At 69.4% G+C, this 46070-nt stretch carries 31 protein-coding genes, 1 rRNA gene and 1 pseudogene; 15 read left to right on the top strand and 18 right to left on the bottom strand.

The features are described 5' to 3' along the window. The first annotated feature begins 23 nt into the window (after positions 1-23). Positions 24-136 (top strand): 5S ribosomal RNA (rrf, locus tag AC1DYD_RS32750). Between the two features lie 325 nt (positions 137-461). Next, positions 462-1499: a purine-nucleoside phosphorylase gene (locus AC1DYD_RS32745; protein WP_478176909.1), complete on the top strand. Its 1038-nt coding sequence runs from the start codon at positions 462-464 to the stop codon at positions 1497-1499. 275 nt (positions 1500-1774) lie between these two features. Here the strand turns inward: AC1DYD_RS32745 and AC1DYD_RS32740 are convergent, their stop codons facing one another. Further along, complete coding sequence (locus tag AC1DYD_RS32740) at positions 1775-3031, bottom strand: Y-family DNA polymerase (RefSeq protein WP_478176908.1); 1257 nt, start codon at positions 3029-3031, stop codon at positions 1775-1777. Between the two features lie 189 nt (positions 3032-3220). On the opposite strand from AC1DYD_RS32740, the gene AC1DYD_RS32735 reads away from it, so the two are divergent. Continuing rightward, positions 3221-3781, top strand: coding sequence for a putative glycolipid-binding domain-containing protein (locus AC1DYD_RS32735; protein ID WP_478176907.1), 561 nt, complete (start codon positions 3221-3223; stop codon positions 3779-3781). A 10-nt stretch (positions 3782-3791) separates the two neighbouring features. On the opposite strand, the pseudogene AC1DYD_RS32730 reads toward AC1DYD_RS32735, so the two are convergent. Continuing rightward, a pseudogene (locus AC1DYD_RS32730) lies at positions 3792-3932 on the bottom strand (alpha-ketoglutarate permease); the annotation flags it as partial. A 141-nt stretch (positions 3933-4073) separates the two neighbouring features. Next, positions 4074-5231: an alpha-hydroxy acid oxidase gene (locus tag AC1DYD_RS32725; protein ID WP_478176906.1), complete on the bottom strand. Its 1158-nt coding sequence runs from the start codon at positions 5229-5231 to the stop codon at positions 4074-4076. A 111-nt stretch (positions 5232-5342) separates the two neighbouring features. Between AC1DYD_RS32725 and AC1DYD_RS32720 the strand changes: the two genes are divergently transcribed. The 7 genes from AC1DYD_RS32720 to panE all read left to right on the top strand — a co-directional run bounded on the left by AC1DYD_RS32720 (position 5343) and on the right by panE (position 12278). Next, on the top strand, positions 5343-6521 hold the full coding sequence (locus tag AC1DYD_RS32720) for a sensor histidine kinase (RefSeq protein ID WP_478176905.1): 1179 nt from the start codon (positions 5343-5345) through the stop codon (positions 6519-6521). Beyond that, positions 6518-7195, top strand: coding sequence for a response regulator (locus AC1DYD_RS32715; RefSeq protein ID WP_478176904.1), 678 nt, complete (start codon positions 6518-6520; stop codon positions 7193-7195). The genes AC1DYD_RS32720 and AC1DYD_RS32715 overlap by 4 nt, the downstream gene beginning before the upstream one ends. 144 nt (positions 7196-7339) lie before the next feature. Beyond that, positions 7340-8704, top strand: a complete 1365-nt coding sequence (locus AC1DYD_RS32710; protein ID WP_478176903.1) for a CmpA/NrtA family ABC transporter substrate-binding protein — start codon at positions 7340-7342, stop codon at positions 8702-8704. Between the two features lie 5 nt (positions 8705-8709). Continuing rightward, complete coding sequence (gene ntrB, locus AC1DYD_RS32705) at positions 8710-9570, top strand: nitrate ABC transporter permease (protein ID WP_478176902.1); 861 nt, start codon at positions 8710-8712, stop codon at positions 9568-9570. A gap of 13 nt (positions 9571-9583) precedes the next feature. After that, positions 9584-10411, top strand: a complete 828-nt coding sequence (locus AC1DYD_RS32700; RefSeq protein ID WP_478176901.1) for an ABC transporter ATP-binding protein — start codon at positions 9584-9586, stop codon at positions 10409-10411. Between the two features lie 38 nt (positions 10412-10449). Next, positions 10450-10893, top strand: coding sequence for a cyanase (cynS, locus tag AC1DYD_RS32695; protein ID WP_478176900.1), 444 nt, complete (start codon positions 10450-10452; stop codon positions 10891-10893). Positions 10894-11342: 449 nt separating this feature from the next. Continuing rightward, positions 11343-12278, top strand: coding sequence for a 2-dehydropantoate 2-reductase (gene panE, locus AC1DYD_RS32690; RefSeq protein ID WP_478176899.1), 936 nt, complete (start codon positions 11343-11345; stop codon positions 12276-12278). Between the two features lie 25 nt (positions 12279-12303). Here the strand turns inward: panE and pbpC are convergent, their stop codons facing one another. The 7 genes from pbpC to AC1DYD_RS32655 all read right to left on the bottom strand — a co-directional run bounded on the left by pbpC (position 12304) and on the right by AC1DYD_RS32655 (position 23591). Continuing rightward, complete coding sequence (gene pbpC, locus AC1DYD_RS32685; protein ID WP_478176910.1) at positions 12304-14415, bottom strand: penicillin-binding protein 1C; 2112 nt, start codon at positions 14413-14415, stop codon at positions 12304-12306. Positions 14416-14450: 35 nt separating this feature from the next. Continuing rightward, a complete protein-coding gene (locus AC1DYD_RS32680; protein WP_478176898.1) occupies positions 14451-15356 on the bottom strand; it encodes a polysaccharide deacetylase family protein in 906 nt (301 codons plus the stop codon). A gap of 107 nt (positions 15357-15463) precedes the next feature. After that, a complete protein-coding gene (locus tag AC1DYD_RS32675) occupies positions 15464-16096 on the bottom strand; it encodes a LysE family translocator (protein ID WP_478176897.1) in 633 nt (210 codons plus the stop codon). 108 nt (positions 16097-16204) lie between these two features. Next, on the bottom strand, positions 16205-16798 hold the full coding sequence (locus AC1DYD_RS32670; RefSeq protein ID WP_478176896.1) for a class I SAM-dependent methyltransferase: 594 nt from the start codon (positions 16796-16798) through the stop codon (positions 16205-16207). Between the two features lie 49 nt (positions 16799-16847). After that, a complete protein-coding gene (locus tag AC1DYD_RS32665) occupies positions 16848-17252 on the bottom strand; it encodes a PaaI family thioesterase (RefSeq protein ID WP_478176895.1) in 405 nt (134 codons plus the stop codon). Positions 17253-17266: 14 nt separating this feature from the next. Further along, positions 17267-17542 carry a DUF2277 domain-containing protein gene (locus tag AC1DYD_RS32660; RefSeq protein ID WP_478176894.1) on the bottom strand — a complete coding sequence of 92 codons (276 nt, stop codon included), beginning with the start codon at positions 17540-17542 and terminating at the stop codon, positions 17267-17269. Between the two features lie 76 nt (positions 17543-17618). Then, on the bottom strand, positions 17619-23591 hold the full coding sequence (locus tag AC1DYD_RS32655) for an alpha-2-macroglobulin family protein (protein ID WP_478176893.1): 5973 nt from the start codon (positions 23589-23591) through the stop codon (positions 17619-17621). A 128-nt stretch (positions 23592-23719) separates the two neighbouring features. On the opposite strand from AC1DYD_RS32655, the gene opgC reads away from it, so the two are divergent. Then, positions 23720-24865: an OpgC domain-containing protein gene (opgC, locus tag AC1DYD_RS32650; RefSeq protein WP_478176892.1), complete on the top strand. Its 1146-nt coding sequence runs from the start codon at positions 23720-23722 to the stop codon at positions 24863-24865. Here opgC and AC1DYD_RS32645 read toward each other — a convergent pair. From AC1DYD_RS32645 to argH, 5 genes are all read right to left on the bottom strand, one after another. Further along, positions 24842-25585 carry an SGNH/GDSL hydrolase family protein gene (locus AC1DYD_RS32645; protein ID WP_478176891.1) on the bottom strand — a complete coding sequence of 248 codons (744 nt, stop codon included), beginning with the start codon at positions 25583-25585 and terminating at the stop codon, positions 24842-24844. The two genes, opgC and AC1DYD_RS32645, sit on opposite strands and share 24 nt — an antisense overlap. A gap of 237 nt (positions 25586-25822) precedes the next feature. Next, positions 25823-27193: a UDP-glucose dehydrogenase family protein gene (locus tag AC1DYD_RS32640; RefSeq protein ID WP_478176890.1), complete on the bottom strand. Its 1371-nt coding sequence runs from the start codon at positions 27191-27193 to the stop codon at positions 25823-25825. A 4-nt stretch (positions 27194-27197) separates the two neighbouring features. Further along, entirely contained in the window at positions 27198-28169 is a 972-nt protein-coding gene (locus AC1DYD_RS32635) for a UDP-glucuronic acid decarboxylase family protein (protein WP_478176889.1), read from the bottom strand. 23 nt (positions 28170-28192) lie between these two features. Further along, complete coding sequence (locus tag AC1DYD_RS32630) at positions 28193-29035, bottom strand: glycosyltransferase family 2 protein (protein WP_478176888.1); 843 nt, start codon at positions 29033-29035, stop codon at positions 28193-28195. Positions 29036-29226: 191 nt separating this feature from the next. Further along, positions 29227-30624 (bottom strand): argininosuccinate lyase, encoded by a 1398-nt coding sequence (gene argH, locus AC1DYD_RS32625; RefSeq protein ID WP_478176887.1) that lies wholly within the window; start codon positions 30622-30624, stop codon positions 29227-29229. Between the two features lie 22 nt (positions 30625-30646). Here argH and AC1DYD_RS32620 point away from each other — a divergent pair, with 22 nt between their 5' ends. From AC1DYD_RS32620 to AC1DYD_RS32610, 3 genes are all read left to right on the top strand, one after another. After that, positions 30647-31762 (top strand): sensor histidine kinase, encoded by a 1116-nt coding sequence (locus tag AC1DYD_RS32620; RefSeq protein ID WP_478176886.1) that lies wholly within the window; start codon positions 30647-30649, stop codon positions 31760-31762. Next, the gene (locus tag AC1DYD_RS32615) at positions 31759-32511 is read left to right on the top strand and encodes a LytR/AlgR family response regulator transcription factor (protein ID WP_478176885.1); all 753 of its coding nucleotides are present in this window, start codon (positions 31759-31761) and stop codon (positions 32509-32511) included. The genes AC1DYD_RS32620 and AC1DYD_RS32615 overlap by 4 nt, the downstream gene beginning before the upstream one ends. A gap of 76 nt (positions 32512-32587) precedes the next feature. Further along, positions 32588-33751, top strand: coding sequence for an AI-2E family transporter (locus AC1DYD_RS32610; RefSeq protein ID WP_478176884.1), 1164 nt, complete (start codon positions 32588-32590; stop codon positions 33749-33751). 12 nt (positions 33752-33763) lie between these two features. On the opposite strand, the gene AC1DYD_RS32605 is transcribed toward AC1DYD_RS32610, so the two are convergent. From AC1DYD_RS32605 to ppc, 3 genes are all read right to left on the bottom strand, one after another. Further along, positions 33764-41932 carry a glycoside hydrolase family 94 protein gene (locus AC1DYD_RS32605; protein WP_478176883.1) on the bottom strand — a complete coding sequence of 2723 codons (8169 nt, stop codon included), beginning with the start codon at positions 41930-41932 and terminating at the stop codon, positions 33764-33766. After that, positions 41929-42147 (bottom strand): hypothetical protein, encoded by a 219-nt coding sequence (locus AC1DYD_RS32600; RefSeq protein ID WP_478176882.1) that lies wholly within the window; start codon positions 42145-42147, stop codon positions 41929-41931. Before AC1DYD_RS32600 ends, AC1DYD_RS32605 begins: the two co-directional genes overlap by 4 nt. Positions 42148-42312: 165 nt before the next feature. Next, positions 42313-45246, bottom strand: coding sequence for a phosphoenolpyruvate carboxylase (gene ppc, locus AC1DYD_RS32595; RefSeq protein WP_478176881.1), 2934 nt, complete (start codon positions 45244-45246; stop codon positions 42313-42315). Between the two features lie 95 nt (positions 45247-45341). On the opposite strand from ppc, the gene hemC reads away from it, so the two are divergent. Continuing rightward, a partial coding sequence (hemC, locus tag AC1DYD_RS32590) for a hydroxymethylbilane synthase (protein WP_478176880.1) occupies positions 45342-46070 on the top strand: 729 nt, incomplete at its 3' end.

Raw genomic sequence — 46070 nt, 5'->3', positions numbered from 1 at the left:
AGTCAGCACGACAACCCTTTATGCCTGATGACCATAGCGAGGTGGTCCCACTCCTTCCCATCCCGAACAGGACAGTGAAACGCCTCAGCGCCGATGATAGTGCGGGTTCCCGTGTGAAAGTAGGTCATCGTCAGGCTCTTACAGCCCAAATCGCCCAGCCCCTCAAAAGGCTGGGCGCTTTGCTTTGTGCGCCGCTCCCTTCAGCTATTGCGAATATGCGATCCGTCGCAGCTCGCGGCGCCAGCCTGCATGTCTGGGTTGATGCAGACCCCTCCATTGGCAAGGGGGAACGGGGCGTTGACTCACGGCGGGCATGGTGTTTGCGAGAATCCCGACCGAGCAGGTCGTCAGGACTCACAGTCCGCGGGTCCGATCCGCAGGCCGCCGCAACCGTTGCCGGTGCGATTCGCATGCGTCACGGCGTCCCGCCTTCATCCTTTCCCATTCCCCGGAGATCTTCCATGTTGTCAGTCTGGTCCCGCCGCGCCCGTTGGAGCGCGCTTCCCGCCGTTCTCGTCCTCGCGGCGGCGTGTACGTCGGTGTCCCCGGCGCGCGTCGCCGAACCGGTCAAGGTCAAGGTCTTCGTCGCCGCCATGTTCGAAATTGGCCAGAACACCGGCGACCGCGCCGGCGAGTTCCAGCATTGGTACGAGCGCTACTGGAAGGGTGCCACGCCGCTCACGGTTCCTGGCGCGCTGCAGCCGGTGTACTGCAACGCGGATGGCGTCTGTGGCGCGGTGCTCGGCATGGGCAAGGTCAACTCTTCGTCGTCGATGCAGGCGATCCTGACCAGTCCGAAGTTCGACTTCTCGAAGGCCTACTACGTGATCTCGGGCGTCGCCGGGACGCCGCCCTCACGCGGCACGATCGGCGAGGTCAATTGGGCCACCTGGCTGGTGGACTACGACCTCGGCCACCGCTGGGCGCCCGAGGAGAACAAGGCCGGCGAGTCGACCTTCATGCCGCGCAAGGGCTACGAGGAGTACCGCCGTTTCAAGCTCAACCCGGAACTGGTCGCCTGGGCGATGAAGCTCTCGGCCGACACGCCGCTCAAGGATTCCGATTCCGCCAAGGCCTACCGCCTGCGCTATCCGCAGGCCGCGGCGCGCCGTGCGCCCTTCGTCGGCACCGGCACCCACATGACCGGCGACACCTTCTTCCATGGCCCGGGCATGTCGCACCAGGCGCAGTACATCGCGAAGCTGTACGGCGCTGACGACTATGTGATCACCGAGATGGAGGCCGCCGCGATCACGCTGGTGATCAAGCGCCAGCACGGCACCGACCGCGTGATGAGCCTGCGCGGCGCGGTCAATTTCGACCAGGGCCATCCGCGCGAGACGACGCTGCAGCACCTGGATCCGGCGCCCGGCGAAACCGCGGGCGGCTTTGCCGAGACGGTCGAGAACATCGAGCTCGTCGGCAGCCGCGTGGTCGATCACATCGTCGTCAACTGGCCGCAGTGGCAGGGCGGCGTGCCGGCGTTCACGCCGCGTTGACCGAGGGCCAGGGCCTGTTCACCCTATTTCCGGGGATCGCGTTGCCGGGTGAAGGGGCTGGATGCAAGGCGCCTGTGCGCAGCGAGGCTTTCGCCTTGCAAGCGCGGGCAACGCCGCAGACGGCCCCTTCGCCCAGCAACCCGAAGGGAAGGCCTGCCAGGACGAGCCACTCGGCGTTGCACGCCTTGCATGTGCCAACGCACATGCCGCGTCGCGCGCCTTGATTGGCCCGTCCTGGCAGGCCTTCGCGACCCCGGAAATAGGGTGAACAGGCCTTAGAACAGCGAGTCGGTCCGGCCCGCCGCCTCGTCGGCAGGCCCTCCGCCGCGGCGGCCCGACGCCGCTGGGCGGGCCGTCGGCTCAGCCGCGACTTCCCCGGCCCGCGCCAGGGTGCCCACGCGAACGCCGAGCAGGCGCAGCGGACGTTCCAGCGGCACCCGCTTGAGGCATTGGCCCGCAACCCGCCGGATCGCCTTCGGGTCGGCCGTGAAGCCTTCGATGGTCTGGTCGCGGGTCGCGATCTTGAAGTCTCCGTAGCGCAGCTTGATGCCGATGGTCTTGCCGACATAGCCCTTGCGCTGCAGGTCCTCGGCCAGTTTCTCGCACAGGTGGGTGAAGATGGCGCCGAGCTCGGCGCGGTCGCGCACCGCGTGCAAGTCGCGGTCGAAGGTGGTCTCGCGGCTCATCGAAACCGGTTCGCTCTCGGTGACCACCGGCCGATCGTCGCGGCCCCAGGCGACCTCGTGCATCCAGGCGCCGGTGGACTTGCCGAAATGGGCGACCAGCCAGTCGCGGTCCTTCGCCGCGAGCTCGCCGATGGTGCGGATCCCGTGGCCCTGCAGCTTCTCGTCGGCCTTGGGCCCGATACCGTTGACCTTGCGGCAGGGCAGGGGCCAGATGCGGGTTTGCAGGTCGCTTTCGAACACGATCGAGATCCCGTTGGGCTTGTCGAATTCGCTGGCCATCTTGGCCAGCAGCTTGTTGGGCGCGACGCCGATCGAGCAGGTCAGGCCAGTGGCCCCGAGGATCGATTTCTGGATCAGCCGCGCCAGCACGCGTCCGCCTTCACGCTGGCCGCCCGGCACGTCGGTGAAATCGATGTAGACCTCGTCGACTCCGCGGTCCTCCATCAGCGGCGCGATCTCGGTGATGACCTGCTTGAAGCGGCGCGAATATTTCCGGTACTCGTCGAAGTCCACCGGCAGGATCAGCGCCTGCGGACACAGCTTGGCGGCCTTCATGAGTCCCATCGCGGAGCCGATGCCGAACTGCCGCGCCGCATAGGTGGCGGTGGTGATCACGCCGCGGCCGGCATAGTCCTTCAGTAGCGGAAAGGCCGCCACAGGAATGTCGGCCAGCGTGCCGCCTTCGGGCAGGTTGCGCAGCGCTTCGTCGACCTTGCGCCGGCCGCCGCCGATCACCATCGGCAGGCCCTTGAGCTGCGGGTAGCGCAGCAGTTCGACAGAGGCGTAGAAGGCGTCCATGTCGAGGTGGGCGATGCGTCGGATCGGTGCGGGCGTCACGCTTGCCATTGTCGCCGTTGCCGCTCCCTGCACCGGCCGCCATGTTCGATGCCGTGGCGCGCCTCGCGGCGGGACCTGGCGCAGCACTGCCGCGCCCGCTGTTCGCCGGGCATGCGGCATGCGGCGCGTGCCATGGCTCCGTGAGGCGCCGCCGGTGGTGCTTGCGCTGCGCGGCATGGCGGTGCCATCATCCAGCCCATGCAGACGCTCGCAACCATCCTCTGGCGGCGGCTCGACCAGCCGGGGCACGATGTCTGCCGGCTCGAACGCCAGGGCGACAATTGGCAGATCGACGGCGGCGCGGCCTTTCGCCATGAGGACGGAAGGGTCGCCCAGCTGCACTATCGCCTGCGCTGCGATCGCGCCTGGCACACCCAGTGGGGCACGGTGCGCGGCTGGCTCGGCGGCGAGAGCATCGACGTCTCGATCGTGCACGACGTCCATGGCGGCTGGAAGCTCAACGACGCGCCGGTACCGGAGCTCGGCCATTGCGTCGACCTCGACCTGGGCTTCACGCCGGCGACCAACCTGCTGCAGCTCCGGCGGCTGCACCTGGACATCGGAGAGGCGGCCGATGCGCCGGTTGCCTGGCTCGACCTGGACGGCGGTGGACTCAGCGAGCTGCGACAGCGCTATGAAAGGCGCAGCGACGCCGGCTACTGGTACGCCGCCCCGCGCTTCGACTACGAGGCGATGCTGGAAGTCACGCCCGACGGCTTCGTGCGCCGCTACCCGACGCTCTGGGAAGCCGAGGACTGACTCGGCGAATTCAGCGGTCGTGGTGCAGGTAGCTGGCCTGCCGCGGCAGCCGCCAGGCGACCGCGAAGGCCAGCACCATCATGCCGGTCACGTACCAGAAGAAGGCGCTCTCGTGGCCGAGCGACTTGAGGCCCAGCGCGACGGCGCTTGCCGTCCCCGCGGCGGACGCGGTGGAGCTCATCGAGAAGTGCCTTTTCGAGTGTGTTTATGGCACCCCCGATGATCCCTCGGCGCGGCCGCCGGCGCTGTCGGCCCCAGCCGCGTGTCGCCTGCGAGGCCTCCGGGGATCCGCTCAGAAGGTGCCGGGCAGCAGGATGCTGGAGTCGACCTGGTCGATCTGCGTGCGGCCGCAGAAGGCCATCGTGAGGTCGAGTTCGCGCTGGATGATCTGCAGCGCGCGGGTCACGCCGGCCTGGCCGTAGGCACCCAGGCCGTAGAGGAAGCTGCGGCCGATCAGCGTGCCGTGCGCGCCCAGCGCGCGCGCCTTGAGCACGTCCTGGCCGCTGCGGATGCCGCCGTCCATCCAGACTTCGATCTCGGTGCCCACCGCCTCGGCGATCGCGGGCAGTGCCGCGATCGAGGAGGGGGCACCGTCGAGCTGGCGGCCGCCGTGGTTCGAGACGATCAGCGCATCGGCGCCGCTGGCCGCTGCCAGGCGCGCATCCTCGACGTCCATGATCCCCTTGAGGATCAGCTTGCCGCCCCAGAGCTTCTTGATCCACTCGACATCGGCCCAGCTCAGCGTCGGGTCGAACTGCTCGGCGGTCCATGACGAGAGCGAGGACAGGTCCTTGACGCCCTTGGCATGGCCCGCGATGTTGCCGAAGGTGCGGCGCTTGGTGCCCAGCATGCCCATGCACCAGCGCGGCTTGGTCGCCAGGTTGATGAGGTTCTTGAGTGTCGGCTTGGGCGGCGCCGTGAGGCCGTTCTTGATGTCCTTGTGGCGCTGGCCGAGGATCTGCAGGTCGAGCGTGAGTTGCAGCGCGCTCACGTTGGCGGCGCGGGCGCGCTCGATCAGGCGCTCGATGAAGTCGCGGTCGCGCATCACGTAGAGCTGGAACCAGAACGGATGGCGGTCGGTCTTCTCGGCGATGTCCTCGAGCGAGCAGATGCTCATGGTCGAGAGCGTGAAAGGGATGCCGAAGTCCTTGGCGGCGCGCGCCGCCAGGATCTCGCCGTCGGCATGCTGCATGCCGGTCAGTCCGGTCGGGGCGATGGCCACCGGCATCGCGACTTCCTGGCCGATCATGGTGGTGCGGGTCGAGCGGCCTTCCATGTTGACAGCCACGCGCTGGCGCAGCTTGATCTTCTGGAAATCGCTTTCGTTGGCGCGGTAGGTGCTCTCGGTCCAGGCGCCGGAGTCGGCGTAGTCGTAGAACATGCGCGGCACGCGGCTCTTGGCGATGACTCGCAGGTCTTCGATGGTCGTGATCTTGGACAGGTCTGGCACGAGAAAGGGCTCCTGGGTTCTGTGGCTGCGCAATGCCTATTATCTTCGGGACGGCGCGCGCTCCTGTCATCGGCGCACCAAGGCGGCACGGCTGTTGCTTGCATCTGGTGCATGGAAACGCCCGTCCTGCCCGTCCCGGCCAGCCATCCCCTTTGGCAGCACCAGCTCGGCCTGCTGCTCGAATCGACCGGCGAAGGCATCTTCGGCATCGATCTCGACGGCCACTGCATGTTCATCAACCGGGCCGGCGCGCAGATGCTGGGCCACGAGCGCGCCGCGGTGCTGGGGCGCAACATGCACGATCTCACGCACCACTCGCATCCGGACGGTTCGCACTACGCCGACACCGATTGCCCGATCTTCAACGCCTTCCGGCGCGGCCTGGCCTGCCGCATCGACACCGAGGTGTTCTGGCGCCGCGACGGCAGCGCCTTCGCCGTGGAGTACTCCAGCCATCCGATCATGGACGGCGGGCAGGTGCGCGGCGCGGTCATCACCTTCGTCGACATCACCGAGCGCCGCCGCTCGGCGCTGGCGCTGCAGCAGGCCAAGGACGAGCTCGGGCTGCGCGTGGAGGAACGCACGCGCGCGCTCAGCGATGCCCTGGCGCAGCTGCGCGAGCTCTCTGCCTGGCTGGACAAGGTGCGCGAGGACGAGCGCACCCGCATCGCGCGCGAGGTGCACGACGAACTCGGCAGCCTGCTGGTGGCGCTCAAGATGGATGTCGACTGGATCGGCAAGCGCCTCGGCGAGCAGCAGGAGCGTGCGCCCGATGACGCCCAGCAGATGCGCATGCTGATGCGCAGCAAGTGCCGCAACATGAGCGGGCTGATCGAGCGCGCGGTCGACAACGTCGGGCGCATCATCACCGACCTGCGGCCCAGCATCCTCGACCACCAGGGGCTGTGGGCCGCACTCGAATGGCAGGCCCACGAGTTCGTGCAGTCGGCCGAGCTGGCGCTCGACTGGCAGATGGCGGTGGCGCCCGGCATCGAGCTGCCCGAGGCGGCGGCGATCGCGGTGTTCAGGATCTACCAGGAGATGCTGAGCAACGTCGGCCGGCACGCCCGGGCGACGCGGCTCGAGATCCGGATCGAGGCCGTGGCCGGCAGGCTGCGCATCCGCGTGCGCGATGACGGCGTCGGCGCGCCGGCCCACGCCTTCGAGGCCGCGACCGCCTACGGCGTGCTTGGCATGCGCGAGCGGGCGCTGCACTTCGGCGGGCAGATCGAGATCCACAGCGCGCTGGGCGTGGGCAGCGTGTTCAGCCTGGAGTTGCCTTTGCCATGAGCGATGAAAAGGACATCCGGGTGCTGATCGGCGACGACCATCGCATCGTGCGCGAGGGACTCAAGCAGGTGCTGGGCGATCTCTCGAACGGCCGGCCCGAGATGGTGGTGGTCGGCGAGGCCCAGAGCGGTCCCGAGGTGCTCGACGGCGTGGCGGCGCTCGGCGGCCCGGAGGGACTCGACGTGGTGCTGCTCGACATCGCGCTGCCGGGCCGGGACGGGCTGGACGTGCTGCAGGCCCTGCGCAGGCAGTGGCCGGCGCTGCCGGTGCTGATGCTCAGCACCTATCCCGAGAAGCAGTACGCGGTGCGCTGCATCAAGCTGGGCGCGGCCGGCTACCTGCACAAGAGCGCCGATCCGGACGACATGGTCGGCGCGGTGCGCAAGGTGGCGGCTGGCGGCAGGTATGTGTCGCCGGCCACGGCGGAGGCGCTCGCGGCGGCTGTCGGCAGCGCGGCGGGGCAGGGCGCCGACGCGCTCTCGCACCGCGAGCACCAGGTCTTCAGGCTGCTCACGGCCGGGCAGACCGTGAGCGAAATCGGTGCACGGCTCGGCCTGGCGCCCAACACGGTCAGCACCTATCGCGCGCGCATCCTCGAGAAGACGGGAACCAAGAACGACGTCGAGTTGGCGCTGTATGCCGAGCGCCACGCCAAGGCGTCTCCGGCGGCCTGAAAGTCGCCCGGCATCGACCGTCTTGTAGGGCTGCCCTTACACGGCATCGACCGGGCTCCCGCGATCTTGCGCGCAGCGGCCTGCAGGGACGGCAATCGGCCCGGCCCTTGCATCGGGAGCCTCATCTTTTCAACGAGGTGCACCATGTCCCGACTGCCTGAAGCTCCCGCCGGCGACCCCTACGACGCCGACCGCCCGCTTGCGATGCGCTGCGCCTGCGGCCGCGACCATGCGCCCGGCGCGCATGTCGGTGCGATCGAGGATTCGAACGCCAAGCTCGAGGCCAGCCTGGTGAAGGCGCTGTTCCCGGTCGACAGCGTGCGCCGCGGCTTCCTGCGCGCGGTGGGCGCCAACACGGCGCGCGCCGCGATCCTGTCGGTGCTGCCGCTGGGCGCGCTGCAGGCGATGGCGCAGGAGAAGGGTCCGCTCGAAAAGAAGGACCTGAAGATCGGCTTCATCCCGATCACCTGCGCGACGCCGCTGATCATGGCGCACCCGCTGGGCTTCTATCAGAAGCAGGGGCTCAACGTCGAGGTCGTGAAGACCGCGGGCTGGGCGTTGATCCGCGACAAGATGCTCAACAAGGAGTACGACGCCACGCACTTCCTGTCGCCGATGCCGCTGGCGATCTCGATGGGCGCCGGCGCCAACGCGACGCCGATGAACGTCGCCGCGATCCAGAACACCAATGGCCAGGCCATCACGCTGGCCAACAAGCACAAGGACAAGCGTGATCCGAAGCTCTGGAAGGGCTTCAAGTTCGCGGTGCCCTTCGAGTACAGCATGCACAACTTCCTGCTGCGCTACTACGTGGCGGAAGCGGGCCTGAACCCCGATACCGACATCCAGATCCGCGTCGTGCCGCCGGCCGAGATGGTGGCCAACCTGCGGGCCGGCAACATCGACGGCTACCTCGGTCCTGATCCGTTCAACCAGCGCGCGGTGTTCGAGGAAGTCGGCTTCATCCACATCCTGACGAAAGAGATCTGGAACGGCCATCCGTGCTGCGCCTTCGGTACGTCGAGTGCCTTCATCCAGCAGAACCCGAACACCTTCGCGGCGCTCACGCGGGCCGTGCTGACCGCCTCGGCGATGGCGCGCGAGCCGAAGAACCGCGAGCTGATCGCCAAGGTGATCGCACCGGCGCAGTACCTGAACCAGCCCGAGACCGTGCTGACCCAGGTGCTGACCGGCCGCTTCGCCGACGGCTTGGGCAACATCCGCACGGTGCCCGACCGGATCGACTTCGACCCGATCCCGTGGCAGTCGATGGCGGTCTGGATGCTGACGCAGATGAAGCGCTGGGGCTACGTCAAGGGCGAGGTCGACTACAAGCAGTTGGCCGAGAAGGTGTTCCTGATCACCGATGCGAAGAAGCGCATGAAGGAACTCGGCCAGACGCCGCCCGAAGGCGCGTTTCCGAAGTTCACGATCATGGGCCGGGTGTTCGATCCGGCGAAGCCGGACGAGTACGCGCGCAGCTTCGCGATCAGCAAGATGGCTGGCTGAGCGGCATGAAGAAGTCGCTGCGCCTCAAGGCCGCGCTGCTGTCGCTGGTACTGCTGCTGGCCTTCCTCGCGCTATGGCAGGTGGCCACGATGTCCTCGGGCGCCGCCGCTTCGCAGGCCGGCATGACGGCCGAGCAGATCGAATACCAGAAGATGCTCGGCAAGGACCCCGGGCAGGTGAAGACGGCCGGCTTCCCGACGCCGGCCGAGATGGGCGCCACGGCCTGGAAGCACCTGGCCAATCCGTTCTACGACAACGGACCGAACGACAAGGGCATCGCGATCCAGCTCGCCTGGTCGCTCGGGCGCGTGGCGCTCGGCTTCCTGCTGGCCTGCGGGGTGGCGGTGCCGCTGGGCTTCGTGATCGGCATGTCGCCGCTGTTGCAGAAGGCCTTCGACCCGTTCATCCAGGTCCTGAAGCCGATCTCGCCGCTGGCCTGGATGCCGCTGGCGCTCTACACGATCAAGGATTCGTCGACCAGCGGCATCTTCGTGATCTTCATCTGCTCGGTGTGGCCCATGTTGCTCAACACCGCCTTCGGCGTCGCCTCGGTCAAGCGCGAGTGGCTCAACGTCGCGAGCACGCTCGAGGTGAAGCCGCTGCGGCGCGCCTTCCGCGTGATCCTGCCGGCGGCGGCGCCGACCATCCTGACCGGCATGCGCATCAGCATGGGCATCGCCTGGCTGGTGATCGTCGCCGCCGAGATGCTGGTCGGCGGCACCGGCATCGGCTACTTCGTCTGGAACGAATGGAACAACCTGTCGCTCACCAACGTGATCTTCGCGATCCTCGTGATCGGCGTCGTCGGCATGCTGCTCGACATGGCCTTCGCGCGGCTGCAGAAGAAGGTGACCTATGTGGAGTGAGCAAGGAACTCTCATGAATTCATCCGTCGCCGCCGCGCCTTCGGCCGGCAGCGGCTTCCTGCGCATCGAGGGGCTCTCGAAGTCCTTCGTGCCGGGCAAGCCGGTGTTCGCCGAGGTCGGCTTCACGCTCGACCGCGGCGAGTTCGTCTGCATCATCGGCCACTCGGGCTGCGGCAAGACCACCATCCTCAACGTGCTGGCCGGGCTCGACAGCGCGACCGGCGGCCATGTGTTCATGGACGGGCGCGAGGTCGCGGGACCCAGTCTCGAACGCGGCGTGGTGTTCCAGAGCCACGCGCTGATGCCCTGGCTCACGGTGCGGCGCAACATCGCCTTCGCGGTGCAGTCGCGCTGGCCCGAGTGGCCGGCCGCCAAGGTCGACGAACAGGTGCGCCGGTTCGTGTCGCTGGTCGGCCTCGACGGCGCGATCGACAAGAAGCCCTCGCAGCTCTCGGGCGGCATGAAGCAGCGCGTGGGCATCGCGCGTGCCTTCTCGATCCAGCCCAAGATGCTGCTGCTCGACGAGCCCTTCGGCGCGCTCGATGCGCTCACGCGCGGCACCATCCAGGATGAGCTGATGGCGATCGTGCGCCAGACGCAGCAGACGGTCTTCATGATCACGCACGACGTCGACGAGGCGATCCTGCTGGCCGACCGCATCCTGCTGATGAGCAACGGCAGCGAGACCGGGGCCGGCTACAGGCCCGGCAACATCGCCGAGACCGTGGTCAACCCGCTGCCGCGCGCGCGCACGCGTGCGGGGTTGCACCACCTCGACGGCTACTACGCGTTGCGCAACCATATCGTCGACTTCCTCGTCTCGCGCGCCCGGGCCGCTTGATCTCTTTTCCATTCAGCACAACCAACAGGAGCATTCGCATGAACCGCAACGACGTCACCGAGAAGATCATCACCGTGAAGGTGGCCAAGGGCATCCAGTGGGCCGACGTGGCCAGGAAGGTCGGACTGTCGAAGGAGTGGACCACCGCCGCCTGCCTCGGCCAGATGACGCTGGACGCCGCGCAGGCCAAGACCATCGGCAAGATCTTCGGCCTCACGGCCGAGGAGCAGAAGTGGCTGCAGGTGGTGCCGTACAAGGGCTCTCTGCCGACCCCGGTGCCCACCGACCCGCTGATCTACCGCTGGTACGAGGTGGTGAGCGTCTACGGCAGCACGATCAAGGAACTGATCCACGAGGAGTTCGGCGACGGCATCATGAGCGCGATCGATTTCAGCATGGACATCCAGCGCCAGGCCGACCCGAAGGGCGACCGCGTGAACGTGGTGCTGTCGGGCAAGTTCCTGCCGTACAAGACCTACTGAAATGAAACACCCCCCGAAGCGCCTGCGGCGCCTCCCCCCTCAAGGGGGGCGATACCGGCGGCCCGGCGAAGCCGGTTCCGCGGTATCCCTGGTATCGAACTGCGCCGGTTTCATGCGTCGTGGGTCGCGCCAGGCGCGGTGGAGCAACCGAAATGAAACACCCCCGAAGCGCCTGCGGCGCCCCGAGTCGCTGCCAGAGGCAGCGGCTCTTCGGGTCCGTCCAAGCCTGCGCAGGCAGGCTTGGAGCCGCGGACCTCAGCCCCCTCAAGGGGGGCGATACCGGCGGCCCGGCAAAGCCGGTTCCGCGGTATCCCTGGCATTTGGCTGCGCCGGTTTCATGCGTCGCGGGTCACGTCATCGTGTGATGGACCTCTGAGCTCACGGTGCCGCCGGCAGCTTAGCAGGCATCGGCGCAGAATCGCCCGTCCATCATCGACGAGGAAAGATTCATGCGGATCCTGATAGTGGGCGCGGGTGCGCTGGGCGGGTATTTCGGTGGCCGGCTGCTCGCAGCCGGACAGGACGTCACCTTCCTGCTGCGGCCCCGGCGCACGGCGCAACTGGCGAAGACCGGCCTGGTGATCAGGAGCCCGAAGGGCGACCTGACGCTGGCGGCGCCGCCTTCGGTCCAGGCCGGGGGCATCGGTGGGCCGTACGACGTGGTTGTCGTCGGCTGCAAGGCCTACGACTTGGCAGAGACCATGGAGTCGTTCGCGCCCGCTGTCGGGCCCGAGACGGCCATCCTTCCGCTGTTGAACGGCATGCGCCATCTGGACGAGCTGGGCCGGCGCTTCGGCGCCGACCGCGTGCTGGGCGGGCTGTGCATGATCTCGGCTTCGCTCGACGAGGAGGGCAGGGTGCTGCACCACAACGACCTGCACGGCCTGAGCTATGGCGAGTTCAGCGGCGCGCGTTCGGCGCGCGTGCAGGCGCTGCAGGCGGCCTTTGCCGGTGCGAACTTCGAGGCCCGCGCCTCCGACGACATCCTGCAGGACATGTGGGAGAAGTGGATGTTCATCGCCTCGGCCGCCAGCATGACCTGCCTGATGCGAGCGACCGTCGGCGACATCGTGCAGAGCGGCGGCACCGACGTCGCCGATGCGGTGGTGGACGAATGCGCCGCCATCCTGGCCCACAACGGCTTTGCGGTGCGTCCCGAATCGCTGGCACGGGCGCATGCCATGCTGGCGGTCAGGGGTTCGACGATGACGGCCTCGATGTTCAAGGACATCGAACGCGGCGCGGCCATCGAAGGCGACCATATCGTCGGCGATCTGCTGCGGCGCAGCGCGGATGGCGGCAAGCGGATGTCGCCGCTGCGCATCGTCCAGTCGCACCTGCTGGCCTATGAGGCGCGGCGAGCTCGGGAGTCGAGCCGCGCCTGAGCGGCGCCGGACGCCTTCGCCGGCCTCAGCGCTTCGCGCTCGCCACCACCCCGGCGCCGCGAACCTCGAGCCTGAGCTCGTCGGCCACCTGGCCGCGGGCATCGATCAGCTGCACCACGTGCCGCCCGGGCCAGGGCAGCCATTGCGCGCTGGTGCCGCGCGCCAAGGGCTTGCCGTCGATGCGCCATTGCACGCCGCGGCCCTCGGCCTCGAAGCGCACCCGCTGGCGGTTTGGCGGGATGTCGGGGTCGAGCGCGATGATCGTGCCGTCCGCCGGCGCCGTGATGCGCGGCGCCGCTTCGGCCGCCGGGGCCTCGGGCGCGATCGCGAACAAGGGCTGCTCGGTGCCGGCGATGAACCACTCGCTGCGGCCCGCCTCCAGCGCGTCGCCGAAGCGCACGCGCGCCTGCACCACGCCGGCCGGCGGGGCCGGTGCCCGGCTCGGCTCGGCGCGATGCAGGAAACCCATCAGCTGGGCCCAGACCGGCGCTGCGCCGCTGGTGCCGCTGACCTCCCACATCGGTGCGCCGCTGGCGTTGYCGACCCAGACACCGACCGTGTAGCGCTGTGACCATCCGACGGCCCAGTTGTCGCGCATGTCCTTGCTGGTGCCGGTCTTCACGGCGGTCCAGAAGCGGGTGCCGAGCACGCTGTCGAGACCGAAGGTGCGGGCGCGGGCGTTCGGGTCGGCCAGGATGTCGCCGACGATGAAGGCGGCGCGTGGGTCGATGGCGCTGTCCCTGTCTTTTGTCGACACGGGGGCGGGTTCGTACAGAGAGCGGATGTCGCCGAAGCGCCCGCCGTTGGCCAGCGTCCGGTAGGCATTGGTCAACGCCAGCAGCGACACCTCGGCGCTGCCGAGCGCCAGGCTGTAGCCGTAGTAGTCGCCGCTCTGCGCCAGCGGCAGTCCGGCCGCGCGCAGCTGGCGCGCGAAGGCCTCGGGCGAGACCATCACCAGCGTGCGCACCGCCGGCACGTTGAGCGAGGCCGCGAGCGCGGTGCGCACCGACACCTGGCCCTTGAATTGCCGGTCGTAGTTCTGCGGGATGTAGAGTCCGCCGGCGGTGCTGATCTGCGCCGACGAGTCGTCCAGCAGCGAGGCCGCCGTGAGCCTGCGCTCGGCAATCGCCTGCGCATACAGGAAGGGCTTGAGGGTCGAGCCCGGCTGTCGCTGCGCGAGCACGCCGTCGACCTCGGCCGCGCGGCTCAGCGCGCCCGAGGAGCCGACCCAGGCGAGGACCCCGCCGCTGGCGTTGTCGAGCACCACCAGCGCGCCGTCCTCGACGTTGCGCCCGCGCAGTTCGCGCAGCTGGCGCTGCAGCGCATCGAGCGCGAAGCGTTGCAGCGGTGCACTCAGCGTGGTTCGGATCGGCTCGTGCGCGGTGCCGGCCTCCTTCAAGGCGCGCCGTGCCAGGTGCGGTGCGATCCCTTCGCTCGGATCGAAGGCGCGCCGCTGCAGCGCCGCGCTCGCGAACATGTCGAGTGCCGCGCAGTCCGGCTCGCTGCCGGCTTCCATCGCCCGCAGCAGCTCGCAGGCCCGCTGCGCCACCTGCGCAGCCTTGGCGTTGGGGGCCCGCACCAGCGCCGCGGCGACCGCCGCCTCGCGCGCATCGAGCCCGTGCGGCGCCTTGCCGAACAGCGTGCGCGACAGCGCGTCGATGCCGACGATCTCGCCGCGGAAGGGCACCAGGTTGAGGTAGGCCTCGAGGATCTGGTCCTTGCGCCAATGGCGTTCCAGCTGCTGGGCCGCGACGGTCTGGCCGAGCTTCTGCGCCAGGCTGCGGCCGCCGCCGGCGCGCCGCAGCTCGTCGTCGAGCAGGCCGGCCAGCTGCATCGTGATCGTCGATGCGCCGCGGGTTCGGGCGTTCCAGAGATTGCCCCAGGCCGCGGCCGAGACCGCCCGCCAGTCGACGCCGCTGTGCGCGTAGAAGCGCTTGTCCTCGCTCAGCAGCATCGCGCTGCGCAGGGCCGGCGAGATGTCGGCGAGCGCGATCCAGTCGCCGCGCCGCACGCTGGCGTCGGTGCGCACGCGCTGCAGCAGCACGCCGTCGCGGTCCAGCACCGCGGTGTCGGAGGGCCGGAAGTCGCTCCGGACCTCGTCGAAGCCGGAGAGCGCCCAGGCCGGTGCCGCGAGCATCGCGGCGAGCGCCAGCACGAGCGACGCGGGCTTGATCACCGGCTTTCCAGCGTTTCCATGTGCCGGCAGATCTCGCCCGGCGTGGTGAACCACAGATCGCCGTGGTCGCGCAGGCGCGCCAGATGGGTGAGCGCGCGGCGCAGGTGCCGCAGCCGGTAGGGCTGGCCGACGATGTACGGATGCAGTGCCAGGCCCATCACCAGCGGCTGGCGGCGCGACTGCTCGAGCATCTCGTCGGCGTTGTCGATGACCATGGCGGCGAAGTCCTTGGCGTCCATCTGGCGCGCGATGATCATCGGGATGTCGTTCAGCTCCTGTGGATAGGGCACCGACCACAGCGTGCGGCCGCTGCGCGTGCGCATGCGAGTCGGCTGGTCGTCGTGGCACCAGTTGAGGCTGTAGCGGTACCCGGCCTCGGCCAGCAGGTCGGGCGTCAGGCGGCTCTCGGAAATCCAGGGCGAGAGCCACCCGGCCGGGGCCTGGCCGCTTTCGACGCGCATCCGCTCGCGGCAGTCGGCGAGCAGGGCCGCTTCGTCGGCTTCGGCCATGTCGGCCTGGCGTTCGGAGTTGCTGTGGCCGTGGCCGATGAGTTCGTCGCCGCGCGCCACCGAGGCGGCGACCAGCTCGGGGCAGTGGTCGTAGAGCGCGGTGTTGAGCAGGGTGCTCGAAGGCAGCGCCAGGCTGTCGAACAGCGCGAGGCAGCGCCAGGCACCGACGCGGTTGCCGTATTCGCGCCAGGAATAGTTCAGTACGTCCGGATGCGGATGCGTCGGCCCGATGCATGCGCCCATGCCTTCGCCGAAGGCGAAATGCTCGAGGTTGAAGCCCAGGTAGACCGCCAGCCGGGCGCCGTTGGGCCAGACATGGTCGGCGCGCCGCGTGATCGGCAGGTAGTCGAAGCGTCCGTGCGCGGGCAGCGGGCCGAGGTAGCGGGCAGTCATTCGGGTCTCCAGGGGCAGCGGCGGGAAGCCGGATGCGCACAGGAATTATCCCGATTCGGCGGTGTCCGACCGCCCCGGCGATCCGTACCGCGATCGCGCCTGGCCGATCAGACCGGACGCCGGGCCAGCAAGGCCCAGACGCCGGCGGCCGACAGCAGCGAGCCGCCGGCGAGGTTGAAGCGCCGCTGCGCCCTCGGCGAGGCCAGCAAGCGGCGCGCCGATCCGGCGAACACCGCATAGAGCGTGGCGTTGAGCGCGGCCATCGCGACGAAGGTCAGGGCCAGCACCCAGAGCTGATGCGTCACGCTGGCGCGCGGATCGATGAACTGCGGCAGGAAGGCGACGAAGAAGACGATGCCCTTGGGATTCAGCGCGGTCACGAGGTAGGTGTTGGCGAACAGCTTCCAGCGCGAGCCGGGTGCCGCGGGTGCGGCGAGCACGGCCGGTGAAATGCCGGCGCGCAGCAGCTTGATGCCGAGGTAGAGCAGGTACAGGCCGCCGACCCATTTGATGGCGGTGAACCAGAAGGCCGAGGTCGCGAGCAGGGCGCCGAGGCCCAGCAGCGACACCACGAGCGCGGTCGAATCGCCGAGCGCGACCGCGGCCACCAGCGGCACGTTGGCGCGCTTGCCGTGCGCCACGGAATAGCTGATGACCGTCAGGATGGTCGGTCCGGGAATGATCAGCAGCACCGCCGATGCGGCGACGAAGGCGAGCCAGAGCTGGAGGGACGTGGGCATGTGGTTCCTTGCGTGACGGGCCGCCGCGACGCCGGCCTGCGGTGCAATATAAACGGTGCCGATCCGAAACCCTGGCGGGAGTCTCCGGCGACGACATCGATCGCGGTGTCAGTCATGGCGCTCAAGGACGACCTCCCAGAGTGCCTTGGGCAGCGCATAGCGCTCGACGACCTGTTCTTCCACGCTGAGCATGCGCCAACCCGTGGCGAACAGCCGGTCGACCGCGGCGCGGTCGAAGAAGTGCTTGGGGATGCCGTCGACGCTGTAGAAGTCGTCTCCGGGCTCGGGAACGCGCCGGGCGCCGTGGTGGTAGTCATGGGTCGAATTGAGCCGGCACAGCAGCAGGCCGCCGGGTCGCAACTGCTGCCGGATGCGCTCGGCGAGCGCCAGGGTCTCGGGCCAGTCGAAGTAGTGCAGGCAGAGGCTGGCGACCACGACGCCGGCGCTGCCGGCGGGCAGGGGGAAAGGCTGGCGGATGTCCAGGCAATGGAGTTGCGCGGAGGGCGCGCGGGCACGGGCCTCCTCGATGGCCTCGGCATGGAGATCGATGCCGACGACCCGCAGCCCGGCGCCGGCCAGTGTTTCGGTGTCTCGGCCGCTGCCGCAGCCGAGTTCCAGGATCGGCGCGCAGCCGGCGCGCTCGGCCAGCAGGGGCAGCCAGCGTTCGAGCCAGGGGTCGGTCGGCCTGGGCGAGCGCGTCATGCCTTGCGTTTCCTGGGCTTGCGGCGATCTCCGGCGATTCGCCTTCGACCTACGCCTCCATGACCAGCTGCGTCTGCGTGACCACTGCGCACAGCTTGCCTTCCGCGGACTTGATCGTGGTCTGCCAGACCATCGTCGTTCGGCCCCGGTGCAGCGCGATCGATTCACCGACGACCGTGGTGTTCACGCGCGCGCCGCCGATGAACTTGGTGCTGGAGTCCGTGGTCGTGGTGCGCTTGCCTTGCGGCAGATTGATGACCGTGCCCACGGCGCCGAGCGTATCGGCGAAGGCCATCATGGCGCCGCCGTGCAGGATGCCGCCGGCGGTGCACAGGTCGGCACGGACCTCGAGCTCGGCGACGATGCGCTCGGGCTCCAGCGCGAGCAGGCGCACACCCATCAGGCCCGGGAACAGCGGTTCGAGGATCTGCTGGATCTGTTCGATGGTTGGCATCCGGGCGTCCTGTCTCAGCCTTGGGCGCCGAAGCGAAGCGCCGATCGGGCGCGGGCCCGCGCCGCCTCGATCTCGCGATCGCGCGGGTCGGCGGTGGTGACCAGCGATTCGATCAGCGCGCGGGCCGCGGCCGTGACGTCCTCCACCGCGCGATCGAAGGCCGCCTCGTTGGCCTTGGAAGGGTGGGCGAAGCCGCTGAGCTTGCGCACGAACTGCAGCGATGCGGCGCGCATCTCCTCTTCGGTGGCGGGCGGGTCGAAGTTGAACAGGGTCTTGATACTTCTACACATCATGTCTCCATGTGAAGGCCGCAGGGCGAGCCCGCAGTGTGCGCAGGATCGAGCCCGAGCTCAACCCCGCACCCGCCTACTTGGCCGCTTCCACCTTGACCCTGGCGTTCGGCATCTCCCCGAACATTTCCGGCGCATACAGCGCCTCGACCCGGCTCGGCGGCAGCGCGAAGTCGCCGACGTTGTTGAGGCGCACGGTGTATTCCATCTTCACCACGCCCTTGGGCAGGTATTCGTAGTAGCTGCGGAAGGCCTCGAAGCTGCGCTCCTCGAAGGCCGGCCAGCCGCTGCCCGAGCGCTTCTCGCCCTGGGTCGCGATCTGCGAATCGCGGCCCAGGCCGCCGCCGAGGATCGTGGCGCCGCCGGGGATCGGATCGGTGATCGCGACCCAGCGCATGTCGGCGCTGGCGTTGACTTCCAGGCTCACGCGCAGCACGTCGCCGCGCGTGTAGACGCCCGGCACCGCCTGCTCGACGGGCGTCACGGTCTTCTTGATCACGTAGCCGGCCGCGAACGGCGCCTTGAGTTCCACGGCGGCGAGCGACTGCAGCGTGAGCCAGGGCTTGCCGCTGCCGCTCTGCGTCAGCAGCAGCGTGTCGCGCACCGCGCCGGCCGGCCAGGAAAGGAACATCGTGTTGTTGCGCAGCATGCCCGGCGAGGCGGGTGCGCCGAAGGCGCTGGCCTGGTGGGGCGCGCCGCCCGGGTCGCTGGCCGTCACCCGCTCGACCTTGCGCCAGTCCACCTGCGCCTTGGCCGTGCCCAGGCTGGCCGCGGTGATGCCGGTGACCGGCGTGCTCTCGAAGCGCTTCGAGAATTTCTCCAGCGCCATTCCGCCCCACAGGTTGGCGGTGGTGGTGTGCCAGGCGCCTTTCTGCTGGCGGCCGACGAAGCCGCTGGCCAGCCGGCCGATGTCGTCCTTCCAGGCCGGGTCGTCCAGCACCGCGAGCAGCAGCCGCGCGCTGTTGACGTCGCCGTTGACCATCAGCCACCACCAGTTGTCGTCCTGCTCGGTGCTGAACGCGAGCCGCGTGCCCTGCCAGCTCAGGCGCGCCTTGAGCACGTTGTTCGCCTCGTCGAGGCGCTGCTGGCGCTGCGGCACATCGGGCACCCGCCGCAGGATCTGCAGCCAGTCGATCACCGCGCTGGTGGGCCACTGGTTGGGGGCGATCGTGAGGCTGCCGGTCATGCGGCCCTGCGCCTTGCCGTAGCGCGACAGTGCCTCGAGCGCCGCCAGCTTGCGCACGTCGAGGTCCTTGCGCGGGCTCCAGAACTCGCGCTGGATGCGGCCCTCGACGAAGGCGACAAGGCCTTGCAGCATCGGCGCGCCGGCTGCCTCGGGCAAGGCGAAAGCCGGGTCGATGGCGGCCGCCTCGTGCGTCGAGGCCAGCAGGTAGGCGGTCAGGATGTCGCTGCCGCGGTTCGCTTCGCCATCCCGTGGCGGGAAGTAGTTGGCCAAGCCGTCGCCGTCGAGGTAGGTCGGCAGTTGCGCCAGCACCGCCTGCCAGGCCTTGCCGTCGCGCAGGCCGATCGATTTGCTGGCCTTCTGCTCCAGGCAGGCATAGGGGTAGACGGCGAACCAGTCGCGCACGCCGGTCAGGCCTTCGGCCAGGCGCGGCTGCAGCCACATCCGCAGGCCGCCGCGACCGGGCAGGGCGTCGGCCGGCGGGCCGACGTCGAGCGTGAACGGGCCGTCGAGCTGCACCAGGGTCGCCTGCTGCACCGTCAGCGGCACCGCCGGCAGGATGCGCTGGCGCACCTTGAGCGCATCGTGCGCGCCGCCCAGCGTGTCGCGGGCCTCGATCTCCCACAGGATCGCCTCGGCGCGGGTCTGCGCGAGCTGCGCGGGCGCGGTCACGGTCCAGGCCAGTTCGCGGGCCTCGCCGGCCGGTATCTCGACCGTCTGCGGCGGGAGCGCGAGCAGCGTCGCGCGCGGCGTGGCCTCCACCTTCATGGCATTCGCCGTCGTGTTGCGCAGCGTGATCTGGGCCCGGAACTGGTCGTCCTCGCGCACCAGCGGCGGCAGCCCGCTGATGATCTGCAGGTCCTGCGTGGCCCGGATCGAGGCCTGGCCGGTGCCGAACAGGCCGGTGCCGGCATCGGCCACAGCGACGATCCGGAAGGTGGTCAGCGCATCGTTGAGCGGCACGCTCAGCGTGGCCTGGCCGTTGGCGTCGAGCACCACTGCGGGCTTCCACAGCAGCAGGGTGTCGAGCAGCTCGCGCGTGGGGCTCTTGCCGCCGCCGCCGCCCGCGGGCACGGCCTTGCGGCCGTAGTGCCGGCGGCCGACGATCTCCATCTGCGCGGTCGAGGTGGCGACGCCCCAGCCGCGCCGCTGCAGCATGGCTTCGAGCAGGTTCCAGCTGTCGTTGGGCAGCAGCTCGAGCAGCGCTTCGTCGACCGCCGCGACCGCGACTTCGGCGCCGGCCGCGGGCTTGCCGTCGGGCAGCCGGCCGGTGATGGTGACCTGCGCCTGGCTGCGCACCGGGTAGGCGGGCTTGTCGCTCGCCACCTTGAGATCGATGCGATGCGACTGCGTGCCGACCCGGATCTCGGCCAGGCCGAGCCGGTAGGCCGGCTTGCTCAAGTCGACCAGCGCGGTGGGCGCCACATACTCCTTGCCCTCGTACCAGAAGGCCGTCCACCACTCGCGTGGCGCCCTGAAGCCCCAGGTGAAGAAGCTGTACCAGGGCACCTCGCGCAGCCGCCCGCGCAAGGCCAGCACGCTGATATAGACGTTCGGCCCCCATTCGGGCTTGACCTGCAGGGTGACCGTCGGATCCTGGCCGTTGAGTTGCACCACATGGGTCTCGATCACGCCTTCGCGTTCCACCGACACCAGTGCGGTGGCGAAGCGGAACGGGCTGCGCACCTGGAACCTGGCGACCTCGCCGGGCTGGTAGCTCTTCTTCTCGGGCAGCACGTCGATGCGGTCGTGGTCCTCGCCGCCGAACCAGAGCTCGCCCTGGCGCGTCACGTAGACCGTGGCCGCGGCGCGGCTGTCGCGGCCGTCCTTGTCGGTGGCGCTCGCGATCAGCTCGACCTGGCCCGGCTCCTTGAGTTCGACCTCGCACAGCAGCAGGCCGCGGACATCGCTCTTGCCGCTGCAGATGGTGCCGATCTCCTTCACCTCGGTCTTGTTGTCGTAGGTGTAGAAGCCGCCCACCATGCGCTTGCGGCTGGTGGTGGTGATGCGGGCGACGGCGCGCACGTTGAGCGTCACGCCTTCCTGGGGCTTGCCCGCAAGGTCGAGCGCCAGGGCCTGGAACCTGATCTTCTGGCTGGCCGAGACCCAGCCCTCGGCCTTGATGCCGGCGATGACCGCGGCCGGCCACAGCGTGTGGCTGCTGCGCAGTGTCTGCACCTCGCCGTTGGGGTCGGCGTAGCTGGCCTCGAGCAGCAGTTCGCGCGGCGTCGCCCGGGCGACCGGGATGTTGTCGATCGTGAGCTTCCCGGCGCCTTCGCGGTTGAGCGTGAGCGGCAGCTTGTCGGCGATCACGCGGACCTCGTCCGTGCTCGCCGGGTCGTTGTCTGCGTCCTTGCCCGGAGCGGCGAAGCTGAAGGCGTCGAAGTCGGCGAAGGACGGCTGCTTGCCGCGCACCAGCGCCGACACGCGCACCGGCAGCGCCGCCGCGCCGCCGCCCGCCACGTAGTTGATCTGCACGTCGACCGGCAGCGAGCCGACCGCCACCAGCGGCTTGCCGTCGCTGGGTCCGATGCGGCCTTCCAGCACCGGCAGGCGGAACTCCTCGACCCGGAACTGGCCGGTGGCATCGCTGCCCGGGCCGCCTTCCTCGGCGCTCGTGCCGCTTTCCTTGCCGCTCCTCAGCGCGACCTGGTAGACGCCGAGCCTGGCTGCCGGCGGGATCTCGAAGCTGCTCTCGCTGCTGAGTCCGCCGGTGGCGGTCTTGCGCCACTTCAGCGGCTGCGTGAACTGCTGGCCGCTGCCCGCATGGGTGACGACCAGCGTGTCCGGCAGCGACTCGGGCAGGCCGAATCCCTTCTGTGTCTGGGTGCGGATCAGGTGCTTCATCGACACCGTTTCGCCGGCGCGCAGCAGCATCCGGTCGAATACCGTGTGGGCGATGCGGTCGGGCCGGGGGTCGAGGCTGGTCGGCACATTGAAGCGCCAGGGCTCGATGCCGCGCTGCCAGTCGCTCCAGGTGAAGGCCAGGTCCTCGACGCCATCGGCGTCCCTGGCGCGGGCGCTGACGAAGTAGGCGCCGGTGCTGTCGTCGCCGTCGGTGGCGCAGGACGGTGCGTCGGCGGAGAGGCCGGACAAGCGGACCAGCCCGTTGGCGTCGGTGCTGCCGGCCGCCACCTCGCGGCCGTCGCAGGACGACACGCGGACCGCGGCGTTGGCGACCACGCGGCCCTTGTCGAGCGTCGTGACCCAGGCCACCGCGTTCTCGCGCCCCAGCTTGAAATGCACCGCCAGGTTGGTGGCCAGCGCCGTGGTGCGCACGTACATCGTGCGGCCGCTGCCGTAGCGCTCGTCGAGCAGTGCGTCGCCGAGCTTCTGCGAGGCGATCTCGAGCACGTGGAAGCCGGGCGTCAACGGAATGCCGACCACTTCGAAGGGCCGCGGGTCGCCGCCCTCGGCCTTCGGCATGTCGAGCGCACGCACCCCGGCCTGGCCGCCGAGCAGCGACAGCATGCGGGTCTGGACGTTGTCGCGGTCGTCCTTGTCGATCACCTTCGGCAGCGCCCCCTTGACGTCGCGCGCGGCCAGCTTGCGCGGCACGCTGTCGTTGTCGTAGCGGCGCACCTTGCGGAACCAGGCGATGATCTCCGCATCGCTCTTCGGATTCAGGTCGCTGACCCGGCCCGGCGCGGCGCCCAGTGTCAGCGCCTGCACCTGCAGGGCCGGCTCGACGCGGCGCACCGTGACCGGCATCAGCGCCACGCCGCCGGGTTCGGCCAGGCGCTCGACCACGCCGAAGGGCGCGGCCGCGAACTTGGCCAGCGGCGGCATCAGGCCGGTCGCGACCTTGAGCGGAAAGGCGTCGGGCGAGGCCAGCGGGCGGCCCGAGGCGTCCTCGAACTTCGGCGGCAGCTCGATCGTGAAGGCCGTCTGCTCGGCGAAGGGCCCGGCGAAGCGCAGCGACTCGACCACGCCGTCGTCGTCCTTGGCCGCGTGGTCGTCGAACTCCGGCTTGAAGCTCTTGCCGGCGCCCTTGAGCACGATGGCCGCTGCCAGCTTGCGCGCCACCGGCGCGTTGAACTGCAGCACCATCGGCTTGAGCGGCAGGCAGGCCGAGCGCGCGTTCTCGCGCTCGCAGCTGAACGAGACCGCGAACGGCTCCCGCACCTCGAAGCCGAGCCGCCGCTCGACGTTGTTGACCACGCCCGAGGGCGTCGCGACGCCCTTGCCGTAGACCAGCTGCACCCGGCCGGCCGGCGGCAGCGTGCGCTTGCACTGCAGCGTCAGGAAGCGCTGCGGCGCCTTCTCGGCTTCCTTGTCGCGGCCCAGGGCCTTGAGGAGCGCGGCACGCTGCTCGCCGTCGATCTGTCTCACGGGAATGCGTTCGCCGATGCCGCTGGCCGTGCACCAGACGTTCTCCTGCACGCTCTCGGGCGTGGCCGGGCCGTTGAGTTCGAGCAGAAAGATCTGCTGCTCGTCGATCTTGCCGTAGCTCGGTTGCCAGTTGCGGATGAAGGGGCCGCCGCTGTTGAAGCGCCAGCTCTCGGCGCCGGTCAGTGCGGTGCCGCTGGCCGACTGGAAGCCGGCGACCCGCGTCACCGTGCAGCGCACGCCCGGCGGCAGGTCGTTCTCGAAATCGAAGACCCACTGCTTCTCGCCGGTCCAGCGACCGGTGCCGCGGCCGGCCTCGGCATCGGTGCAGGCGACGGCCAGCGGGGCCGGGGCCTTGGGGTCGCCGAAGCGCACGGCCGGCTGGTCGAACTTGGCGACCACCTGGCGCACGCGCGAGACCTCGCCCTGCGGCGTCAGGCTGGTGATCTGCAGCGCGTGCGCCGCGCCGGCGGCCAGAAAGGCGCTGGCAGCCAGCAAGAAGGCGGGTGTCGACAGTCTCAAGCGTTGTTCCTCCATCCAGATCCGTAGCGCGTCGAGCGTAGCCGCATTTGCCCCGCGGCGGCGGCCGGTCCCGGGCCCGTTCCTTACAATTCGGCGCTCGTCGTGCGTGTCTCGCGCGGACCGCTCACAGACCACGTCGACCGATGAAACGCTACTGGGAAATCGATGCATTGCGCGGGCTCATGCTCGTGCTGATGACCGTCACCCACCTGCCGACCCGCCTGACGGATCCGCTCGGGCAGCCCTTCGGCTTCGTCTCGGCCGCCGAGGGCTTCGTGCTGCTGTCGGCCTTCGTGTCGGGGCGGGTCTACAGCCGCATCGCGCGCACCCAGGGCGTCGATTCGATGCGGCGGGCCTTCTGGCGCCGCGCGCTGAAGGTCTACCTGAGCCAGGCCGCGACGCTGCTGTTCCTCTTCACGGTCATTTCGGCCGTCGGACTGCGCATCGACCAGCCGGCGGTCAAGAACCTGCTGTCCTTCTACCTGGCCAATCCGCGCGAGGGCTTCCTCTACGCGCTGCTGCTGATCTACGAGCCGGCGCTGCTCGACATCCTGCCGATGTACATCTTCTTCATGCTGCTGAGCCCGTGGGTGCTGGCCTTTGGCCTGCGCCATGGCTGGACCGGCGTGATGGTCGCCAGCGCCAGCCTGTGGGCGCTGGCGCAGTTCGGGCTCAGCGAATGGCTCCATGGGCTGACCGTGCGCCACACCGGGCTGGTGGTGCCCTTCCACGAGATGGGCGCCTTCAACGCCTTCGCCTGGCAGTTCCTGTGGTTCGCCGGCCTGTGGATCGGCGCCGGCCGCAATGCGCCCGGCGCGCAGCCGCTGCGCATCCCGACCTGGCTGGCGGTGCTCGCCGGCTCGGCCGCGCTCTATGGCTTCTGGTGGCGGCACCATGGCATCAACGGCCAGGCGCCTTTCGGCGGCGATGTCGAGCTGAACCTGCTGTTCGACAAGTGGCAGCTCGGGCCGCTGCGGCTTGTCAACCTGGCGGCGCTGGGCATCGTGGCGGTCCGCTTCGGACCGGCCTTCATGCGCCGGATTCCGCGCCTGCACTGGCTCGAGGACCTGGGCAGCGCATCGCTGCCGGTCTTCTGCGCCCACCTGGTCGCGGTGCTGCTGGTGCTGGCGGTCTACGGCGACAGCCAGACGGCGCGGCCCGGGTGGGGCGACCTGCTGCTGCTGGGCGCGGTGTTCGCCTGGCTCTACGGCGTTGCCCGCCTCACGTTGTGGTGGGACGACCGGCAGCAGCCGCCGGCGCTGCCGCTATCTCGAGCCCTGCGCGACTGAAGCCTGGGCCGGCTCCTGCAGGTGCGCCGCGATCACCGATTGCCAGAGCCGGTAGCCGTCGTCGTTGAGATGCAGCTGATCGCCGCGGAACAGCGCCGGCCGGGGCCGGCCGTCGGCGTCCAGCATCGGCGTGAAGATGTCGATGTAGTCGCTGTTGGGCAGCCGTTTCAGATAGGCGCCGATCATGTTGTTGGTTTCGCGGATGCCGGGCATCAGCTTCTCGCGCGAAGGGCTGGGCTTGACCGAGATGTAGGCGATGCGGGTGTCGGGCAGCCCGGCGCGCACCGTGTTGGCGAACAGGGCGAAGCTCTCGAGCACCTGCAGCGGCGTGCGGCCCTCGGCCAGGTCGTTGTCGCCGGCATAGACCAGCACCAGCCGCGGCTTGTAGCGCACCACGAGGTCGGCCGCGAACAGGCTGCAGTCGGCCATGGTCGAGCCGCCGAAGCCCCGGTTGACGACCACCGGCAGCTGCCGGAAGTCCTGCGCCAGGCGGGACCACATCCGGATCGTCGAGCTGCCGACGAAGAGCACGCCGCCGGGCGCCGGCGGGCGCTCCCGGTCGGCGGCCGCGAAGGCGTCGAGTTCGCCGCGCCAGCGGGCGTGGGCGGCAAGGTAGGCTGCGGTCTCGGCCGGCTTCGAATCCGGCCCGGCCTGCGAAGCCAGCGGGCTCAGAAATGCGAGCGAAACCAGGGCGGCGCGGACAGCAGCTTTCATCGACATGGATGTTATTCCAACACAGGGCCCGGCCTGCGCAGCCGGGCCTGTTGGTGGAACACCGCGGAACCGGCTTCGCCGGGCCGCTGGTGTTGCCCCCGGTAGGGGGTGGGCGGGCTACACGCAGTGAGCCCAACCTGGGGGCGAGCAACAGCCACGCGGAACCGGCTTCGCCGGGCCGCTGGTGTTGCCCCCGGTAGGGGGTGGGCGGGCTACACGCAGTGAGCCCAACCTGGGGGCGAGCTAACTATTCCGGCCGATGCCCTGGTAGCTGATGCCGGCAGCCTTCATGGTGCCCGGCTCGTACAGATTGCGGCCGTCGAAGACCACCGGCGACTTCATCAGCGCCTTCAGCCGCTCGAGGTTCGGGCTGCGGTAGGCCTTCCACTCGGTCACGATGATCAGCGCATCGGCGCCGGCCAGGGCCTCCATCGGGTCCTTCGTCGCCGTGAAGCCGATGCGCTCGAGCAGCGCGGGCGCATCGGCGAAGTCGAGCGCCAGCACGCGCTTCGTCTCCTCGATCGCGATCGGGTCGTGCGCCACCACGCGGGCGCCGGCGCGCAGCAGCACGTCGAGCACCACGCGGCTCGGCGCCTCGCGCATGTCGTCGGTGTTGGGCTTGAAGGCCAGGCCCCAGAGCGCGAACGTGCGCTGGCTGAGGTCGGGGCCGAAGCGCGCCAGCACCTTCTGGGTCAGCACGTGCTTCTGGTCGTTGTTGACCGCCTCGACCGACTCGAGCACCCGCAGCGCCTGCCCGTTGTCGCGCGCGGTGCGCGTCAGCGCCTGGATGTCCTTCGGGAAGCAGCTGCCGCCGTAGCCGGTGCCGGCATACAGGAAGCTGTAGCCGATGCGCGGATCGGAGCCGATGCCCTGGCGCACCGCCTCGATGTCGGCGCCGACGCGGTCGGCCAGGTTGGCCAGCTCGTTCATGAAGCTGATCCGGGTGGCCAGCATCGCGTTGGCGGCGTACTTGGTGAACTCGGCCGAACGCACGTCCATCACGCGGGTGCGTTCGTGGTTGCGGTTGAAGGGGGCATAGAGCCGGCGCATGGCGGCCAGCGCCTCGCGGCCGTCGTCGTCGTCGTCGTAGCCGATCACGATCCGGTCGGGCCGCATGAAGTCGTCGACCGCCGCGCCTTCCTTCAGGAACTCGGGGTTGCTGACCACCGAGAAGCGCAGGTCGGAGCGCCCGCGCTTGTCGAGTTCCTCCTGGATCACGGCCTTGACGCGGTCGGCCGTGCCCACCGGCACGGTCGACTTGTCGACCACCACCTTGAAGCCGTTCATGTACTTGCCGATGCTGCGTGCTGCGGCCAGCACGTACTTCAGGTCGGCGCTGCCGTCCTCGTCGGGTGGCGTGCCGACGGCGATGAACTGGATGTCGCCGTGCGCCACCGAGGCCTCGATGTCGGTCGAGAAGCTGAGCCGCTTCGCCGCCACGTTCGACTCCACCACCTCGGCCAGGCCCGGCTCGTAGATCGGGATGCCGCCCGCGTTGAGCGTTGCGATCTTGTCCGGGTCGAGGTCGAGGCAGAAGACGTTGTTGCCGATGTCCGCCAGGCAGGCGCCGGTGACCAGGCCGACGTAGCCGGTGCCGATGATCGAGATATTCATGCGTTCAAGCCGCGTTGGGTTCCGAAAGAATCTGGTCGAAGTAGGCGATGGTCTTCTTCAGGCCCTCTTCGAGCTGGGTCCTGGGCGCCCAGCCGTCGAGCGCCTTCTGCGCCAGCGAGATGTCGGGCCGGCGCTGCTTGGGATCGTCCGCGGGCAGCGGCATCCGGATCAGCTTGCTCTTGGAGCCGGTGAGCTCGATCACCTTGTTGGCCAGTTCGAGCATCGAGAACTCGCCCGGGTTGCCGATGTTGATCGGTCCGGGCAGCTCATCGCCAGTGTTCATCATACGCAGCATCGCGTCGAGCAAATCGTCGACATAGCAGAAGCTGCGCGTCTGCTGGCCGTCGCCGTAGATCGTGATGTCCTCGCCCTTCAGGGCCTGGACGATGAAGTTCGACACCACGCGGCCGTCGTTCATGTGCATGCGCGGCCCGTAGGTGTTGAAGATGCGCACCACCTTGATGCGCAGCTGGTGTTGCCGGTGGTAGTCGAAGAACAGCGTCTCGGCGCAGCGCTTGCCTTCGTCGTAGCAGCTGCGCAGGCCGATCGGATTCACGCGGCCCCAGTAGGCCTCGACCTGCGGATGGATCTCGGGGTCGCCGTAGACCTCGCTCGTCGAGGCCTGCAGGATCTTGGCGCGTACGCGCTTGGCCAGGCCCAGCATGTTGATCGCGCCGTGCACGCTGGTCTTGGTGGTCTGCACCGGATCGTGCTGGTAGTGGATCGGCGAGGCCGGGCAGGCGAGGTTGAAGATCTCGTCGACCTCGACGTACAGCGGGAAGGTCACGTCGTGGCGCATCAGCTCGAAGCGTGGATGGTCGAGCAGGTGCTCCACGTTGCGCTTGGTGCCGGTGAAGAAGTTGTCGACGCACAGGACGTCGTGGCCCTGCTCGAGGAGCCGGTCGCACAGGTGGCTGCCGAGAAAACCGGCGCCGCCGGTGACCAGCATCCGTTTGGAGGCGTTGTAATTGCGCATTCGCGTAGTCACTTCCTGGTAGGTCAGTTCGATGGTTGCTGATGGCGTTGCTCGTACATCTTCGCGTCGACCAGCATGCGGAACCACAGCGCCTGGAAGAAGGCGAAGTAGAAGCCGGTCGTGCCGTCCAGGAAGCCGAGACGGAACACGTAGCGGTAGACGAAATAGCTGAGCGAGCGAACCCCCGTCGGGAGCTTGTAGTACAGCTCCTTGATGAAGCGGGTGCGCTCGCGGGCATCGCCCATGAGGCGCGGCTGCAGGACGTTGTCGGCGGCGACTCGGGGGCCGAGCTTTTCCTTCGCCTCGGCATCGCTCCAGCGGTTGTGGCTGGCGATCCAGTCGGCAAGACGGGCCGAGTTCTTGTCGTGCATGAAGCCGTCGAGCCGGCCCGGCTTGGCGCTGCTGATGAAGTGCTGGTCGTAGAGCCGTGACTCGCAGCGGCCCTGCCCCGAGCGGAAGAGCCGCAGGTGCCACGGGTTGACGCCGCTGAAGCGCAGCATCTTGCCCATGAAATAGTCGCGGCGACGGATCAGGTAGGCATCGAAGGCGGGTCGGCCGGCCAACAGGGCGCTGATTTCGGCGACCGCGCGATCGTCCAGCACTTCGTCGGCATCGAGGTGGAGCTGCCATTCGAAGGACTGCTCGATCTGCGCGATGGCCCAGTTGCGCTGGTCGCTGTAGTTCGAGAACGGACGCTGCATCACCGTGCAACCCAGCGCCTCGAGGATCGCGGGGGTGCCGTCCGTCGAATGCGAGTCGACCACGAAGACGTGCGGACTCGCTTTTTTTGCCTGAGTCACCGTCTCGCGAATGATCGACGCGGAATTGAAGGTCAGGATGACGACGACGCAGCGAAGGTTTTCCATGGTGTTCGGCGCTTGGTGGCAGCTTCAGAGTCAGGGTTCACCCGAATCCGTAAGCGCAAAGCATGCCAAACTTTAGCACTACATTCTTACATTTAGGAACACAACGGACGGTCGACCCCCTCCGTCCATCGGCCTATGGCCGCAGGACTTCACGGTTTTCACCGGGAAGTCGTCGCCTCGGCGGGGCCGGTTCACGCCAGCCGTGCCTGGTGCCGGGCGATCTGCTGGCGCACCTGCGCCGGTGCCGTGCCGCCCAGGATGTTGCGGGCATTCAGCGAGCCGCGCAGGCTCAGCACGCCATAGACGTCCTTCTCGATCTGCGGATGGAAGGTCTGCAGTACCGCCAGCGGCAGCTCCGACAGGTCGACCTGGTGCGAGATCGCCGCCTTGACGGCATGCGCCACCGTCTCGTGCGCGTCGCGGAAGGGCAGGCCCTTCTTGACCAGGTAGTCGGCCAGGTCGGTCGCGGTGGCGTAGCCGCGCAGGGCGGCGCGTTCCATCGCATCGGCCTTGACGGTGATGCCGCCCACCATCTCCGAGAAGATGCGCAGGGTGTCCTTGAGCGTGTCGACGGTGTCGAACAGCGGCTCCTTGTCTTCCTGGTTGTCCTTGTTGTAGGCCAGCGGCTGGCCCTTCATGAGCGTGATCAGCGCCATCAGGTGGCCGACCACGCGGCCGGTCTTGCCGCGCGCCAGTTCGGGGACGTCCGGGTTCTTCTTCTGCGGCATGATCGAACTGCCGGTGCAGAAGCGGTCGGCGATGTCGATGAAGCCGAAGGACTGGCTCATCCACAGCACCAGTTCCTCGCTCAGGCGGCTGATGTGGACCATCGCCAGCGAGGCGGCGGCCGTGAACTCGATCGCGAAATCGCGGTCGCTCACGGCGTCCAGGCTGTTCTGGCAGACCTCGTCCATGCCCAGCGCCTTGGCCACGGCCTCGCGGTCCAAGGGGTAGCTGGTGCCTGCCAGCGCGGCGGCGCCCAGCGGCAGCCGGTTGACGCGCTTGCGCACGTCGGCCATGCGTTCGGCGTCGCGCGCGAACATTTCCACGTAGGCCAGCATGTGGTGGCCGAAGCTCACCGGTTGGGCCACCTGCAGGTGGGTGAAGCCCGGCAGGATGACTTCGACGTTCTTCTCGGCCAGCGCCAGCAGCGACTTCTGCAGATCGACCAGCAGGCCGCCGATCAGGTCGATCTCGCCGCGCAGCCACAGGCGCACGTCGGTGGCCACCTGGTCGTTGCGGCTGCGGCCGGTGTGCAGCCGCTTGCCGGCATCGCCGACCAGCTGCGTCAGGCGGGCCTCGATGTTCAGGTGCACGTCCTCGAGGTCGAGTTTCCAGTCGAAGGCGCCGGATTCGATCTCCTCGCGAATCTGCTTCATCCCGCCTTGAATCGCGGCGAGGTCCTGCACGCCGATGATCCCCTGGGCTGCCAACATGCCGGCATGCGCCAGCGAACCCTCGATGTCAGCCTGCCACAACCGCTTGTCGAAAAAGACACTGGCGGTGTAGCGTTTGACCAGGTCGCTCATCGGTTCGGAGAACAGGGCGGACCAGGCTTCGGATTTCTTGTCGAGTTGGTTTTGAGTCATGGGAACCGTTCGGGAGGCAATAATGGGTTTGTCACCCATTGTTTCTGCGATGCGCAATCCGTCGATTTTATCGGCCACCCCCCCGGCGTCGCCGGCGACGCCTTCCGCCACGTCCACACCGGCCAGGGCGAAGGGGTCCGCGCGCCCCGCGAGGGCGCTGTTCGATGCCTGCCAGATCGGGGTGGTGCTGCGGGCCGTGCTGTTCGTCGAGGCGGTGGTGGCCGTGGCCACGCTGTTCGCGGCCCCGACCCTGTCCGAATGGCTGCTGCTGGCCGCGACGGTCACCGGCGGCGCCTTGCCGGCCACGCTGGTCTGGCTGCTCGCCACCTGTGCGCTGAAGAAGCTGCTGGCCCGGCTGCCGGTCCCGGCGCAGTATGCGGCCGGGGCGCTGCTCGGCGCGCTGGCGGCGTTGTACGGCTGCGGCCTGCTGCGGCTGACCGGGGTGCTCGACACGGCGCCCTGGCTGGCCAGTGCGCTGGCCGGCGCCTTGTTCGCGGGGCTGATGATGGCGGCGCTGGTGCTGCGCGCACGCGGCCAGACGCCGGCGGCCACCACGGCGCGGCTGGCGGAACTGCAGTCGCGCATCCGGCCGCATTTTCTTTTCAACACGCTCAACAGCGCGATTGCGCTGGTGCGCCAGGAGCCGGCCAAGGCCGAGGCCATGCTGGAAGACTTGAGCGAACTGTTCCGCCAGGCCCTGGCCGATCCGGGCGAATCGGTCACGTTGGCCGACGAAATTGCGCTGGCCGAGCGCTACCTGGCGATCGAGCAGGTGCGCTTCGGCGACCGGCTTCGGATCCGCTGGGATATCGATCCGGCCGCCCGCGGTGCCCGCCTGCCGCCGTTGCTGTTGCAGCCGCTGGTCGAGAACGCGGTCAAGCATGGCGTGGAACCGAGTCCGGACGGCGGCCGCCTGCGCATCCGCACCGAGCGCCGCGGCACGATGGTGCTGATCGAGGTCATCAACAGCCTGCCGCCGCTGCGCTGGGCCGACGCGCCGCTGCCGCGCGGCCACGGCATCGCGCTCGGCAACGTGCGCGACCGCCTGCGCCTGCTGCACGACATGCAGGCGCAGTTCAGTGCCGGCATGGACCAGAAGAGCTATCGCGTCCGCATCGCCATTCCCGCTGAATCATGAGCACGCCTGCGCTTCGCACCCTCATCGTCGACGACGAATCGCTGGCGCGTTCGCGCCTGCGCTCCCTGCTGGCCGATTGCCATTCCCCGCCCGCGGAGGTGGTGGCCGAGGCGGCGCATGGCGAGGGCGCTCTCGACCAGCTGGCCAACGCGCGCTTCGACCTGGTGCTGCTGGACATCCACATGCCCGGCCTCGACGGCCTCGAGCTGGCGCGCAACCTGCGCCGCCGGCCGGGTGCGCCGGCCGTGGTGTTCGTGACCGCCTATGCGGCGCACGCGGTCACGGCCTTCGAGCTGGAGGCGGTCGACTACCTGACCAAGCCGGTGCGGGCCGAGCGCCTGCAACAGGCCCTGCAGAAGGCCGAGCGCTATCTGAGGGAGCAGCGCGCGCCGGTCGCCGAGTCGCAGGAGGTGCTGCTGATCCAGGACCGCGGCCGCACCGAGCGGGTGCCCTTGTCCGAGATCCTCTACCTGAAGTCCGAGCTCAAGTACCTCACGGTGCGCACCGCCTCGCGCAGCCACATCTTCGACGGCTCGCTGGCCGAGCTGGAGGAGCGCTATCCGGCCCGCTTCGTGCGGGTGCATCGCAACGCGCTGGTGGCCCGCGCCGCCATTCGCGCCCTCGAGAAGTACGACGACGGCGAGGACGCCGAAGGCTGGGCGCTGCGGCTGGATGGCATTCCCGAACCGGTGATGGTGTCGCGGCGCCAGTTGTCGAGCGTGCGCGAAGCGCTCAAGGATGCCCGATGAGCGCCGACCGTCCGCCGCCGTGGACAACCCTGCTCTGCAGTGTTCCAACGGCCTGCATGAGGCCAGAGGTTGCCTTATGAGCGAGCCAGCCGAGCCGGATGTGGTCGTCGCGGCCGAGCCTTTGGAGCCCGATCGGGTGCTGCTGCAGATGCCGGTCGACGTCCGCAGTGCCTCGCTGGTGGTGCTGGCGGTGCTGGCCAGCGTCTTCGCGCTGCGCTGGGCGGCCGCGGTCTTCATCCCGCTGATGGTGAGCCTGATGCTGACTTACGCGCTGGCACCGCTGGTCGACCGGCTCGAGCGCTGGAAGATCTCGCGCTGGGTCGGCGCGGCCGCGATCCTGCTCGGCATCGGCGGGGCCTTCGGCTGGACCGGCTACTCGCTGTCCGGCAGCGCTTCCGAGCTGGTCGACTCCCTTCCCGTCGCGGCGCAGAAGCTGCGCCTGGCGATGCGCACCAGCAGCCGCACGACCGACGCCAATGCACTCGACACCGTGCAGAAGGCCGCGGCGCAGCTCGAACAGGCTGCGGAGGAGAACTCGGCCAAGGTGGCGTCGCGCAAGGGCGTGGCACGGGTGGTGGTCGAGCGGCCGTCCTTCAACGTGCGCGACTACATGTGGAGCGGCACGGTCGGGCTGATCGGTGCGGCTGGTCAGCTCACGCTGGTGGCCTTCCTGACTTTCTTCGCGCTCGGCAGCGGCGACACCTTCCGCCGCAAGCTGGTCAAGATCACCGGGCCCAGCCTGCAGAAGAAGAAGATCACGGTGAAAGTGCTGGACGACATCACGGGCCACATCGAGCGCTACCTGCTGGTGCAGATCCTCTCCAGCGCCCTGGTCGGCGTCGCGACCGGCCTTGCCTTCTGGGGCCTCGGGCTCGAGAACGCCGCGGTCTGGGGGATCGTCGCCGCGGTCACCAACCTGATTCCCTACCTCGGCTCCCTGATCGTGATGGCGGCGGCCGGGCTGGTGGCCTTCCTGCAGTTCAACGGCATCGAGATGGCGCTGCTGGTGGGCGGCACCTCGCTGGTGATCCACACGCTGGTCGGCAGCCTGCTGGTGCCCGTCCTGACCAGCAAGAGCAGCCGCATGAACCCGGTCGCGGTGTTCGTCGGCGTGATCTTCTGGGGCTGGCTGTGGGGCATCTGGGGCCTGCTGCTGGGCATCCCGATCACGATGGTCGTGAAGGCGGTCTGCGACCATGTCGAAGACCTGCAGCCGATCGGGGAGCTGCTGGGGGATTGAGCGGGGCGCGGCTCAGCCCACCGGTCCGATCTGCACGACCGCGCCGTCCGGCCACATCCGCCAGATCACCCATTCGCCGATCGCCGCCCGCTGCGTCGCGGGCTCGGCCCCCGCCTGTCCGTGGCGCAGCGTGAAGTGCTTCCCCGCCAGCCGCAGCGTGATCTCGAAACCCGGCCAGTGAGCGGGCACGCGCGGCGTCAGCGCAAGCTGGTCGCCGCGCACCGAGAGGCCCAGCAGGGTCTCGACCGCCGCCCGCTGCAGCCACGCGGCCGAGCCGGTGTACCAGCTCCAGCCGCCGCGTCCCGCATAAGGCGCGGCGCTGTAGATGTCGCCCGCCATCACATAGGGCTCGATCTCGTAGGCCGGACCGCGCTCGGGGTGCTGTGCGCGGTGGGCGGGGCTCAGGCCCTCGAAGGTCTGCCACGCGGCCTCGATGTCGCCGTGCAGCGCTTGCGCCATCAGCGCCCAGACCGCGGCGTGCGAATACTGGCCGCCGTTCTCGCGCACGCCGGGTGGATAGGCCTGGATGTAGCCCGGGTTGTTGGGCGAGTGCGCGAGCGGCGGGTCCAGCAGCCGCATCAGGCCCTGCAGCGGGTCGTGCAGGTGCAGCGCCATCGAGGCCAGCGCGGGTGTCGTGTGGCGGTCGTCCGAGGCGCCCGAGAGCATCGACCACGCCTGTGCGATCAGGTCGATCGCGCATTCGTCGTTGAGCGACGAGCCGAGCGGCGAACCGTTGTCGAAGAAGGCGCGCCGGAACCAGGCACCGTCCCAGCCGGCGGCGTGCAGCGCGGTGATCCATCCCTGCCGAGCGGCCAGCCAGCGCCTGGCGCGCTCGCCCTCGCCGCGCGCCAGGGCAAACGGTGCGAAGCGCTCGACCACGCTGCACAGGAACCAGGCCAGCCAGACCGACTCGCCGCGCCCTTCGTGGCCGACCCGGTTCATGCCGTCGTTCCAGTCGCCGGTGCCCATCAGCGGCAGCCCGTGCAGGCCGGTCGCCAGGCTCCTGTCGATGGCGCGGGCGCCATGCTCGTAGACGCTCGCCGTCTGCTCGCTGGTGCGCGGCGCGTAGTAGGCGTCTTCGGCGCCGTCGGGGATCGCGGGGCCGTCGAGGAAGGGCACGCGTTCGTCGAGCACCGAGCGGTCGGCGCTGACCTCCACGTAGTGGGCCGCGGCATAGGGCAGCCACAGCAGGTCGTCCGAGAAATGGGTGCGCACCCCGGCACCGCCCGGCATGTGCCACCAGTGCTGGACGTCGCCTTCGGGGAACTGCCGCGCCGCATTGACGAGGATCTGCTCGCGCAGCCGCGCCGGGTCGGTCAGTGCGAAGGCCATCGCGTCCTGCAGCTGGTCGCGGAAGCCGAAGGCGCCGCCGGCCTGGTAGAAGCCGGCCTTGGCCCAGAGGCGGCAGGACAGGGTCTGGTACATCAACCATCGGTTGACCATGGCGTCGAACAGCGGATCGGGCGTGCGCACCTGCAGCCGGCCGAGCAATTCGTCCCAGAAGCCGCGCGCCTGCGCCAGGGCTTCTTCGACGTTGCGCTGCTGCCAGCGGCGTGCCATCTGCAAGGCCGCTTCGGCGTCGTCGGCGTGGCCGAGCATGAAGCAGAAGCCGGCGCTCGCGCCGGCCGCCAGGCTGAACTCGCCGGCCACGGCCGCGCAGGCATCGAGGCCGCTGCCTGCGCGCGCGCCCAGGCTGTCGGGCAGCTCGATGCCGCCGCGGCCGGCGAAGAATTCGCTGCGCTCGCAGGTCCATTGCGTCGCGCCGCCGAGGCCGGCGATGGCGACGAAGCCGGTGCTGCCGCCGAAGCCGGCGCTCGATTCGCGCTGCTGGCCGAACACCGCCGGCAGTTCCTCGGGCTTCCAGGTGTGGACCGTACGGCGCTCGCCGCGTGCCGCGCCCAATTGCCACTCGACCATGGCGACGGCACGCAGCCGGCGCGCACCGACGCCTTCGTTGCGCAGCTTCACCTGCACCAGCTTGATCGGCTCGTCGCGATCGGCGAAGAAGGTGGTTTCGAGCACCAAGTTGCGGTGCAGGCATTCGAACACCGTGTAGCCCTGGCCATGGCGCACGCGGTGCCTGGCCGCGGCGCCGCCTCGGCCGGCCGGCGTCAGCGGCAGCAGTTCGCGCGAGTCGAGATCCTGCAGCAGGTAGTGCTCGAAGGCCGGGTCCTGCACCGGATCGTTCGACCAGGGCGTGAGCTGGTGCAGCCGGCTGTTGGTGGCCCAGGTGTAGCCGGAGCCCGCTTCGGAGACCTGGAAGCCGAAGCCGGCGTTGGCGATGACGTTGACCCAGGGCCGCGCGGTGCGGCGATTGACGTCGACCTCGAAGCGGAACTCGCCGCTCCGGGCATCGAAGCTGCCCTGCGGTGCAGCCACCGTGTCGGCCACGTGCGCCGGGGCAAGACGCTTTGCGACCGCCACCTGCGGGATCGCAGCCGCGCCTTCGGGGGCGCCGGCCGGTTCGCGCAGTGCCGCCACCTGGGTCTCCAGCGTGCGTCCGTCGGCCGTGAAGACTGCCCGAGCGAGGCTCGACAGCGCCGCCTTCTCCGAGGCTGTCAGCTCGGCGTCGCGCAGCAGGTAGAAGCCGGCCGCATCGTTGCGCGGGAAGCTGTTCTGCGTCTGCTGCGCGACCCGGCTGCGCAGCGCCTCGATCTCGCGCTGCAGCGGCATCAGGTAGGAGTGGGGTTCGCCGTTGAGCACCACCAGGTCGCAGGCCACGCCGCCGAAGCCCCACCACGGCTGGGCTCTCAGCAGCGTGTCGACCAGGCCCTTGCCAGCCGTCGAGTGGATCGTGACCAGCACGATCGGCTTGTCGCCCGAGATGCCGAAGCGCCAGATCTGACGCAGGTCGATCAGGCCGCGGTCGCGCATCGTGCGCGGCGTGGTGTAGGTCAGGATGGTCGTGAGGTCCTGCAGCGCGAGGTTCTTCGCCGGGTCGATGCTGAGGTCGCGCAGCCGCACCTGCGCCAGCGTCGCCGCCATGCGGGTCGCGCGCTCCACGTGCATCGGCTGCAGGTAGCGGTCGATGCAGGGCATCAGCGACTCGATGCTGTCGCTGGCCGCGGTCGCGAAGGTCACGCGCGCGCTGGCGCCGGGCGCGATCGACAGCGTCACGCGCAGGCAGGCGATCGGGTCGAGCCCGTTGACCGGCCGGCCATTGGCTGCCAGTGGCTGGGCATCGAGCGCCGGCTCGGCCAGTGTCCGGTTGCGCCCGATGAAGGCGCGCCGATCGGTCATGCAGGCGATGGCCAGCACCTGCGCATCGACCGCGGCGACGAAGTGCGCGGCGGCCACCACCGGGTCGCCGTGCAGGCGCGGCTTGCGTGCCATCAGCAAGGCCCGCCAGCCCGGCTCCCAGCGGCTGTCGACGAACAGGTTGGCAAAGGCCGGATGGGCCTCGTCGGCCTTGGGATTCGACAGCACCGGTTCGAAGTACGAGATCAGCTCGAGCGTGCGCGTCTCGCTGCCGGTGTTGTGCAGTTCGACCGTGCGCAGTTCGGTGTCGTCCTCCGGGCTGATGAGCACGGTGGTGCGTGCCTGCAGGCCCGGGCCGCTGGCTTCGAACTGCACCTGGTCGGCCAGGAAGCGCGCGCGGTAGCGCCAGTCGGGGCCCGGTGCCGGCAGTGCGGTCAGCGAGGCGAGCGCGTGGGTCTGCGTGTCGCGCACATAGAAGAAGGTGCCGTAGCCGTCGCGCAGCGGATCGTCGCGCCAGCGGCTGACGTTGAACGAGCGCCAACGGCTCACGCCGGCGCCGTTGGCGCGCAGCGCCACCGTGTAGCGGCCGTTCGACAGCAGGTGGGTCGGCTGGACGCCGCCGCCGGTCGGGTCGACCGCGCGCGGCTGGAACACCGGCGCCGCCTCGCCGGTCGCCGGTTCGGGCGGCGTGCGCGGGTCGGCGCTGCCGATGATCTGCCGCGGCGTGCGTTCGTGCAGCAGCGGCGCGTGCGCCTGCACCAGCGGTGCGCTGCCGAACCAGCGGCGGGGGGCGCCGTCGCATACCGCGTTGCACAGGGCCACCAGGGACATGCCCTGGTGGTGCGCCATCACATTGCGCACCACGGTGAAGGCCTGGCCTTCGGTCTGGCGCGAGACCGTGAAGTCGACCGCGTCGTAGAAGCCGAACTCCCCGCGCGCCCCGAGCGATTCGAGCCGCAGCAGGTTGGCGATGGCGTCGACCGGCGCGATCGCCGCCGCCATCGCGCTGGCATAGGGCGCCACCACGCGGTCGGCCGGCGGCGTGCGGCGCAGCGCGAGCCGCGGCACGCCGAAGGGCGCGTACTGGTAGGCCAGCGAATGGTCCTGCGCGAAATAAGCGGATTCGGAGACGCCCCAGGGCAGGTTCTGTGCGCTGCCGAAGGCTTGCTGCTCGCCGATCGCGGCGCGCATCGCGACCTCGAGCAGGCCGCCCACCGGCTCGGCCATGACCAGCGTCGGCATCAGGTATTCGAACATCGATCCCGACCAGGACTTGAGACCGGGCCGCACGCCGACCGACAGGAAGGGGCGGCCCAGCGCCATCCAGTGGCGCCGGGGCACGTCGCCCTTGGCGATCGCGAGGAAGCTCAGAAGACGGGACTCCGAGGCCAGCAAGTCGTAGTAGCTGGCGTCGAGCAGGTTGTCCTCGACCCTGAGCCCGATATGGAACAGGTGGCGCTTGGTGTCGTAGAGGCCGCTGAAGTCCATCCCGGCGCAGAGAGTCTCGCAGCGTTGCGCGAGCGTCTCGAGCCGGACCGCCGCCTCGCCGGCGCCCTCGGAAGCAAAGCTGCGGCAGGCCTGCGCCACCGCGATCAGATGCCCCGCGAGGTTGCCGCTGTCGACGCTGGACACATAGGCCGGTGGCAGCCGCTGCAGGGACCGGGTGTCGTACCAGTTGTAGAGATGGCCGTCGTGCTTGTCGAGTCGGTCGATGGCGTCGAGCGTGGCGCCGAGCCGCTCGGCCAGTGCGGGCGTATCGATCCAGCCGAATTCACGGGCGCAGCAACAGGCCAGCAGGTACATGCCGATGTTGGTCGGCGAGGTGCGGTGGGCGAGCGTCGGCTCGGGCTCGAACTGCAGGTTGTCGGGCGGCAGGTGGTTGTCGTTGGGCCCGACCACGTGTTCGAAGAAGCGCCAGCTGTCGCGTGCCAGCGTCTCGAGATAGCGTTGCTGCCCGCTGTCGAGTTGGTTCTCGGGCCCGGCCGGCGTGCGGCTGCTCCACCAGGCCGCGACCGGTGCCAGGGCCCACAGCACGAAGAGCGCGGCGCCGAGCCAGGGATGCGGGCTCCAGAGCGATGCCAGCGCGAGCGCGAGGCAGGCCGCGCCGGTGAGTGCCGAGCCGCGCAAGAAGTCGCCCAGTGCATGGCGTGCCTGGGCCTGGGCCTGGGCGGCGGTGGTCCATTCGAGCAGGTGCCGGCGGCTGGCCAGCAGCCGCCAGATGGCCCGTCCGCTGGCATCGAGCAGCAGGCGGGCCTGCGCCGCCAGCTGCACGAACTGCCAGGCCGCGCCAGCCATCGCGCGCAGCAGTTCAATGGCGCCGACGTCGAAGAAGTGCGGCAGCTGGATCGATCGTCGGGTCGGCACCAGACCCGCCAGCGCGCCCAGCAGCGGGCCCAGCATGAGGGCCGCGGCGACGGCGCCGAAAGCCCAGGCCAGCGGCAGCGAATCCGTGAAGACCACCCAGGCGAGCAGCACGGCCGAGGCCGGAACCACCAGCGTCCGTCGCAGGTTGTCGCTCATCTTCCAGAGACCGAGCGCATCGATTCCGTAGCGTCGCGCGCGCAGCATCAGCGGCAGCAGCTGCCAGTCGCCGCGGGCCCAGCGATGCATCCGCGAGGCGGCGACGTCGGCGTGGTGCGGATGGTCCTCGACCAGCACCAGGTCGCTCACCACGGCGCAGCGCGCCACCGCGCCTTCGAGCAGATCGTGGCTCAGCACCGCGCCCTCGGGCAGCCGGCGATCGAGCGTGGCGTGCATCGCCTGGACGTCGAGCAGGCCCTTGCCGGTGAAGGAGCCGGTGCTGAAGACATCCTGGTAGATGTCGGAGGCGCTGTTGCTGTAGGGGTCGAGCCCGCACTGGCCGGCGAACATCCAGTGGAACAGGGAACGCTCTTGGCGCTCCGGGAACGGCGTCACGATGCGGGGCTGGAAGACCCCGAAGCCGGCCGTCACGCGGCCGCCGACGGCATCGACGTGCGGCGCATTCAGGGGGTGCGCCGCCACCGCGACCAGTTCGCGCAGCGTGCCCGGCGGCATCCCGGTGTCGCTGTCGAGCGTCATCACGTAGGGAATGCGGGCCGCGAGCCGGGCGCCGTTGGCCGCCGGCAGGAAGCCGCTGGCATCGCCGGTGGCCAGCAGGCGCAGCAGCATCTCGAGCTTGCCGCGCTTGCGCTCCCAGCCCATCCAGCGCTGCTCGGTCTCGGACCAGGTGCGCGGCCGGTGCAGCAGCAGGAAGCGCGGGGTGGCGCCAGGCGCAGGGTAGCTGTCATTGAGGGCGCCGATCCGGCGCAGGGCATCGTCCAGCAGCAGCGAATCGCCGGGCATCGCGGCCAGATCGGCATCGCCCCAGTCGGTCAGCAGTGCGAACTGGGCCTGCTCCTCGCGGTTCGCGAGCCAATGCAATTCGAGCCGGTGCGCCAACTGGGCATTGGCCTCGATCGAATTCAGCATCGAGGGCATCACCACCAGCACCCGGTGCGCTGCTGGAATGCCATCGGCGAATTCGAGCCGAGGCAAGGCCCGGACGCGGGTCGATTCGGCGACGATGCGATGCACCAGCGCGATCACCGTTTCGGACAGCGGCCAGGCGAGCAGCGCCAGGGCCACCAGCGAGGGCCATCGAGGGTCGGGCCAGCCGCTTCGGTCAAGCCCATGCACCACGGTCGCCAGCAGCAGCGCCGTGCCGGCGGTGATGGCCGTCACATAGAGTGCAAGGCGCCAATGGCGGGGCAGGCGGCGACGCCGCACCGCCGCGGCCGCGCCATCGCCGCGCGCCGGTGCCAGCGCGGCGATCAGGCCGGCGCGGCCTTCGCCGAACAGGTGGTAGCCGGCGGTCCGTTCGGCCTGCGACCAGCGGCTTGCCTGCGCGTCTTCGGCGCCGGTGCCGGACTGCAGCGCGAGGCCGACCACCGCCTGCGCCACTTCGCGCTCGGTCCGGCGGGTGCTGCGTGCCACCTGTTCCATCGCCTGCGTGATCTGCTGGCGCGTCAACTCGCTCTCGCGGCCGAAGCTGGGCAGTTCGCGCAGCACCCGCAGCGAGCGGCTGACCGGTTCGATCAGGTCGGCCCAGTCGACCTGGCCGATCATGCGCAGCGTCGTGATGATGTTGCCGACCGTGAGGTTGGCGGCCGCCTGCGCGGCCTGGGCGCCGGCGATCAGCGCCGGGCCGCTCGGGCAGTGCTGCTCGGTCCACTTGACGAGTGCGGGCGGATGCTCGCCATGCTCGACCGGCAGCCGCTGCCAGAGCTGGGTCAGGTAGCTGTCCTGCATGCCGCGGCTCTGCAGCGCGCGATAGAGTACGTCGAGCTCGTGCGGCGACAGCGAATCGGCCGCGTCCCAGGCCGCGTGCGCGACCTCGCGCGCCACCTTGTTCTCGGCAATGCGCTCGGCCACCCGCCGCAGGTTCTCCAGCAGCACCACGCGCAGCGTGGTCGGCAGCGCCCACAGTTCGCCGAGCGTGAGTTCATCGATGTCCTGGTAAGCATCGAGGAAGGCCGTGAAGAGCGCCTTGTTCAGCACGCTGTCGGTGTGTGCCACATAGGCCCAGGCGATGCCGTAGACCCGCGGCAGTCCGGCCAGCGGCGCCGCCGCGAGCTTCGGCAGGCGCGCGTAGTAGCGGCGCGGCACGCCCTCGCGGATCTGCTGGAGCTGGGCCTCCACGAGGTGGAAGTTGTCGAGCAGCCATTCGGCTGCCGGCGACACGTAGCGCCCGCTCTGCGAGATCAGCGCGATGTAGTCGAAGGCGCTGCGCAGCGACTCGAGGTTCTTGTCGACGCGCGGGAAGAAGGGCGTGGTGTCGCCGCGCGAAGGACCGGCCTGCACCCCCTGCGCACGTGCCAGGCTGTGGCCGTGCTGCGCGAATCGCTGGGCGCCGAACAGCTCGGCGCGGATCGGCGCTTCGACCGGCTCGTGCGGCCCGAGGAGAAGGTCGCGCGCGTACCGGCTGAGGCTGTCGAGCCGGTCGACGACCGCTGCGGCGCTCAAGCGATCGCGAACAGTCCGAGGGCGAGCACGCCGGCCACGCAGGCCATCGTCACGATGCGGCCAGCGGCGACTGAACGCGCCTGCTGCAGATGGCTGCGCACCGCGAACCATCGCCCCCGGGCCCGCGCGCAATGTCGCATGTGCGATGCCAGCGCGTCGAAGTCGCCGCTGACGAAGTCGATCGGGGAGCGGGCAAGCGATTGCGGGGATGACATGGCGGAGTTTCCTGTGAACGGACCCTGAAGCCGCCGCGCGATTGCGAGAGCTGTGAACGTGCGGGCCAGGGTACTCCCTCTGCAATGGCCTTTTTATCCGCTTCGCCGTGAATTGGTGTAGGGGAGAGCGGACACCACCCGCTCTCTCCTTGCGGGCCGGGTACGTCAGCCGGTGTTGCGCAAGCCCGCCGCCACCCCGTTGATCGACATGTGGATGCCCTTCTGCAGCCGCTCGTCGACCTGGCCCGCGCGGTAGCGGCGCATCAGCTCGACCTGCAGGTGGTGCAGCGGGTCGATGTAGGGGAAGCGATGGCGGATCGAACGCTGCATGTCGGCGTTGCCCTCCAGCCGCTGCTTCGCGCCGGTGATCAGCGTCAGCGCATCGGAGGTGCGGTGCCATTCGGCCTCGATCATCGAGAACACCTTCTGCCGCAGCTTCTTGTCGGCCACCAGCTCGGCGTAGCGCGAGGCCAGGGCGAGGTCGCTCTTGGCCAGCACCATGTCCATGTTCGACAGCAGCGTGCTGAAAAAGGGCCATTGCGCGTACATGCGCTGCAGCAGCGCCTGCCGTTCCTTGCGCGCGCCCGGATTGGGGGCTTGCGCAAGGAAGCGTTCGATCGCCGAGCCGAAGCCGTACCAGCCCGGCAGCGTCAGGCGGCACTGGCCCCAGCTGAAGCTCCAGGGCACCGCGCGCAGGTCCTCGATGCTGCGGCTCGGGTTGCGCGAGGCCGGGCGCGAACCGATGTTGAGCTCGGCGATCTCGCGGATCGGCGTGGCGCTGAAGAAGTAGTCGCCGAAGCCCGGCGTCTCGTAGACCAGCGCGCGGTAGGCCGCCATGCTGGCTGCCGACAATTCGGCCGCCGCGGCCACGAAGGCGGCGGGCGCCGCCTTGGCGGTCGGCAGCAGCGTGGCCTCGAGCGTCGCCGCCACCAGCGTCTCGAGGTTGCGGCGGCCGATCTCGCTGTTGGCGTACTTCGAGCCGATCACCTCGCCCTGTTCGGTCAGGCGGATCTGGCCGCGCACGGTGCCCGGCGGCTGCGCCAGGATCGCCTGGTAGCTGGGGCCGCCGCCACGGCCCACGGTGCCGCCGCGGCCATGGAACATCCTCAGCCGAATGGCAATGCCACTGTGCGCATTCAGGTCGTCGAACAGCGCCACCAGCGCCAGCCCGGCGCGGTACAGCTCCCAGTTGCTGGTGAAGATCCCGCCGTCCTTGTTGCTGTCGCTGTAGCCCAGCATCACGTCCTGCTCGGCGCCCGAGCGCTGCACCAGCGCGTGGATGCCCGGCAGCGCATAGAAGGCGCGCACGATCGGCGCCGCGTTGCGCAGGTCCTCGATGGTCTCGAACAGCGGCACCACGATCAGGTCGCAAGTGGCGGTGCCGTGCTGAGCGCCGGGCCGCCCCAAGCCAGCACGCGCCCCCTTGGGGGGCAGCGAGGACACGTCAGTGCCGAGCGTGGGGGCATTGTTGCCGAGAGTTCCGCGCAGCAGGCCCACTTCCTTTTGCAGCAGCAGCGCCTCAAGCAGGTCGCTCACCGTCTCGGTGTGGCTGATGATGTAGTGACGGATCGCCGCCGCGCCGAAGCGTGCGCGTGCGCTGCGCGCGGTGGCGAAGATCGCGAGCTCGCTGCGGGCCAGCGCCGAGTAGTCGGCATCGGGCACCCGCAGCGGCCGGGCATCGTCGAGCAGGCGCAGCAGCAGCACTTGCTTGTCTTCCTCGGCCAGCGCTGCATAGGCGGGCTCGATGCGCGCGGTGGCCAGCAGTTCGGCCACCACCGCCTCGTGCTTGTCGGAACTCTGGCGAAGGTCGACGGTCGCCAGGTGGAAGCCGAACACCTCGACCGCGCGGATCAGCGGATGCAGGCGCGGCGCCGCCAGCACGGTGCCGTGCTTGTCGGCCAGCGACTCCTCGATGGTGCGCAGGTCGGCCAGGAACTCCTCGGCCGTCTGGTACGGGTTCTGCGGCTTCACGGCGTGGCGCGCGGCCTCGCCGCCGGTGAGTTCGCGCAAGGTGGCGGCCAGTCGCGCGTAGATGCCGGTCAGCGCGCGGCGGTAGGGTTCGTCGACGCGGTGCTCGTTCCTGTCGGGCGAGCGCTCGGCCAGCGCCTGCATCTCGACCGATACGTCGACCAGCGTGGCCGACAGCGACAGCTCGCCGCCGAGGTAGTGCACTTCGGTCAGGTAGTGGCGCAGTGCCAGCTCGCTCTGCCGGCGCAGTGCGTACTCGAGCGTTTCGGCGGTCACGTTCGGATTGCCGTCGCGGTCGCCGCCGATCCACTGGCCCATGCGCAGGAAGGGCGCCACCGAGGGCACGCTGCCGCCGTGGGCCAGGGCCTTTTCGAGTTCGGCGTAGACCCGCGGGATCTCGCGCAGGAAGGTGGCCTCGTAATAGCTCAGCGCGTTCTCGATCTCGTCGGCCACGGTCAGCTTGGAGAAGCGCAGCAGGCGCGTCTGCCACAGCTGGGTGACGCGGGTGCGCAGCTGGCGCTCGTTGTCTGCGTACTCGATCGGCGTCAGCGCATCCTTGGCCGCAGCGAAGGCACGCTGGCGCAGCGCGATCTCGTCGCGCGCCGTGAGCAGCTGCGCGATGGCGCGCTCGGCATCCAGGATGCTCTTGCGCTGCACTTCGGTCGGGTGGGCGGTGAGGACCGGCGAGACGTAGCTGTGAGCCAGCGACTCGACCACCGCCTCGGGCTTGATGCCGGCCTTGCGGATGCGCGCCAGCGCGATCTCCAGGCTGCCTTCGGCGCTGTCGCCGGCGCGCTCGGCCTCGGTGCGGCGGCGGATCTGGTGCCGGTCCTCGGCCAGGTTGGCGAGGTGGCTGAAGTAGGTGAAGGCGCGGATCACGCTCACGGTCTCGGCGGCGCTGAGTCCTTTCAGCAGGTTCTTGAGCGCCCGGTCCGCGGCATGGTCGGCGTCTCGCCGGAAGGCCACCGAGAGGGTGCGGATCTTCTCCACCAGCGCGTAGCTGTCGTCCCCCTCCTGTTCGCGGATCACGTCACCGAGGATGCGGCCCAGGAGCCGGATATCGGCGATCAGGGGCAGGTCTTCGTCACGGGTCCGGCGCTTCGCGGCAACCGGTGCGGGGCTCGTCTTCATTCGAAACATCTCCTCGTGGGCTGGGGATATGCCGGCGTTGCTGCGGCGCAACATGCTAGCATCCCGCGAGTCTCTCTTTCATACGGAAAAACGGTTTGAGCAACATCGTCATCGCCACGCGCGAAAGCCGCCTGGCCATGTGGCAGGCCGAACACGTCAAGGCCCTCCTGCAAGAACAAGGCCATGCGGTGGCGCTGCTCGGCATGACCACCCGTGGCGACCAGATCCTCGACCGATCGCTCAGCAAGGTCGGCGGCAAGGGCCTGTTCGTCAAGGAACTCGAACTCGCGCTCGAAGAAGGGCGCGCTGACATCGCGGTGCATTCGCTCAAGGATGTACCCATGGATCTGCCCGAAGGCTTCATGCTGGCCTGCGTGCTCGAGCGCGAGGATCCGCGCGATGCGCTGGTGTCGCCGCGCCACGCGTCATTGGCCGAGCTGCCGCAAGGCGCGGTGGTCGGCACCTCCAGCCTGCGCCGCGTGGTGCTGCTGCGAGCGCTGCGGCCCGACCTGCGCATCGAGCCCCTGCGCGGCAATCTCGACACCCGGCTGCGCAAGCTTGACGAAGGCGAGTACGACGCCATCGTCCTGGCCGCCGCCGGGCTCAAGCGGCTCGGCCTCGAAGGGCGCATCCGCGAATGCTTCGAGCCCGACACGATGCTGCCCGCGGCCGGGCAAGGTGCGCTCGGCATCGAGATCCGCTCCGACCGCGCCGACCTGCTTGCGCTGCTGGCGCCGCTGGCCAGCCGCGCCGATGGCCTCGCCACCGCGGCCGAGCGCGCCGTCAGCCGCGCCATGGGCGGCAGCTGCTCGATGCCGCTCCTC

The sequence above is a fragment of the Variovorax sp. P4_B11 genome, assembly GCF_056402355.1.
Note: the sequence above shows the minus strand (reverse complement) of the source record. Positions and strands in the feature narration are given on the sequence as shown.

Coding starts and splice junctions, on each gene's coding strand:
- AC1DYD_RS32655 (WP_478176893.1), bottom strand. CDS start 23,591: ATGGAGGAACAACGCTTGAGACTGTCGACACCCGCCTTCTTGCTGGCT.
- AC1DYD_RS32620 (WP_478176886.1), top strand. CDS start 30,647: ATGGGTTTGTCACCCATTGTTTCTGCGATGCGCAATCCGTCGATTTTA.
- AC1DYD_RS32700 (WP_478176901.1), top strand. CDS start 9,584: ATGAATTCATCCGTCGCCGCCGCGCCTTCGGCCGGCAGCGGCTTCCTG.
- AC1DYD_RS32645 (WP_478176891.1), bottom strand. CDS start 25,585: ATGTCGATGAAAGCTGCTGTCCGCGCCGCCCTGGTTTCGCTCGCATTT.
- ntrB (WP_478176902.1), top strand. CDS start 8,710: ATGAAGAAGTCGCTGCGCCTCAAGGCCGCGCTGCTGTCGCTGGTACTG.
- AC1DYD_RS32600 (WP_478176882.1), bottom strand. CDS start 42,147: ATGTCATCCCCGCAATCGCTTGCCCGCTCCCCGATCGACTTCGTCAGC.
- AC1DYD_RS32715 (WP_478176904.1), top strand. CDS start 6,518: ATGAGCGATGAAAAGGACATCCGGGTGCTGATCGGCGACGACCATCGC.
- AC1DYD_RS32675 (WP_478176897.1), bottom strand. CDS start 16,096: ATGCCCACGTCCCTCCAGCTCTGGCTCGCCTTCGTCGCCGCATCGGCG.
- AC1DYD_RS32665 (WP_478176895.1), bottom strand. CDS start 17,252: ATGCCAACCATCGAACAGATCCAGCAGATCCTCGAACCGCTGTTCCCG.
- AC1DYD_RS32630 (WP_478176888.1), bottom strand. CDS start 29,035: ATGGAAAACCTTCGCTGCGTCGTCGTCATCCTGACCTTCAATTCCGCG.
- AC1DYD_RS32710 (WP_478176903.1), top strand. CDS start 7,340: ATGTCCCGACTGCCTGAAGCTCCCGCCGGCGACCCCTACGACGCCGAC.
- AC1DYD_RS32660 (WP_478176894.1), bottom strand. CDS start 17,542: ATGTGTAGAAGTATCAAGACCCTGTTCAACTTCGACCCGCCCGCCACC.
- AC1DYD_RS32735 (WP_478176907.1), top strand. CDS start 3,221: ATGCAGACGCTCGCAACCATCCTCTGGCGGCGGCTCGACCAGCCGGGG.
- AC1DYD_RS32610 (WP_478176884.1), top strand. CDS start 32,588: ATGAGCGAGCCAGCCGAGCCGGATGTGGTCGTCGCGGCCGAGCCTTTG.
- AC1DYD_RS32640 (WP_478176890.1), bottom strand. CDS start 27,193: ATGAATATCTCGATCATCGGCACCGGCTACGTCGGCCTGGTCACCGGC.
- opgC (WP_478176892.1), top strand. CDS start 23,720: ATGAAACGCTACTGGGAAATCGATGCATTGCGCGGGCTCATGCTCGTG.
- AC1DYD_RS32740 (WP_478176908.1), bottom strand. CDS start 3,031: ATGGCAAGCGTGACGCCCGCACCGATCCGACGCATCGCCCACCTCGAC.
- AC1DYD_RS32635 (WP_478176889.1), bottom strand. CDS start 28,169: ATGCGCAATTACAACGCCTCCAAACGGATGCTGGTCACCGGCGGCGCC.
- panE (WP_478176899.1), top strand. CDS start 11,343: ATGCGGATCCTGATAGTGGGCGCGGGTGCGCTGGGCGGGTATTTCGGT.
- argH (WP_478176887.1), bottom strand. CDS start 30,624: ATGACTCAAAACCAACTCGACAAGAAATCCGAAGCCTGGTCCGCCCTG.
- AC1DYD_RS32720 (WP_478176905.1), top strand. CDS start 5,343: ATGGAAACGCCCGTCCTGCCCGTCCCGGCCAGCCATCCCCTTTGGCAG.
- ppc (WP_478176881.1), bottom strand. CDS start 45,246: ATGAAGACGAGCCCCGCACCGGTTGCCGCGAAGCGCCGGACCCGTGAC.
- AC1DYD_RS32680 (WP_478176898.1), bottom strand. CDS start 15,356: ATGACTGCCCGCTACCTCGGCCCGCTGCCCGCGCACGGACGCTTCGAC.
- AC1DYD_RS32615 (WP_478176885.1), top strand. CDS start 31,759: ATGAGCACGCCTGCGCTTCGCACCCTCATCGTCGACGACGAATCGCTG.
- cynS (WP_478176900.1), top strand. CDS start 10,450: ATGAACCGCAACGACGTCACCGAGAAGATCATCACCGTGAAGGTGGCC.
- AC1DYD_RS32745 (WP_478176909.1), top strand. CDS start 462: ATGTTGTCAGTCTGGTCCCGCCGCGCCCGTTGGAGCGCGCTTCCCGCC.
- AC1DYD_RS32670 (WP_478176896.1), bottom strand. CDS start 16,798: ATGACGCGCTCGCCCAGGCCGACCGACCCCTGGCTCGAACGCTGGCTG.